Annotated in this window: 27 protein-coding genes and 1 pseudogene; 9 read left to right on the top strand and 19 right to left on the bottom strand. The window is 37.5% G+C overall.

What is annotated here, in order from left to right; translation table 11 throughout:
* Nucleotides 1-6,890: choice-of-anchor L domain-containing protein (locus tag J2X31_RS16130; RefSeq protein ID WP_310028133.1), on the bottom strand; the 6,890-nt coding region annotated here is incomplete at its 3' end.
* Nucleotides 6,891-7,024: 134 nt separating this feature from the next.
* Here J2X31_RS16130 and J2X31_RS16125 point away from each other — a divergent pair.
* Nucleotides 7,025-7,924 (top strand): NifU family protein, encoded by a 900-nt coding sequence (locus J2X31_RS16125; RefSeq protein WP_310028131.1) that lies wholly within the window; start codon nucleotides 7,025-7,027, stop codon nucleotides 7,922-7,924.
* A 592-nt stretch (nucleotides 7,925-8,516) separates the two neighbouring features.
* Here the strand turns inward: J2X31_RS16125 and J2X31_RS16120 are convergent.
* The 16 genes and pseudogenes from J2X31_RS16120 to J2X31_RS16045 form a co-directional block, all read right to left on the bottom strand.
* Nucleotides 8,517-9,026: a hypothetical protein gene (locus tag J2X31_RS16120; RefSeq protein WP_310028129.1), complete on the bottom strand. Its 510-nt coding sequence runs from the start codon at nucleotides 9,024-9,026 to the stop codon at nucleotides 8,517-8,519.
* Entirely contained in the window at nucleotides 9,004-9,966 is a 963-nt protein-coding gene (locus tag J2X31_RS16115; protein ID WP_310028141.1) for an RHS repeat domain-containing protein, read from the bottom strand. Before J2X31_RS16115 ends, J2X31_RS16120 begins: the two co-directional genes overlap by 23 nt.
* A gap of 61 nt (nucleotides 9,967-10,027) precedes the next feature.
* Complete coding sequence (locus J2X31_RS16110) at nucleotides 10,028-10,576, bottom strand: hypothetical protein (protein ID WP_310028126.1); 549 nt, start codon at nucleotides 10,574-10,576, stop codon at nucleotides 10,028-10,030.
* The gene (locus J2X31_RS16105) at nucleotides 10,569-10,799 is read right to left on the bottom strand and encodes a hypothetical protein (RefSeq protein ID WP_310028123.1); all 231 of its coding nucleotides are present in this window, start codon (nucleotides 10,797-10,799) and stop codon (nucleotides 10,569-10,571) included. The genes J2X31_RS16110 and J2X31_RS16105 overlap by 8 nt, the downstream gene beginning before the upstream one ends.
* A gap of 48 nt (nucleotides 10,800-10,847) precedes the next feature.
* A complete protein-coding gene (locus J2X31_RS16100) occupies nucleotides 10,848-11,414 on the bottom strand; it encodes an REP-associated tyrosine transposase (protein WP_310028121.1) in 567 nt (188 codons plus the stop codon).
* 402 nt (nucleotides 11,415-11,816) lie between these two features.
* The gene (locus tag J2X31_RS16095) at nucleotides 11,817-12,290 is read right to left on the bottom strand and encodes a hypothetical protein (RefSeq protein WP_310028120.1); all 474 of its coding nucleotides are present in this window, start codon (nucleotides 12,288-12,290) and stop codon (nucleotides 11,817-11,819) included.
* Between the two features lie 27 nt (nucleotides 12,291-12,317).
* Nucleotides 12,318-13,175, bottom strand: a pseudogene (locus J2X31_RS16090) (RHS repeat-associated core domain-containing protein); the annotation flags it as partial.
* A gap of 153 nt (nucleotides 13,176-13,328) precedes the next feature.
* Nucleotides 13,329-13,457, bottom strand: a complete 129-nt coding sequence (locus J2X31_RS16085) for a hypothetical protein (RefSeq protein ID WP_310028118.1) — start codon at nucleotides 13,455-13,457, stop codon at nucleotides 13,329-13,331.
* Nucleotides 13,458-13,738: 281 nt separating this feature from the next.
* Nucleotides 13,739-14,830 carry an RHS repeat domain-containing protein gene (locus J2X31_RS16080; RefSeq protein ID WP_310028116.1) on the bottom strand — a complete coding sequence of 364 codons (1,092 nt, stop codon included), beginning with the start codon at nucleotides 14,828-14,830 and terminating at the stop codon, nucleotides 13,739-13,741.
* A gap of 51 nt (nucleotides 14,831-14,881) precedes the next feature.
* On the bottom strand, nucleotides 14,882-15,328 hold the full coding sequence (locus J2X31_RS16075; RefSeq protein WP_310028115.1) for a hypothetical protein: 447 nt from the start codon (nucleotides 15,326-15,328) through the stop codon (nucleotides 14,882-14,884).
* A 4-nt stretch (nucleotides 15,329-15,332) separates the two neighbouring features.
* Nucleotides 15,333-16,241 (bottom strand): RHS repeat-associated core domain-containing protein, encoded by a 909-nt coding sequence (locus tag J2X31_RS16070; RefSeq protein WP_310028139.1) that lies wholly within the window; start codon nucleotides 16,239-16,241, stop codon nucleotides 15,333-15,335.
* 15 nt (nucleotides 16,242-16,256) lie between these two features.
* The gene (locus tag J2X31_RS16065) at nucleotides 16,257-16,700 is read right to left on the bottom strand and encodes a hypothetical protein (protein ID WP_310028113.1); all 444 of its coding nucleotides are present in this window, start codon (nucleotides 16,698-16,700) and stop codon (nucleotides 16,257-16,259) included.
* A complete protein-coding gene (locus J2X31_RS16060) occupies nucleotides 16,697-17,605 on the bottom strand; it encodes an RHS repeat-associated core domain-containing protein (protein ID WP_310028137.1) in 909 nt (302 codons plus the stop codon). The genes J2X31_RS16065 and J2X31_RS16060 overlap by 4 nt, the downstream gene beginning before the upstream one ends.
* Nucleotides 17,606-17,736: 131 nt before the next feature.
* Nucleotides 17,737-18,339 carry a hypothetical protein gene (locus tag J2X31_RS16055; protein ID WP_310028110.1) on the bottom strand — a complete coding sequence of 201 codons (603 nt, stop codon included), beginning with the start codon at nucleotides 18,337-18,339 and terminating at the stop codon, nucleotides 17,737-17,739.
* Nucleotides 18,340-18,359: 20 nt separating this feature from the next.
* On the bottom strand, nucleotides 18,360-31,148 hold the full coding sequence (locus tag J2X31_RS16050) for a SpvB/TcaC N-terminal domain-containing protein (RefSeq protein ID WP_310028107.1): 12,789 nt from the start codon (nucleotides 31,146-31,148) through the stop codon (nucleotides 18,360-18,362).
* A 29-nt stretch (nucleotides 31,149-31,177) separates the two neighbouring features.
* Entirely contained in the window at nucleotides 31,178-33,076 is a 1,899-nt protein-coding gene (locus J2X31_RS16045) for a T9SS type A sorting domain-containing protein (RefSeq protein ID WP_310028104.1), read from the bottom strand.
* A gap of 516 nt (nucleotides 33,077-33,592) precedes the next feature.
* Here J2X31_RS16045 and J2X31_RS16040 point away from each other — a divergent pair.
* The 5 genes from J2X31_RS16040 to J2X31_RS16020 all read left to right on the top strand — a co-directional run bounded on the left by J2X31_RS16040 (nucleotide 33,593) and on the right by J2X31_RS16020 (nucleotide 39,215).
* Nucleotides 33,593-35,674, top strand: a complete 2,082-nt coding sequence (locus tag J2X31_RS16040) for a thioredoxin domain-containing protein (protein WP_310028102.1) — start codon at nucleotides 33,593-33,595, stop codon at nucleotides 35,672-35,674.
* 54 nt (nucleotides 35,675-35,728) lie between these two features.
* The gene (locus tag J2X31_RS16035) at nucleotides 35,729-36,271 is read left to right on the top strand and encodes a YtxH domain-containing protein (protein WP_310028099.1); all 543 of its coding nucleotides are present in this window, start codon (nucleotides 35,729-35,731) and stop codon (nucleotides 36,269-36,271) included.
* Between the two features lie 110 nt (nucleotides 36,272-36,381).
* Nucleotides 36,382-37,230, top strand: coding sequence for a mechanosensitive ion channel family protein (locus J2X31_RS16030; protein ID WP_310028097.1), 849 nt, complete (start codon nucleotides 36,382-36,384; stop codon nucleotides 37,228-37,230).
* 204 nt (nucleotides 37,231-37,434) lie between these two features.
* On the top strand, nucleotides 37,435-38,628 hold the full coding sequence (locus J2X31_RS16025; protein ID WP_310028094.1) for a hypothetical protein: 1,194 nt from the start codon (nucleotides 37,435-37,437) through the stop codon (nucleotides 38,626-38,628).
* Between the two features lie 158 nt (nucleotides 38,629-38,786).
* A complete protein-coding gene (locus tag J2X31_RS16020; protein WP_310028091.1) occupies nucleotides 38,787-39,215 on the top strand; it encodes a hypothetical protein in 429 nt (142 codons plus the stop codon).
* 210 nt (nucleotides 39,216-39,425) lie between these two features.
* Here the strand turns inward: J2X31_RS16020 and J2X31_RS16015 are convergent, their stop codons facing one another.
* A complete protein-coding gene (locus J2X31_RS16015; protein ID WP_310028088.1) occupies nucleotides 39,426-39,785 on the bottom strand; it encodes a winged helix-turn-helix transcriptional regulator in 360 nt (119 codons plus the stop codon).
* A gap of 135 nt (nucleotides 39,786-39,920) precedes the next feature.
* Between J2X31_RS16015 and J2X31_RS16010 the strand changes: the two genes are divergently transcribed.
* Together J2X31_RS16010 and J2X31_RS16005 are read left to right on the top strand one after the other, a co-directional pair.
* Nucleotides 39,921-40,703, top strand: coding sequence for an SDR family oxidoreductase (locus J2X31_RS16010; RefSeq protein ID WP_310028086.1), 783 nt, complete (start codon nucleotides 39,921-39,923; stop codon nucleotides 40,701-40,703).
* Between the two features lie 21 nt (nucleotides 40,704-40,724).
* A complete protein-coding gene (locus J2X31_RS16005; RefSeq protein WP_310028084.1) occupies nucleotides 40,725-41,048 on the top strand; it encodes a nuclear transport factor 2 family protein in 324 nt (107 codons plus the stop codon).
* A 265-nt stretch (nucleotides 41,049-41,313) separates the two neighbouring features.
* Here J2X31_RS16005 and J2X31_RS16000 read toward each other — a convergent pair whose 3' ends face one another.
* Nucleotides 41,314-42,180 carry a winged helix-turn-helix domain-containing protein gene (locus tag J2X31_RS16000; RefSeq protein ID WP_310028081.1) on the bottom strand — a complete coding sequence of 289 codons (867 nt, stop codon included), beginning with the start codon at nucleotides 42,178-42,180 and terminating at the stop codon, nucleotides 41,314-41,316.
* 152 nt (nucleotides 42,181-42,332) lie between these two features.
* On the opposite strand from J2X31_RS16000, the gene J2X31_RS15995 reads away from it, so the two are divergent.
* A complete protein-coding gene (locus tag J2X31_RS15995) occupies nucleotides 42,333-42,893 on the top strand; it encodes a hypothetical protein (protein WP_310028080.1) in 561 nt (186 codons plus the stop codon).
* The last annotated feature ends 1 nt before the right edge of the window (nucleotide 42,894 follow it).

Raw genomic sequence — 42,894 nt, 5'->3', positions numbered from 1 at the left:
GATGTCTCCTCCACAGATACCAAGGTGAAGGTATAGCTCTGTTGCGGATCTGGAAGGTTGTCTGTTGTCAGGACATAGCTTCCTGAAGCATCCAATGGAACGGAATAATTTGTTCCCGTCTGGTCGGTATAGGTAACAGTTGCACCCTGAGGTCCGGTAAAATTGATCGTGGCAGGCGTGTTCTGGCACACTGTTGGTGTTGTCGTGCTAAAGCTTGCCGTTGGCAAGGCATTTACCGTAAGGATTGCCGTCTGACCTGAAATTGCGTTGGAGCAACCTGCAGTTCCGGTAGTTTCAATATTGGTTAACTCATAAGTATAAGTACCAGCAACATTCTGAATTGCTGTTACAACATCAAACTCTCCACTTGGAGGCAATAATACATCCGTAGGATTTGCAGTATCGATAGTGTAGGTTACTGTGGCTCCCGGTGTTCCTTGTATTTTAAAACTTCCTGTTGTACCTAAACAAATTACTGGATCATCAAAACCAACCATTGTGGCAGTTGGAAGTCCTACGGTAAACACTACCGATGGACTTGGAGAAAATATAAATTCACAAGCTGGGGTAGTATTAGTAACAATATTAACCAAGGAGAAAGTTGTATCTTCCGTTACTCCCGAAATACCAAAAATACCAATTCCTGTGCTATTCAACACTACCGCAGCACTATAATTAGATGTTGCATCAACAACAGCTACATTAACAGTACTATTTGGAGTCCCAGTAACTTCAATTGTTGCTTGACCGCCTGTGCAAATAGAATTGGATGCAGGAGTAACAAAATCTGCCTCTGGAGTTGGATGAACTATTAATGTTGTTATACTTGGTGCTGAAACTGAAGTTCCAACTGTTGCCACAACACTGTAGGGATATGTTCCATCTGTTGCAGGAACAGGAATTCCTGTTGGATTCTGAACGTTTGAAATTACATTTCCGTTATAATCTTTCCACTCATAGGTAGCCCCAGCACCTGCATCGGTAGCTGTTAAATTAAACGTTGCTGTTCCTTCGCATACAGGTCCTGAATTGGCTGCAATGGTAGCAATACACGGACTTATGATAACTTGTACTGGAGGCGAAGTATACTCTGGACATCCCATACCTGTAAATGTATAAATCACTGTGTACGTTCCTTCCAAACTTGTACTTACATTTATTTCTCCTGTTGCAGGATCAACAATGGTTAGACCTGGAGGTGTAGAAGTATAAACTCCACCTGGTGTCAATCCTGGAGCAATTGGCAACAAGGATGTGCTAGATCCTATACAGAATCCAGGGTCTCCACCATCGTCAGGATAAGAAAAACCTCCTGATGGTGATGATGTAAGGAACAATTGAAACGGTTTGATAGGATCACAATATCCTCCAGAAAAATCATTTATCACTTTAATATAGATGGTCTCCCCATCCACACCAGGATACTGCGTTAGACTCACAGGTGGTGTTTCCGATCCAATCCTATTTATACCCAATTCTGCATCTTCTTTCGAATGATAATATTGAGCTGTAAAATCTTCTTGAACAAAATCTGCCAAAACAATGGCTTTGTTCTGCGTAAGATCAAATAATGGAGTTGCATCACAAATATACAAATCCTCAGCTTCGTCTACATCAAATGGTGAAGGAGCAAATTCCACTACAATAAAATCACTTTGTGAACAATTCATCGTGATATAATTAAATACCACCTTGTAGACACCTGGCTCGCTTACTTCTATAAAATGCTGATTCGCTCCAGGAATAATAACGTCATCTCTATACCAAACATAGTTTATATCTGAATTTGCTTCTGTTGCTGCCCTGATAATTCTTGTTGTACCTTCGCATATGGCGTTTGACCCTGAAAAATCTTCATCATCTGCATACAAATCAGTTCCTGTAATTTTTGGCCCACCAATATTAAAACTTCCAGCCTCTATAAAAACCGCTGTATCAAGTTGGTCATCTGAAGCATCGGCAACAACAAGTTTTATACTATATGGCTTGCCTGCGATAACGGTTGTTGCCGCTTTCATTCTTATAGTCTGTCCTTTAATATTTATATGAGAGGCTTCAACATTTGACTGATTACTACCTCCTGCCCCATCTCCAGCATTATACTTGTCAAAATAAGTTGGATTCAAATCCCCACAATTATTGTTATAGATCCCTTTTCTTATTTTAGTTACCGATATCATATCTCCTGTTACAGGTACAACAGCTAGATTCTCCCAAGTATCGTCTTCTAGATTTGTAAGAATAAAGGCAAAACTATCATAAAAGCCTGAACACTGCCATTGACCATATTCTTGAGATGAAAAAAGGAAATTAAAACTGAATTCACTTCCCATTGGCACGAAATCAAATTTTACGAAAGAAGCATCTCTGTTTTGATTGGTTTGACCACCAGCAGTCATTACCATTTGCAAATCCGGATCTGGCGTATAATTCCCCCATTGTTTACTAGAACCTGTAGTATATTTACTATCTAAAGTATTAATGTTTCCAGAAGTTAAAATAATCCCTTCCTTTATCGGAAAATTGGTATTGCCCCGGTGAAAATAACCATATTGAGCAGAATTTGCTGAAGATGTGAAATTAGAAATATTAACGCATGGTTCATTAATTAGTATATCCCTTATCAATTGTTTTACATTAAAGACAGGTAATGCTGCATTGTGCTTACCTGCTTCGATAGTAATATGATTTGTAGAAGGAAAATCTATATCTGTAGCCGAATTGTTATTCGAAACATTGTCCGGCGTTGAAGATGAAACATTTACAACATTCACTAAATTTCCAGTAAATGAATTAAATGAAGTAGGCATTCTTATAGATACCGTATAGGTGATGATCTGTCCTGCTGTAAGTGTAGGTATGGTTTGATTTATACTTCCCGTCCCATTGGTTCCGTTACTGGCATCCCAAACTACTGATGCCACATTATTGATTCCATTTGGCATAGGATCTTGCACCACCACATTCATCGCATCACTTGGACCATTGTTCACTACAGTAATAAGATAAGTAACATATTCTACTTCAGGCGGTGTTGTATTATTATTACTTAATAAAAACGTATCTCTATTGTCACTTTTAGTTACCGCCAAATCTGCAAAAGGTGTTGGTGTGTCAACATCCACACACTGTGTACATCCTGGATTAGGGTCTATAGTGTCGCTGGTCACAGTTACTTCTGAGACCAAATTTACGTTTTGAGGAAAGTTACTCGGAACAGGAACAACAAAAGTATAGGTTACTGTTTGCCCTACTGCTAGAGTAGGAATAGTATTTTGCAAAGCACCGGTTCCACTTGTTGCATTTCCTGACCAGCTAACCGTTGAAGCATTGATTCCTGCAGGAACTGGGTTTTGCACCACAACGTTTTGAGCCACCTGAGGACCATAATTTGTAATTTGTATGGTATAGGTTCTGGATTGTCCGGGAACATAGCTAGGTTGTGAGTCAGTATTCACTACAACCAAATTGGCACCAGCAGAAGGAACATTGGTATCGATACTTGTGTTATTGGATGCATCAGTATCTGGATTCACTATTGAAACTTCATTCACTAAGTTTCCTGTGAATGTTGCTGGTACATAAAAGGAGATTGTATACGTGACAAATGCACCACCAGCCAATGACAAAATTGTATTGTTAAGTGCTCCTGTTCCAGTTGCTCCATTTCCTGACCATGTGTAATTTGTCACATCGGCAGGAACTATGCTGCTTACTGGAATATTCGAGGCATCAACAGTACCAATGTTGGTTACCGTAACAGTATAGGTTGCTGATATACCTGGAGAATATTCGGTTTTATTATCTGTTATGGCAATAGCTACATCCGAAATAATTGCTTCTACATCCTTGTCAATCGCTGTATTATTTGACAGATTTAGATCTCCGGCAATAGCAGCAGAGGCTTCGCTCACCAAATCACCTGTAAATCCAGCAGGAACTGTTAATGTAATATTATAAACAACCGATTCACCGATTGCCAAAGTTGGTATCGTATGGTTTAAAGCCACATCATTTCCGAAAGAAGCATTGGGTCCTGTCCAAGAAAAAGAAGTTATTCCGGCAGGAATCAAATTTTGCACTACAACATTTGTTGCTGGATTTGGACCATTATTAGTAACTGTTACCGTATAATTTGATATTGCTCCTGGAGTATAAACAGTTTGTCCGTTGGTATTGGTTACTGAAATATCATATTGTCCCCATGGTGTTGTAACGGTAGCTTGGTTGTTGGCCGGAACAGTATCTCCAGCACTAACAGTTGTATTTGCTGTAGTAACTAAATTACCTGTGAAAGTTGCAGGAACCTCAATGGTAATAGTGTAGGTTTCCGAAGCACCACTTGCCAAAGTTGGTATGGTGTTATTTACTGGCACATTCGTTCCAGAAGAGCTATTTGGACCTGTCCATGAGAAATCGGTAATTCCAGCAGGAATCAAATTTTCAACCACAACATTGGTTGCTGGATTAGGACCGTTATTAGTTACAGTAACCGTATAGACGATATCCTGACCTAAAGTGTAGCCATCCGAAACAGTTGTGTTGGTTACAGCAATATCAGATTGAACCAACACATCCGTATCAACGCTTGGATTTGGGAAATTCGGATCTGAAGGTGTTTGAAGTGTTGCCGTAGCGGTACTCACCACATTGGCCGTTTGGCCAGCAGGGATATTAACTATTATCGTGTAGGTCACTACCTGTCCAACACTCATCTCTGGGATTGTATTTGTAACTGGCAAAGTGGTTCCAGTTGACCCATTACTACCGCTCCAGCTAACCAGAGTAACACCTGGAGAAAAAGTAACGTTTGGAGTTACCAAATAAGCGGTTTGTGGCCCCTGGTTAGTAACCGTAACTATATAAGTACTATTGGCTCCGGGAACAAAATAATTTGTATTATTCGTATTGACAACTTTAATATCTGCCCCTGTAAGAGCTGGTGTATCCATGTCAATAGCTGAATTATTGGCTAGAACTGGGTCATTTGTAGCACTAGTAGCTGAAATCTGATTGACCAAGTTACCGGTAAAACCTGGAGGAACCAGAATCACAATTGTATAAGTAACTGATTGACCGTTTGCCAGGGTTGGAATAGTATTGTTCAAGCCAACATTTGTGCCGCTTGATCCATTTGTTCCTGTCCATGTAAAGTTGGTTATCCCTGTAGGAACCGGAACCACAACGTGCACATCATTAGCAACACTCGGGCCATTGTTTACAACTGTTGCCGTATAGGTCAAGGTTTGGTTCGCTACATAGGAACTTTGACCATCCGTAATCGTAACTGCAACATTTGCATTGGTAGTGACACTAGGAGTATCAATATCAATACAGTTGGTACAAGTTGGAAATGGATCGAATGTAGGCCCACTAATTACCGTTTCGCTTTTTAAATTTCCAAGATAATTACTTGGAATATCTACATTAAAAGTATAGATTACAGAAGCACCCACTGCCAATGTTGGAATAACATCTTGCAAATTTCCTGTTCCAGCAGAGCTGTTATTTCCCGACCAAGTAGCTGCTGTAACACCATTTGGCATTGCATTGAAAACGTTTACATTGGTAGCAACCTGAGGTCCTTGGTTGGTTACCGTAATCGTATACTCCGTAGTTGTCCCTACTGCATAAGTAGTTTGACCATTGGTGTTGGTTACCACTATATTGGCACCCGAAATTTGAGCATCTGTATCAGTAGCCGTATTATTGGTCAAATTAGGATCTGCAGTTGTTGATGTTGCACTAACTTGAGCGGCCAAATCACCAGTAAAAGTTCCAGGTATCTGAACATTTACGGTATATGTAACCGATGACCCAGATGGTAAGCTTGCAATTACGTTGACTAATTCTCCAGTCCCAGTACTAGCATTAGTCCCAGACCAATTGGTAGGGGTAATTCCGGCAGGAAAAACACTTGCAACATTTACATTAGCTGCTGCCAAAGGACCATCATTCTTAACCACGACCGTATAAGATGTATTTCCGCCAGGGGTATAAATTGTTTGGTTATTCGTTATGGAAATTTTTACATCGGCATTAACTGCTTTGACATTAAAGTCTGTAATATTAGTATTGTTTTCGGGAATCGGATCATTAGAAGTGGTGGTCACATTAGCTATACTCGCTAAAGTTCCAACATAAACATTTGGCACATTTACAGTAAAATAATACGTAATACTAGCCCCTACAGCTAATTCCGCCACCTCATTACTGATATTGCCAGAACCGCTAGCCCCAGTAGTAATAGTACCAGCACCATTATTACGTGACGAATACCAAGTAGCAATTTCAACACCAGAAGGCTTTGCATTCATAAAATGAATATTTTGAGCCACTTGAGGGCCATTATTCTTAACCGTAATCACATAAAGAGAACTTGATCCAGTGAAATAATAAACTTCATTATCCGTATTGGTCACTACGACATCAGCTCCAGTCGTGGCTTGCAAATCCGAGTCTGATGCCTGATTATTAGTTGTATTCGGATCTGTTGAAGTTGTCGTCACATTGGCTACGGTTTGTAATGCACCAACTACCCATGCAGGAAGATTTACAGTAACGGTATACACAACTGTTTCACCAACTGCTAACGTTGGAATAGTATTTACAAAAATAGCATTGTCAAAAGTAGGATTCGTCCCCGAAGAACCATTCCCAGACCAAGAAGAAGAAGCCCCTCCACCTCCAATTGCGTTAAGATTAGTGTAAGTAACTTGAACTCCCGTAGCAACTTCAGGACCATTGTTCTTTACCGTAACAGTATATACGACAGAAGTTCCTGCCACATATAAATTTTGATTGTTAGTATTCGTCACAACCACATCTGCTTGGGCAAAACCCGCAACAGTGGCCAGCATAAACACCAATAAAAGTAAAAGTCTTTTCATATAAATAGAAATTAGTAGGAATAATCAAAAATACATTATCAAATAATTAACGAAGTGTTAATTAAAGTATTAAAATTCAAATATACTTATTAGTAGAAAATTTGTTTGTTAAATTTGCAAAAAATACAAAATAAATGGTAAATGTTATAATAAAGGAAACGCAAAATTCTGCTATCCTAAAGTTCGAATTTCCAGACTTTATCGTCCGAAACGAAAGCTTCGAATTCAAGAATATCGATCAGGCTTCCACCTCTCCCCTTGCCCAACAATTGTTTTACCTGCCGTTTGTGAAAACAGTTATGATTTCAGGAAACTTTATTGCCATCGAAAGATACAATATTGTTGAATGGGACGATGTGAAAGAAGCTGTTGCAGAACAAATAAATGATTTCGTAAACAAAGGCGGTGCAATTCTTACGCAAAGTGAAACCTCAACCAAAAAACAACCGGCTACTGTTTACGGAGAAACCACTCCAAATCCATCGGTTTTGAAATTTGTTGTAAGTCGAATGCTAACCAAAACGGCAATGGAATTCAAGAATATTGACGAAACCGAAGCTTCACCTTTGGCAAAAGAACTGTTCAAATTTCCGTTCGTGAAAGAAGTTTTTATTGATGAAAATTATGTTTCGGTAACCAAATATGCCGTGGCCGATTGGTCGGAAATCACGCTTGAGTTGAGAACCTTCATCAAGGAATTCATCGAAAATGGCGGAACTGTAATCGACGAAAGTCAAATTGTCCATAATCCGAAAGTAGAGAAACAGAAAATTGAAAACTTCGACAATCTTGACACAACCTCTCAGCAAATCATCAACATCTTGGAAGAATATGTAAAACCTGCCGTAGCGGCCGATGGTGGAAACATCCTTTTTGATTCCTATGATCCAACTGATAAACGTGTAAAAGTAGTGCTTCAAGGAGCCTGCAACGGTTGTCCATCATCAACATTCACACTAAAAAGTGGTATCGAGAACATGTTGAAGGACATGCTTAACGATGAAAACATAAAAGTGGAAGCCATAAACGGATAAACCCTTCCAAAATACTACTTGTAAGAGGCTGTCCTAAAAGTCCAATATTGTCAAGCTGAACTCGTTTCAGCTTCTAAAAATAATTGATTTCCACTATTTTTAGATTCCGAAATAAATTCGGAATGACAAAACCAAGACTTTTTAGACAGCCTCTTTTTTCATATCTTTTTTTATAAAACAGCTAACTACTTTAAGGTTATGCAGCTGGAATTGTAAACTTCAGTTGTCATTTAAAGTTAATTCTTGCCGTGACGTAACTATGGCTTTACCTCGTCTCAACTACGCTTTAGACACGCTTTAGGTACGCTTTAGATACGGTATGGTTATACTTTTGGGATACCATTTAAAGATTTTGACCCATCCTAAATAAACATACAGGTTACTAATAAATCATATTATTGTTCTGCAAATATAATGAATGATTTGTATTTGAATGCGGGAGACTTCGTAGAGCACAACCGTGCTTTAAGGTTGTTTGCGTTTTTAAGGAACACTTTATAGCTGGCATAAAAAAACCTTACAAATTGCAAGGTTTTTCTTTTATTGGCTGTTTTGCCTGCTCAACTTTGTGGGCACGAGCCAGAGGCATCGCCTAGCCGCTGAACTTATTTCTGCTCGGACCAGCTGGGTGATTAATTATATAAATGCTTCTGCTATATTCTTCCTCAAACTCTTCATCCTGTTTAAAAAAAACTTTATGTGAACAATCATTACTTAATCTTTCTATAAAAATTAGCTCTTTAATTGTCTCTTCATAATTTTCTTCACCATTAGGAAAAAGATAAAATGAAGGAGGAGTTAAATCAAATAATTTCCGAATTTTATCCCATGTTAATTGATTAATATCAGTTTCTTTATCAGAATAAGATAAGGGAATTACCAAAAGACAGTTATACAAATCAGGTTTAATTAAGCTAAGGATGATTTCATAAATAAATAATGACCCTTTAATCCAATTTGCCTTCTCTCTAAATTGAGAATCTATTTCATTTAAATGTAAATCTTGGTGTTTTTCCCATGATTTACTTCTAATTGCATTATTAATCCAGTCTGATAAAAATTTTCTGTATTGTTCTTTTTTATTCAGGTATTGTCCATCCATTTTCTTGTAAGAATTTAATTTCTTTGTTTGTTAGCACTTTGCCACCATGTTTCCATGTACCATCAATATTTAAAGCTGATCCATCATCAAAATGAACATGATTTATCTCTCCTTTAACTTTTCCTAAATCAAACCTTGTTATTGATTTGGGAGCTTTTCCTGTTTTTACCAGTTTATTAAGTTGGTTCATACTTACTTTAGTCACCGCTTTAAGCTCCTTACCATTCACATAAGGAATCAATAATCCTGCTAAGTAATATGCCCCATCATCACTTCCTTTTGAGAAAAGTCCATCATAATCTCCCATAAAGATGTATGTAAGCGCTTCAATTTCATCTCCATTTGGATGAAGCATTGATATAGCGTCTTTTCCTTCCTCTAAAGATTTAGTAGTTCCTTCTATTAACCTTGAATTAAAATCTAGTTTATCAGCTACTTGCTGGTCTTCTCCTTTCGATGCAGCCAATTTATTAGCATCATTAAAAAGATTGATATTAAAAAAACTTGCCAAACCATCAGAAATCCTTTGAATCAACCCTTTTTTAGGAGGATCACCTTCTCCTCCATTATCTTCAGGTGACATACCCGTTGGATCCACCAAATTAATTGGATTCTGCATCGTATAATTATACGGATTCCAACTTGGAAACTTCTCCGCCAAGGGATCCACACTCAACCAAATACTACTCCTAGAATCATAATACCTAGCACCAAAATAATGCAAGCCGGTTTCCTCATCCATCTCCTTGCCGCTAAACTTAAATGGTGTTTTATAGTAGCTGTCAGGATGTTGCTCGGCCATCGTCTCTCCGAATGGTAAATTTAGGAAAAATTGATACGCCTTTCCATTTGCATCTGTTAAAAATGTACTGGTGCCTAGGTGGTCGGGGGAAGCTAAAGAATTATTGAAAGCAGTTGTAGAATTGTCTTGTCCTGGAATAGGTTTTCACAAAAGTGTAAACCTATTCCAGGACAAGACCCTACCATTCACATTAATAAAACTAATCTGAAACGTTACCTAATATTTCTGCATCTTTCAACAGCTTTTTTCCTAAGACTTCATTTTTAGGAACATATCTACCTTCCAAATAATAATTGCCTAACACATATTTAGCATCTATTGAACCTAAATTAGCGGCTTTTTTTAAATAACTCAAAGCAAATTCTTTTGTATCTGGATCTAAAAAGTCAAGATTAGGAGTTTCTTTATATCTGTTACTTGAATCTAAATGGATAATATTATAAAAAACTTCATAACTTAAATACGGGTCTTTCCATTTATTTGATATAACAAGTTGATATAAAAATAATGACTGATTTTCATAATTGCTTTGTTTTACTTTACTTAAACTATCATAATAAGCTTTGTCATATTTGTCAATAACTTTTCTTTTAAACTGATTTGCAGTACTCAAATTATTCTTCTCGATCATCTCAAATTGTAACTGCTTAAAATTAGACATTTCATTCTTTACTTTGCTAGAATAATATATATTCAAACCAAAAAAAATGACAATAATTAGAACTATGTATAAAATGTTTTTATTCATTGATAAATATATTTTTTATTTTTTGCAAAATGCTTTGTTCTGGCTTTTTATCATATTTACCGTTTTCGACTTCAACTGGTTGCCAGTTCCACGGACGAGTACCAATAAGTTTACCATCTTGATAAATATTCCAATTTCCTTTTTTATCACCATCATTTACTGTAACTCTACCCTCACCTGTCATAGGATGGTGAACATATTCTGTGGCTGCAACTATAAACATTTTTCCGTTTCCCCCCCGCTACCGCGCGAATCCCTTCGCGTGGACGTATTACAACTTAAAATTCTGGAAAACGCAAACACCTTCTAAAACTCCTTTCATCCCTGCATAGTCAGAAGCACTGCTGTATTTATAATCTTCTGGTCTGAAAACTATTCCCTCCTCAACAGGATTATTATGTATGTAATCAATCTTTTGTTGAATCACCTCATTGCTCCATAATTCAATAGGCTTGTTGTCATGACGCCAAAATTGGTAGTTTGTAGTATTAGAACTTTTAAAGGCTTCCTTTTTAAAATAATCCAATAAAAATTCTCTCCTACTCTCTCTTGGATTTTCTTGTATGGCTTTAATGATATTCCTACTTGTAAACCTTTTCAAATCACCCAATAAAAGTTCAGGCTGTTGTCCGTTTATGCTTCTAAATATTAGATGAACATGATTGGTCATAATACACCATGCATGCACTTCCATCCCTTTCTTATTTTGGCAATACTCTAAACTTTCTACTACCAAATCTTTGTACTCATTCCTTGTAAAAACATCCAGCCAGCCTACAACTGCAAAACTCACGAAATAAAGCCCTTCTGGATTATGGAATTTATAATTTCTGCTCATTTTTTTAATTCAAATATAATTAAATACATCTGATTGTAGAAAGCATTGTGACCACGCGAAGGGATTCGCGCGGGCAATGTCATTAAGTTAAGAAAATAAAGACCCCGTTTTGTCCTTCCGAGGAACGAGGAATCGCAATAGATTTTCAATCTTGTCTTTCTTTGAGTTAGTTCCTAGTGAGTTCCCTCCTTCGTCGGGAGGACAAGATTGAGCTTAACTTAATGACATTGTTCGCGCGGGAGCAGGGGGTAATTAACAGACAAACTCCATATGTAAATACATATAAATTTGCCTGTTAATTTTTAATATTTTATTTGTTTTTTATCATAGAATGCGCTAGCCGTTGAACTTATTTGTGCTCGGATCAGCTGGGGGAGACGCTCGCGTCATCTGAAAGAAATTTCACAGATCAGGTAACATCTTTTCTTCTATGAACATTAATCTTTTTTCAAGCATTTCTGCATACTCATAAGTTGGAGGGACTTCTATCGGATAATAATCTTCGATTGATTCATTCTTATAAACAGCTTGAACCCAATCTTTCATAATAAAGATATAACCCTCAAGTGCTTCTTTTATATCAACTGCACTTTCGATATCAATGTATGCTGGAGGAATATCACCAACAATCAGCCAAACATATTGATCTATATGTTCTTGATTCGGCTTTATTTTAAATAAAAAAATAGCTAAAATATTATCCCATTGAGCACCTATCCATGCTTCGTAAACGTTGTCACACCAAGCATGAGACAATAAGTAAGCTTCAGCTTCTTGATAAAGTATATGGATCTCAATATCCTCCTTATCCGACAAATCAAGATTTCTAATGCTATCAAAATTTGTTATTTGCTTTTCAAATTCTTTAAGTTCCATTTTATAATTCATTTTAAGTTCTTTACTCTAATTTTTCTTTCTGGATGCCCATCTTTTAAAATCTCCTTTCAGCTTATGCATTTCATGATGTAATAGCCATGGCATTGGTTCTATATTATTAAGATCATTTGTACCCCCATCTGTCAATGCCTTTTTGTGGCTCACAGTCTGATTTCTTCCCGCATAAGGGTTAACTCTACCATCAGGCAGTACTTTAGGTTCCTTTGGCCATGATTGTCCAGTTGCATTTTCCCACTCTGTACGTAATCCCGCCGATTTTACTCTTTTAGAAGCTTCTTTTTTTGCTTGGTTATACAAGGTTCTGCTAGCCTTAGAACCTCCCATTGTAAATCTATCAATAAGAAACTCATATGCAGCACATTCAGTACATTTTCCATGTAACAATCTACTTCCTGGACTTGGTTCTGCTCTTTGACTAGTTTCAGAATTATTTGGTGGACCTGCGGTGTACTCAATTTCAACATCGAATTCATACTTTAAATCAATACCCTCATAGTCTTTGTAGACAGATGGAGCATCTAAATTTACCACAGTCACATAATCCGTTTTATCACCTCCCTTATTACTTACGTACTTTACATCTTGTATTTGTCCATTTTTTGTAAAAACCAAATATTCATTATCAACACTTTCCCCTTCCGTCCCTGTAGGGTCAATAATATTTATAGGGTTTTGATAACAATAAGCATAAGGATTAAAGTTAGGAAAATTTTCCGCCAACGGATCCACACTCAACCAAATACTACTTCTGGAATCATAATACCTCGCCCCAAAATAATGCAGACCTGTTTCCTCATCCATCTCCTTGCCGCTAAACTTGAACGGTGTCTTGTAGTAGCTGTCAGGATATTGCTCGGCCATCGTCTCCCCGAATGGTAAATTTAGGAAAAATTATCTCGCTGCTTTAATATTGTTTTTTGGTGTTCGATGCATCTTCGATTTGGTAGGCTACGCCATTTGCATCTGTTAAAAATGTGCTGGTGCCCAAATGGTCGGGGTGGTATATAAAAACAAAAACTACAACGGAAAAGTTGTAGTTTTCTGTTTTTCCTGCTCAACTTTGTAGGCACGAGCCAGAGGCATCGCACTAGCCGTTGTGAGTATTTTTGCTCGGAACAGCAGGGTATATACTTGTTGAGAAATCATGATGCCTTTTTATTAAAAAAACTTCTACTCAAATTGTAAAAAACATAGATGCTAATAACAATTATAAAGTTTAAAAAAACACTTACTACATTGGTAAAACCAAACTGTATCTCATTTTCATTCAAATAAAATTGGTAATAAATTGCCGGATATCCAATAACCATTCCTGTATTAAATGGAGGAAGACCAACTATCAAACTAACAATTATAGTGAATATTAAATAAAATAAACTTATTATAAATATTTGAATTAAAAATTTCTTCATATTTTATATCTTTTGTTATTTAGCAACTGGGTGACCATAGACTTCTTTTTGTTCTAGAAATCGACCAGCTGGTGTATTTATATATTTCCCTCTAGTAAACAGATATAATGGGAGTACATTATCATTCTCATCAACAGATCTTAAAAAGACTTTACCAAGTCCAAACCAAGATCTATTTGCTCCGCCTTCAGTATTATATAATCCCCCTGCCCTACCTGGTATACCTGCCGTATGGGACATTGTTGAATATGACATAAATTGCTCAGCCCAAATTGCAGAATCACAACCATAAAAAGTAGCTACACTATTTTTTTTATCAAAATTAAAATTAATATCACCCCAATGCTTAGGTGACATTTGACCTTTATCATATGCACTACCTGTTTCTTGGAATAAATCTTTTGAATTGTTAGGATCGTAGTCACCCTTAGGCCCATCAGCACCACTATGAGAAAAAACACTAAATTCAACGGTTTTTCCGTAACCTTCTTTCTGTGCTAGCTCTATATTGGATTCAACATTATTTTTTAGATTACCTAAATTAGCGTCTGTTATAAATATCAATTTATCTTCTGGATGTAATCTCTTAATTTGATCAACTCTCGTTTGTGCAGCGTCATCAATGTCTCCACCACCTCCCAAATTTAAAACAATTCTCACTTTTCCTTTAGGCGGGTTTCCTTCAGTACCTTCTGGTGACATCCCCGTAGGATCCACCAAATTAATCGGATTCTGCATCGTATAATTATACGGATTCCAGTTAGGAAAGCTTTCCGCCAAGGGATCCACACTCAACCAAATACTGCTCCTAGAATCATAATACCTAGCTCCAAAATAATGCAGGCCTGTTTCCTCATCCATCTCCTTGCCGCTAAACTTGAACGGTGTCTTGTAGTAGCTGTCAGGATATTGCTCGGCCATGGTTTCCCCGAATGGTAAATTTAGGAAAAATTGGTAGGCTACGCCATTTGCATCTGTTAAAAATGTACTTGTTCCCAAATGGTCGGGGCTTTGCAGAGCTGGCATAAAAAAACCTTGCAAATTGCAAGGTTTTTCTTTTATTGGCTGTTTTGCCTGCTCAACTTTGTGGGCACGAGCCACAGGCATCGCGCTAGCCGTTGAACTTATTTCTGCTCGGACCAGCTGGGGTAGGCATCCTTACTTTTTTAAATAATAACAATAAAAAAACATATCTTTTGAAGTTTTAACTTTGGATAATGGATTAAAATCTTGAGAGAGGTATAGTTTTTTATCAAAAACTATATAAGGTGTCGGTCGGCCTTGATCTATTTTATAAGATATATTATTCTTGTTATCCTTAAGTTTTATATAATCAACCCATGGTCCTATTTTAGTAGTGATTGTTTCCGCCTCATAAACACAGACTGAATCTAAACAGATAAAATAATACACTCCAAAATTAGAAGAATCAGAAGAATCAAGACTATAACCTGAAGGATTAATTAGATATTTTTGCACCTCAATTGGTAATTCATCGAATTTTATTACATCTTTTTTTAAACTATTGATGGAATAATCGTAAGATTTACAACTATTTAATATTAGCAAAACGCTACCAATTATTAGTAATGTATAATGTTTCATCTTTTTAATCTTCTATGTCGTCTATCCAATCTCTAGTTCTGTTATGCGAATTGTGAAAATCACCAAAAATTCCTTGCGAATTAATTACTTGAATATTTTGTTTGGCACTACTAAATTCTCTAGCAGCAGGACCATAATCTCCCGTACCTTTTATGGTGCTTGGAAAAATTGGGGTTGTCAGCATATTACCTCCATGAATTTGAACTGGATCACTAGGGTCATAAACATTAACATGGTTTACTCTCTTTCGTGCTGTTTCGGATAACTGATAATCACTTCGTGCTGGTGTATTTATTGTTAATAAATTAATCTGAACATCATTAAATTCATCTAATTTACTTAACATATTGGCTGCTAAAATGGCAACATTACCTCCATGACTATGACCAACTAAAGTAATTGGTTCAGAACTATCCATACCTTTTCTTTCGCTTCTTATATGGTCAATTAATTCATTTGCTGCTATTTTCCTATAGACATCATAATTTCCTCCAGACCATTGAAAAGGCATACTTACTTTACTGTCTCCAAACAATTTGGATGTTGCATTTCTAATTCCTTTCAAATCTTTCCATGTGGAATTATCTGACCATGTACCGTGTATAGGGAAAATCTGTTTCCCATCAGGATCTATTGCATTAATCGGATTACTAGCAACATATACATAAGGCCCTATACTTGGATACTTCTCCGCCAGCGGATCCACGCTCAACCAAATACTACTCCTAGAATCATAATACCTAGCCCCAAAATAATGCAGGCCTGTTTCCTCATCCATTTCCTTGCCACTAAACTTAAATGGTGTTTTATAGTAGCTGTCAGGATGTTGCTCGGCCATCGTTTCCCCGAATGGTAAATTTAGGAAAAATTGATACGCCTTTCCATTTGCATCTGTTAAAAATGTACTGGTGATTAATTTACAACATAATCACATATCTAAACCTTCTCCTAATTTATTATTGCGAAATGTCATTAAAGATTTAAAATTATATGCTTTACTTCTGGATATGATTCTTCCATCTGAAGTAATTATCTTATTTTTGGAAACAATTAATGATAATGAATCATTTACAAAAACATCTGTCTTTAAGTTTATTGTAGTAAAAAATTCTATTTTTTTTTCCTTACTTGAATGATTTATTGAATCAATTTTAATTAAAGGAAAAGTATCTTTTGAAATTATTAAGAAAAAATCTTTTTTAGTCATATTTTTTTCGAAACTTAAAGTTGTGTAAAGCTTCAGATCGAACAGTTTATGGTTATTATTTAAAGAATCATATATTAACTCTTGAGATTCTATCCGAATTTGCTTATAATTATTACATTTCATTAGTAAAAATGATAATATAATCAATGCTAATAGTTTTTTCATTCTCCTATTTTTTTATAATCATGATAGTTCTTATTTAACAGTTTATTAAAATCTTCCGTCACAGTTTTTGCATATTTTTTTATCTGTTCTTTGTAAATATCTGAATGCCTCTTTTGTGGATTTAACAAATGTCCTATTGGACCACCTTCGTGATCCAAAGCACTAATTAAATTAAATTTATCATTAAGTATTGAATTTACTTTTCCATCTTTAAGTTGGACTGTCACTTTTGACTCTTCATTATTAGTGGTCATTAAAGGGGTTCTAGCATATAAATCAGTTGGTGAATAATTACCTTCATTATAAAGTTCAACTCTTCCTACTGGTTGCCCACCTTTATGGCCTGTTATTATTTCATCTGCAAAAGAAAAATCATTTTTATATAATTTATTTAGATCTACTCCAGCTTCTGTAGAATAATGCTTAAGTATGTTTGATAAAACCTTATAATTATCTTTATTGAAATTATAATCCGACAATTTAACTTCATCATTATTTAAACCAACATTCGTATTTCCATGGATTATAATATTGTTTGTAGCTCTAAAATCAGTATATAAAAATTTGCCATTTGCATCAAAATGATCATCAGGAGGACTCGCACTTCTCCCATCAGGATCCACCAAATTAATCGGATTCTGCATTGTATAATTATACGGATTCCAATTAGGAAACTCCTCGGCCAGCGGGTCAACACTCAACCAAATACTAGTCCTGGAATCATAATACCGTGCACCAAAATAATGCAAACCTGTTTCCTCATCCATCTCCTTGCCACTAAACTTGAACGGTGTCTTGTAGTAGCTGTCAGGATACTGCTCGGCCATCGTTTCCCCGAATGGTAAATTTAGGAAAAATTGGTAGGCTACGCCATTTGCATCTGTTAAAAATGTACTTGTTCCCAGATGATTGGGGTTGACATTTTTCTTTAAAAATACGAAAAGCCATGAATATTCATGACTTTTGTTTTTTAATTTTGTTTGTCGGCACGGATTATAAATCCTCGCTATCGGTTGTGGATATCCAAGCGGTCGGGTTAATCCAAACCCTCAGTCCAAAAGGGAACTTTGTAAAAGTAATTATCTAAAGTCTGCCTTTCCTTTTTATAAGAAAATTTATACTTGATCTTTTTTGTCAAATCTACTATTTGAGTATACTTCATATTGCAAACGTTGATGTTCTTGCTTTCTTCATCTATTGCCTTGCTTAAAATAATCTTGCCATTTAAATATTCTATTCTGAATACAGAAAAATTGCTTTCACCAAATCTAGCAATTGCATAGACAGGCATAAGTTTCTCATTAAGAATATACAATGAAAAGGGTCTATCCTTTATAATTTTAAAATGTGGTGTGATTGAATTAATTGCAATGATTAAATTTTCTTTCTTATCAAACAATAATCTTGTCTTATATCCATTATAAACAATTTTATAGTTTTGATCAGAAAATAAAATCTTACAGTTTTTCAATTCTTCAATATTGAAATGATTAAATTTAGTTTCACATTTATAACCGTCTTTAATCAATTTATCAATATCGCCCAAATACTCCACTTTTATACCTCTATCTATGCACTTTTCTGTTTCTTTACTGGAACAAAAAAACAGAAAAATTGCTATTAAACTATATCTTATCATCTTAAACATTTTATTATAACTTAGTGCTTTAAATTTCTGAAGGTTTTTTTAGCTTCTGGTGTAATTCCAAATCTATTGTTTGGACGCAAATATTTGCTACTCATTCCTCCTGAACTATTAACTTTTAAATCATAGAAACCTGCTGATACACCATTCTTATTATACTGCAAAAAACCAGCCCTTTCTTGATTATGTAGTTGTTTATCAAAATTAAATGAATCATAATTGTTGCTGGTGGCACTAGTTAATGTGTAATTTAAAAATAACTTTCTATTTGATTTCCCTACAAAAAAAGAAGAAAAATTTTCAGCATGTTTCTTTCCTGATTCATAGTACTTGGTCTCAGGCTGTAACGAACCTCCAACTAGTGAACATGCGGTAAACATAACATTAGCATCATCAGTCAATAAGCCTTTTATATAATTTAAAGAAGGATTCTTTGAGGGATCAGCTGTTGAACTCCCTGCAGAAATATTACCATCTAATTCAGCTCCTTCAGCACTTCCATGGGATCTCCAAGCAAGGTTTTTAATAAATCCTTTCTTAGAACCATATTTTTCCTTTAATATTTTTTCAGCCTCTTGTGGATTATTTACCGCTATCCAATCATATTCCCCAGAAGTGGCATTCATCTTCTCTTCATCAATATTACCATTGTCCATTGTAAATATAAGTAAGTTTGAACTACCTGTTAGCTTTCCTTTTTTGGGGTCTCCTTCAGTCCCTTCAGGCGACATCCCCGTAGGATCCACTAAATTAATAGGATTCTGCATCGTATAATTATACGGATTCCAGTTAGGAAAGCTTTCCGCCAGCGGATCAACACTCAACCAAATACTGCTCCTAGAATCATAATACCTAGCACCAAAATAGTGCAAACCTGTTTCCTCGTCCATCTCCTTGCCGCTAAACTTGAACGGTGTCTTGTAGTAGCTGTCGGGATATTGCTCGGCCATCGTCTCCCCGAATGGTAAATTTAGGAAAAATTGGTAGGCCTTTCCATTTGCATCTGTTAAAAATGTGCTGGTGCCCAGATGGTCGGGATGGTAGAAGTATATTGGTGTTGCAGGCTCAGGAGCACGTTGCAACTCCGGATTGTCTTCCAAGGCTTCGTCCTGCAGGGCTTTTTCCTCTTCCTGATAGGTTGTGCCTTTATACTCCTTGAAAGTAGCCTTGCCTAATTTTGCCTTTTCAAGATATTGCTGGAGGTCGGCTATTTGAGCCTGCTGTACTGCCTTTTCGTCAAATTCCGTTGCTCCATCGCTTGCCGATTTTCCTGACTTTGACTTCTTCTCGTTGAAGATATCAGCCTTGTCATCGCCCAAACGGCTCACGATGCGTTGAGAGCCTGCATAATAATGCTTGCTGTACACGCCGTTAGGATCTATCACCATAAAGGCACTCGGATAGGTAGTGTAACTGTTCATCGTTACCGATGGAGGGTTTACCAGCGATCCATTCTCGTAGATGGCCTCGTTGTCCGAACCTGCCTTTAACACCCTTTCGCCGGAGGCATCATAGATATAATGCTGCATCTTGTAGTTGGAATAGAAAACACGCAGGCGGTTGGACTCGTCCCAGTAATAATCAGAGCTTGTCTCTGCATTGCTCCTATTCTTAACATTACCATTGTCATCATACATGAAATTTTCCACTTGGTTTCCATTAGTGATGGTTTCTACCCTATGGGTGCCTTCGTAGTACTTATAATCATTACTATATGTATTGGCCCCAAAGGTCGCATTGTTTTTAATATGCGTCTGCCCTTTGGATTCAATCCCATGGGTGCTGTTGTATTTCATATTGAGGCTATAATTGCTCTGGAAATCGTTTCCGTTATTGGCCTGCGAAGGACTGCCGTCAAAACTACCCTCGGCACCCGCAAGTCTGTTGAAGGTATCGTATCCGAACCTATGACTATATTTTCCACCCATATTGTTGCTGGTTATGCCTGCACTGTTATCGATGTTTACCACATTCCCAACCTTGTCATATCCATAATCATTGTTGAATAGGTCCTGTTGATCGGCAGTCTTGACATTCAGGTTTTTCATTCGCCTCATCGTAGCAGTATAGGCATAAGACGTCTCGGTATCATTGCCATATTTCAAATACTTACGTTGCTCAAAGTAGTCATAATCAATACGTTTGATATAATCATAGCTCTGGCTGTTGACCATCCCTGTGACCTTGTTCAGGTTTCCTCCAAGATCATAGGAATAACTGATATCTTCTCCATCGGGATACTGCATGGTTTGCAGACGGTTCCAGCTGTCATACCCAAATTTTGTTTCGAACACGCGTGTTGGAATGTTGGGCCCTACAACCGTCCTCTTGTTATAGGTCATCTCGCCCATCATGCCATAATCGAATTCCTGTTCGCCCGTGGCGTCTTTTTGCCATATTAGCCTTCCTGTTTGGTTTCCTGAAGAGCCATATTTGTAATAGACATTGCTGATGTTGTCCCCTGATGGAGTGTTTGGATATTCAATTTTTTGCACTCGATTATGGTCATAAGAATATTTAATGAACCTGTCCTGTTGCGGAATTGAATTATCAACCATCAAATTATGGGTCTGAATCTTGGTAAGGTTGCTTGCCTTATCATATTCAAAAGACGTAGTTCCATTATCAGGATGCTTTACCCCAATCTTACGTCCTAGAAGGTCATAACCATAAGAAGTTATCATACCTCCTGCATCCTTATATTCCTGAAGCTCCCCAATCGCATTATAGGTGAATTGTGTCCACACCTCATCATCTCCAAGATTCATGGTCGAAATTACCCTTCCTGATACATCCTTATACGTCTCGCTTATAATTTCCTGGCTGTCGTTTTGAGACACGACTGTCCTTGTCTTGATTGCCATCACGCCTGAGTTGTTCTGGTCGATACTGTAGGTCATGGTAGATACATTTTCATCAGGATCTAAGCTTTTTACTGGCCTGTCCAATTCATCAAATTCCGTAGCAGAATGATGTTCAGTATCGTACTGCAACATAATATATTGCGTATTCAATGCTTTGGTCTGATAATAGGGGTGGTATTGCTTGATGGCCCTTCCAAATTCATCATAGAAAACGGCACCACTAACCGAAAGATGTTCCACCATATTGGGTGATTGTGGAGTACCTATGTTAAGCTCGATGTCTTTCTTGACCTGTATCGGCCTACCCAAACCGTCCACGAAAGTAAACGTCTGTATATCGTTTGTTGGATGTCCTGCGTCATAATGGCTAGTTACGGCAACGGGTACAAAAACATTTTCACTGAGACCCAGAGCCGTATGTTTTAAATAATAGTCGAATTTAAGAGTATAGGGCTTGCTTGCCGCTATCTCTTTAGGGCCAATTATCTTTGTTGTCCTTCCAAAAGAGTCATAGGCATACTTCATCTTGTTGCCTGCCAGATCGGTTGTTTCTACCACTTTGTCGTTATCGTAGTAAAAATTATTGGAGGCGTTAGCCGTATCATAATAGCTGATTTGTGAAGAATATCCGTAAGCATCTTCAATTTTTTGAATCTTATAAAAGTTTGCATCATATGTATATTTATAATACATCGATTCAGCACTATCATTTGGAGGATAGGCTACCTTGGTAAGATTTCCATAGCTGTCATACTCCATAGTAGTAGTTGTAAATTCCGAAGGATTATAATAGGCCTTTATCGTGAGTATGTTTCCTGTATTGTTATTTATTGTTGTGACCCTTCTTCTCATCTGTGAAGGTGCCTCAACTATTATCGAAGAAGGCACATTCAAGATATGCTTCGCATCCAATGTGGCATTGGAGTGATAGGTTATCTTTGAAGTATAATTATCGGCCGGATCATTAATGTTGCCCATATTCTGATGCATCACCACCCTGCCAAGATCGTCATAAAATAGATTTACTTGTGAAGTAAGCAACGGCGTATTGTTCAACTCGTAAAGATAGTTCTTGGTCTTAACCAACACTACAGCTGCAGAGCGACGGCCTTCCTTGCCTCCAACATCAAATGTTGAGGGAAGCATATTGGGAGTCATCTTTGTATTGGTGTCGTCCAGCATCCGCACTTCATAGAAATTTTCTGTCCTTGAAAATTTCTTGGACTCATCATCACCTTTCAATATATAGGATTCCTTCAAAAGCCCATTAAGGAAGTAGCTTTTGTTATGATATTTAGAAACCATAGTCCTGTACACTGTGCTGTTGTCATCACCATCTACTTTTGTATCAATGGTCTTCACCGTTTCATAGCCGTAGAAATCCCTTTCGCGTCGGTCGTATCGTCCGTTTTCATATTTGAACTGTTTCCTGATGGTGTCATTCCCGTCATTCATCTTATCATAACCATCACTGATTACGACCTCGCTCATCACCCATTTCGCATGAGGGTTGTTGTAATCCACTTTCTGCACCTTATAGTCGATCAGGAAGGCACCTTTTAAAGGATTGGTCACCCTTTTCAACTTGTCAGTCCTTCTCACGTTTGAGGAATGCACCACTAATTTGCTGTTTCCTATATCCTCAATCAAATCAGGATAGCCATCGCCATCAAAATCAGAAATTGATTTTTTAGTTTTGCTCGTTGTAGTCGATGCAATGGAGCCCGATAAGGATACAGCAGGGATTTTTAGGCAGAAACCGAAAGGCAATGGCCATGTTATCGCAGCCGTTGCCGATGCGTTTATGGTAGAACCAATACTCACCGACTCTCTTTTCATATTGAAGGCGGAAGACAGCTGGCCAAAATTAGTAAATTTGTTTCCCTGATTGATGGCTAGATGGATGTTATCTCCTGTACCAACATAGTCCAGCAATCCATCACCGTTCATATCCACCAAGGTGTGCTCTGTACTGTTCCAGGCAGAGGTCAGAGAGATTCCCGCCTCCACACTACCGTTCCATTTGTTGATGCCCAGTCCTCCTGAAATATTTTCAGAGGCACTGTTAAATATCTTGCCTGCATGTGTAGTAGGATTTGTAGAAGTTGTCCATGCATAAGCTATGGGTTCTATAGAATAGCCACGGTTCAACTTGATCATAACATTGTCACCGCTTTTTTGCAATAAATCTGCTAGTCCGTCACCGTTGATGTCCATCCAATGGCCTTTCACTATACTTGTCCCTTTAGAGAAACTTCCCGAGATGCCACCTCCCGAGTTACCCTTAAAGCCTTCAAACCTTGGAAAGGAACTGTCGCTGGATTTGGGACTGGATCCCTTGTCGCCACCCTTGCTGTAACTTCCTTGTGCACCCACACCATATCCAGCACTCTCTGCAGTCGATACATTTCCGAGACCTCCCACTTGAGCGTTGAGCCCACCTGTTGTATTGGTATATTGAACCGCATTGGCAGTTACAATATCAGGATAGCGGTCGCCATTAAAATCAACATAATCCGTAATGGAGGTATTATTACCTGATAGCACTTTGGATGCATTTACTCCTACTGAAAAACTTTCAAAACCTACGCTCACTCCTCCAGAAAAATTTTGGGTATCTCCCCTAGAAATCTTATTGATGGCAAAGGCACCCGTTTCCAGCATTCCTTGATAATCATAGGCTTCCACTCCAAAATCATTACCCCCTTGATCCATACGGGCCGCCCTAAAGCCACCAGAAGACGAATAATTTTCATCGTGTGTTCCTTTCCAGCGCTCGTATAGGATACCTCCTATGGTTACTTTTGCAGGGGTTGCAATCAATAGGGGCATTTTTGACAGGCTTCCATAGGTAGCCTCAAAACTGTCCAGTGCCGTTTCGGTCAGGCCATTTTCTCCCAGATTATTGAGATAATTGACGGCATTATTGATGGCGGTAGCCTGATCTTGGTTAAACGTCAGTGCGTTTTCCTTTATCAAATTGCCATAGGCAGACGTCACCGCTCCCTGAACTACATCCGGATTGTACATGAATTGTCCCCATTGACGCAACATAGGACCAAACTTAGGATTAGATCTTTGGTAAAGGTTGACCTTATTTACTGGGACATCATAAGGATTATTGTTAAACGTCATTCTTACAAATGAATTGGAGGCCAATGCAAGCTTGGATAGGCTGGACACCTGATCGTCCATCAGCTGGCTGTCGTCTGCATAGAAACCAATTTCAAGTGGCGTGTTTCCCGTAGGTATTGCAACAGGATCATTGTTAGGAAGTATGTTTACACCACCTGGAGTCTTGATAATCTGCTTACGAACTATGGTTTTATTATTGGTCTTCACCACAAACCAGAGATTGGCATTCTCGATACCCGTAAAGAGGTTTGTAAAGTTGTTGCCTGTATTGTTGATGGTGATAAAACGGGATGACCCAGTTCCTCCTGGCAGTTGAGTCAAATCCACCATTGTATAGGCCGGAGAACAAGGGTAGGATTTATAGATCGAATAATCCACTATGGGATAATATTTCTCTGAGCTCTCTACAACACCTTCCTGCTGTCCGCCTTCTCCAATGACAGGAGCATCATAATTGAATGTAACCGTTGGCTTCCATTGAAATTGATTCCATTTTACATTGGAACTGGAAGTTACTTGGAAGTAAAACTCGGTAGATGAAAGCGAAGAATCTAGGCTGCTATCTACTGATACTATGACACCTTGAGGAAGTGGATGTGAGATTGTTGCTGTTGTTGCAGTTTGACATGTTTGAGTAAAAACTTCATACTCATCGATTGCTACTTCATCATTGTTTACGTTGGCTGTAACAATTCGTTTAAAAATCTTGTAAGTTATATTATCTGATGGATTTGTAACAGTAATGGGCGTCCAAGTAATTTTTGCAGTACCTTCAGTGTTGGCCGGAAAAACAAGCGGTTCGTTCTTCGACAATATAAAACCATCCGAATAGGAGCTCTTGTATATTGAATTGGCGTCCTGGTCTACAGTTGTGTTAATCGTCGTATTCGTATATTCTATCCTCGGGTTCCAATTTACCGCTGGGTTTGCTGTATTGTTGGAGTGTATCCTGAAATAGATACGGTCCCCTTTCTTCACCGTAAGGTTTCCGCCGCTTGCATTGCAATTGGTTGAAGCCGTAGTGATGGTGTTGCTGACACTACTGTTGGTCGCTGTCAATCGTGTACCAAACAATAAACACATTTCAGTAGGCAGATCAGAACACGTTTGCAGGTTGATCCTAGCTTGTGCATTGATCTTTTCCTGCTGTTTTTGATAATAATCATCTAGCCAAGCCTGTGCTTCTATCTGTGATTTCTTTCTGTTTTCATTTTCGCTTATCTTGTTTTGTTCTTGTGTTTTTTTATAGAAATCCTCCATATCGACACCTAAGATCACCTTCAGGGAGGTTATTTCTTTGCTGTTTTCTACCTTATTTCCTTTAGCATCCAGCCATGATTCTTCACTTCCCTTTTTTGTAAAAATGTAACTTCCAGATAGTGTACTATCTATTTTGTTATCAGTTGCATCAAAGCCAAAATTAACCGGTGTTTCCTGAATAGGCAGGTTGAGTTCATTGCCATCAGCCACCCATCTTTTTATGGCTATATTTTGTGCTTCCTTACTGAGAGGGATATCCTTCCATCTGTTTGTTTCAGTAACTTCATTCTGTTCAGCTGGTCTTGGACTATTGCATTGAGGACTTACTGTAAAGTTATAAACTATTGCCTGGCTTGGTTGATTGACGGGTTCTATCTTGATAGTGTTTAGCGCTTGGCTTCCAAATATTTGAAAAGATATTGGTGTATTTGGAGAGGTTGATGTGGGTCCGCTAAAACTTACAGTTGGTCCGTATTGTGCTTCCAATGCATTTTTGAATATTTGTGGATTGTCAAATAAATTAAAAGGCCCTCCTGGCAGGAGTTGTCCATTTATGTAAACATTGGATTGCATTCCTGATGAAATATTTTCAGTTCCTTCTTGGCCAATTGAGGATTGCAAGGTATTGTTACCTCCAAAAGAAATAGAATTCCAGGTAGAGTCATAATACATCTCCCAATTTATTTTAGAACCTGTTAAATTTACTGGAGTCCAGAATCTTGTTGTAAATCCATAGATATTATCAATTCTATTAGTATTTGTTAGCCTCACTCCTGATCTATTGACAGATTCTGTGATGACATGAGGTATACTTTGTAAAACAACTGTACCATACCAGTTTGATATATTGCTTGGAGCATTTAAACTTTGTGTTATCGGGTCAAGATCAGGGTATGTAATTGTTATCGGATAACTAGGACATTGATTTAACAGTCCGCTATTTAGATTACCGTGTGCAAAAAGTAGTTGATTGGGATTACTAGCTGTAAAAACCTGATTGTTAAAGCTCCCTCCATTTAAAACAACATTCTTTATCCTTGCAGAAATTGGTAGGCAGTTTGAATGTGTTGAAAAACTAAATCCAATCTGAAAACGATATTTATTATATGCTTGAACTATTTTAGGTACAGGAAAACTAACACTTGAGCATTGATTAGATGACACAGTGGACTTCCCCATCTCAATAGTCGCCACCACCTCATCCGTTGGTGGTGAATTTACTGCCCTTGAAATACTATTTATAATCTTGATTTGCCCATCAGCAGGGGCTTCCCAAACCTTTACCACATCATAGTTGGGTATTGGTAGAGGGGTTACCTCTTCCGGCACTTCAACTGTCATAGGTTCGGCCACAATCACAAGGTTTTCCGTAACTGCACTATCATTGCTAAACGTTGGGTTTCCGTTTACATCCAACTTGTTAAAATAGACCACGCCATTCTTAACTACGTCAATCAATCCGTCGCCATTTCCATCGGTAAAATAAATATTCGAGGTAGATTCAGAACGTCCCTTGTCCTTTCCTACAAAACCGCCAATTTTACTGATACCGTAGGTTACCTGAAAGTTGCCCGATTTTGAGGCCCCAACAGATTTATAGAAGCTGTCAATACCAAAAATTCGCTTCTTGGGCCCGAAACTATGGGTCACGGTCACATTGCCTTCAGCGTCATAGGTACGTTCAATCCTGTGTGGCTTGAACGATAGTTCACCATCCTCATCAATTACAACATCGTCAAGTCCGTCGCCATTGATGTCCACCATGGCTGTCTTCGATTTGCTGGTATCTTCTGAAAAAGACCATTGGTAACCAAAAGTAGTCGATTTGGTAAACCACTTGCATCCTATACCCAATCCCAGATAGGCACCAAAGTTTTGTGCTTTCGTATTACTTGAACCAAGCAATGAAAGTGAGGTGTCAAAGGAAGGATTGTAGCCCTGTATTAGGTAGTCATAATTTAGATAGGAAGGACAGTCAGGATCACCGATAAGCTCGGTACCTTGGAATGCATAACTGAAAGCACCTGCAGGATTGCTAAACGTTGTGTTTTCTAGTTTTTCGGGTAGTTCCTCCAGCTTGGACTTAAAAAAATTATTGCTAGCTCCTAGAGTGGCATCATCCTTGGCTCCGCGTGCCAACGGGGTTCCCTTACAGTTAACAAAGTTATATACATTCGAACCAACCTGTATGGTATTGAGGGCAATTGCAGGATTATAGACCCGTATGGTCACTATATAATCCGTTACCGAAATCTCCGCCTGCTCGCCATACTGCTGTTTGAACGCAGTTATAAACGTGGCCAGATTGGTGGCAAGGTTGTGAGAGGAAGGGCTCAGTAACACATTGTTTACTTTAAATACAGCCGAAGTTCCCGTTCCAGAATGTATTGAGGTCTGTAATTGATTGCTTCCCGTATACTCCACATCACTAAAATAAGGAGTGTTTGCATCACGATATTGCAAATTATAGTCTACCGGCAAAGTGGGCAGTGAGGACAGGAACGTGAGAGCCATACCATGATAATTATAGAATCCCGCGTCGCTCCAGAAGGAACTTGAATTAAACATTATGAAACTTGAATTAGTCACACTGACATTGGATACATTTGCATTATTTGCACTAAATTGTGACGATATCCAATTCTGTGCTGGAATTTCAAAATTGTTATTCCTAATCGAAAAAGTATTTGAAGGAGTAACTGTGGGTGGACACAGGTTGGTTGGACTATTATTTTGATAATGTGTAAGGTATAGATTCTGTGCTGCAGCCGATACTGTCACATTTCCTATTGTAAAATCCTTTATCCGAGTAAGACCATAAATACACCTTTCATCGGAATAGGGAAGCTCAAAACTTTTCCCTAATGTATGCTTATACACTATATTGTTCAAGGGCATAGGAAAACTAACTTCCATGCAATTTTGATCTACTGGATCAGGACAACCTTGGGTGTCGACCGTTCCGTAAACCTCTGGGCAATCATCATTCTCATCGCAAACGCCGTCTCCATCGCTGTCCAGACAGTCTTCATACACATCATTGCAGGCATTGACCTCTACTCCAGCAGAAAAGAAAACATCTATATCGCCTTGCTTTATATCATCATAATATTCGAATGTATGGCTGTAAAATTCATTGCTATCCTTGTCCAATTCAGACACCTTATTAAGCCTACCCTTTTTGAACTTACCATAACCTGTATCAAAAAGGTATTTTCTTATCGTTGGGCTTGTCGTGGGAGTTTTGCGCTTAATTATGATATTGTCGAGAAAAAAACAATCCGCAATTTTGACACCCAAGCGGGCATCTATCGTAGCATCCTGTCTATATCCTGTCTTTCTATTGAATACGATCTCATATAATGCATTGTTGACCTGTCCTCCAAAACCAGTATAGGAGATTTTGTTGATTACAAAGACTTTGGAACCACTTAAGTTCTGATTAGGCGAAGGGATTGCACCGATATCGTTCTCTGGATTAGAATAGCTATACACAATATTATTTCCATTAACGTCCTCTGTCATATACAACCCCCAATGCACAATATTATTATCGGCATTTTTTATAACTGCATTGGCAACCACCGCTGTTCTTCCTCCATACCAGCTTATGGTTCCATCCGTATTGGTCACTTTCCAATAATAGGCTGAGGGACTACTTCCCATACGCTCAATCTTAGCAAAACTACCCTGCTTTCTTGGAGTGAATACAGTACTTGGACTATTAGCTATTTTGAGTCTGGCATCGGTAGAGGTAACCGTTGAAGTTGCATCAAATTGCCTGTTGGGCATCCAATCCACTTTAATGCCTTCATTATTTGTTATTTTAGGATACATCAATTGTTCGCCTCCAAGCGTATAGATAACCGTTTCATGCGTGTCATTAATTTTTGGCACTCCCCAGCGCGTATCCATTGATATGGCAGGAATATTAATGTTCCAGCCTTGTCCCAGCCAACCGCTACCTCCATCACTATTGTACTGCAGGGTAAGTTGCGGTTGCATCCCGTTTCTTCCAGAAGGAATCTTTATCGGGTAACTTATATTTGCCTCTCCTTTTTGCGAAACTTCAGGCGGGCTGATCAATGTGATTTCAGATGAAGGATCGGCGGCCTTGATGTCGCTCATCATGGTGGGTGTGAATCCTGCCGTTTCTGGACTCTCCGGGGTCTGAATGATTCCGTTTATATAATCTGTAAAATGATCCGTAAGCGAGATGACCGTTTTCTCTTTTTCGTCTATCGTATCTTTTGCAACAGGAATCCAGCTTTTAGAATGGGTATTGAAATAGAAGGTCTTGATATCCTTAGCACTATAACCATTAGGAATAAGCTTTTCGTCATACGGGATTGAAAGGGAGACCATCTTATTAAACTTGGTTCCATCGGGAAGGAATCTGTAGGCAGAACCTCCCTTGGTTACGTTGATCATGCCCGATGCCATTGGGGCAACATCTACCCTCCTTAAATGGGTTATGCTTATTTCCTTGTCTTCTACCAGTGCACTGTCTTTGATGGTAATTGACGCTCCATCCGTTCTTAAAATCGCCTCCTTTTTGGCTTCGACTGCAAAGGTTGCTTTTTGTGGATGGCTTTCCATTGGAAACAATCTATCGGCCTCTATCAAATTGTCAAAATTTATTATTTCCTGTCCTAAAAGTCCATCTGCATCAACAGCTTTTATAATTACGAACTTTTGTTGCTTGAGCTTTTCGGTCAATTCTAAAAAGCCTTCAAACTCTCCGTCATGGATAGAAAGTTTTGTGTCCTCAACATACACGCTAACTTCTTTCGAAATCTGGTTCCTTAAAAAGCCTTTTATATAAAGCTTGTTATCCTTTATGAAATTATTCAGAGGTCTTGCTGTTGATAGCACTGGCAGAAAAGAGCCACTATCTTTTTCATCAAATTCAATCCTTAGATTCTTAACCTGATAGTGCAGATTGGCACCCTGAGGAATACCAAACATAATCCTGTTCTCTCCCGGCTGAAGCCATGCCGCATCAATTTCCTCTTTTTGTAAAGTCCACGCCTGTTGGTGCTTGATGATATGGCCACCTGTTGACAGCCTGTCATTGATGCTTCTCGAAACGCCTGTATAATCCTGAAGCCCATATAGCTCATAGGTCAGATAAACCTTGGCTTGTTCTTCTGGCATATCCTTTATAAAAACCTTGAAGATATTGTCCGAAGCATCATCCAAAGGCTTTTCATTTGTAACCCCAATAAAACCATGCTTTATATCAGATGTCATCACATGTTCCAAAGGTTCCGAAAAGCTCCTTTTCGCAAATGGCGCGTAAGGTTCCTCTGTGGGTGTTTTCACAGCTTCTTCATCAGGGTGGTTCGCATCCATTTGGGGATTATCTTCAGCTGCTTCTCTAAAGCCCTTATAATGCAACCCTTCTTCTTGGTTGAAGTAGGCATATACAAGCTCTTGTGCTGGAGCAACAAAACTGCTGTACAGCATTGAAAAGAGCATGATGTTATAAACTATTTTTCTAACAGTGGTATTCTTTCTACTATTCTGATTATTGAATTGCATATAAGTTCTTTGTATATAGTTACTATCGATTATCGTATGATTATTTTGGTCGATTCTGCCTTTCCATCAATGTTCACAACAATTAAGAAAGTGCCGATTGTGGAAAGTGTTTCTGAATATTCAGCATCCTTCATTTTTCCTAAATAGTTGCTTTTTAACAACTTATTGGAAAAGTCAAAAATAGCAACCGATACCTCTGATTCTTTTTCAAGATTGAACCTAATCTTAAAAGGTTCGTCCCTTTTTGCGGGATTGGGATAGAGTGTCCAGCCTTGGACTGATAAATCTGAAGATGTTACCTTAAAGAATAGTTCATTTTGACAGCCTAGCTCATTAGAAACAACCAAGGCATAATCCCCGCCCTCTACGGCCGTGAATTGTCTTTCTGTTGAAAGTAGTGTTTCTCCTTTCTTCCATTCAAAGGAAAGTTTCTGGTCCTCAGGGTTGTCAATCTGTGGTGCTACTATTGTTTCTTTCGAGTCGTTCAGATACCATTGAGATTCCAGAGATATTGATACGTTTTTTAATCCACTTATAGTCAGAGTGTCACTTTGTATCCTCTTCATCTTGTCCGTTACACTCACGAGATAATCATTAGGGTCTAATTCAGACATCCTAAATGAACGTTCCTCAAAAGAATATGATTCGGTAGTTGCAGGTGTAGAGAAATCAAGCTTGAATGGTACTTTACCTCCAACAATTATAAGCTCTGCTTCACTTTTTTCTTTACTACAATCATTATCAGTAATTTTATAATTGACAAAGAAATCAGGACCTTTTACAAAGGTGAAGGTATCGGAGCCACTATTGTCAGTATCCCATTCCACATTGTCAAAAAATAATTTTCCCTCTTCATCCCGTGACTGCATATAGTATTCAGCATTATGATAATCAAAATCCGAATAGCTGTTCCTGTCTATCACCAGCCATACAAAGTCATTTTTCTTGTTCGGGTTTTCCTTTTCTTCCTCAATAAAAAAAGCAACCTTGTCTATCATAAGCTGTGTTGGAAGTGGCATAGATTGACTTTCGTTTGTGCTTTGCATTTTCCATATCCTTTTCATTTTCTTTATAGCACCTGCTTCTTTTTTGTTGGACTCAATCTTTAATGACTGCCCATTATCTCCCCAGAGAAGAAAGGATTTATCAGGTCTATCTATTACATTTTTCTTATTGGATTCTGCAATAGTTCCTAGTCCGATATAAAGCCCATCCTTTTCTGCATTTCCTGATTGCTTTTGATCAAGATGCATTGCCTCATCTTTCCCTATACCAGTCACACGATTGTTAAACGACTTGTTTTCCTTAGAATCCCATACTTTTTTCCCTTCAGAATTGATATAGTCGACCTCTCCAATAAGGGAGATGCCGTGCTTGATTGACAAATAGGATTCTATTTTTTGCTTTTCCAATTCATTAACCAACCTAGGATAATAGAGCAACTCCATGATGTCATTCCTGAAGCCCTCTTCTGTATTTGGCCTAGAGAGGTTTTCCAAAACCAGGCTAGATCTGTTCCTGCCTTTCTTTTCATGGCCAACAAGATAGGTCAGAACCATACCCTGCCTAGCTTCAACTTTCTTATAAGTATTGGTACTATTATTGGTAAGTTGTTTGTTCGATATAGTAGTCTTGGCACCATTGAGTTTTAAATTCAACAGGTTCACCTCTTCTTCTACATCGGATTTGAAAACCACAAATAAAGAATATTTGCTTTCCAATATGTTTTTATGAATAAGATCCTTATCATCAGAAGAAAAAAACACTGGATTAAAATTAAAAAGAGGGCTGTCTTTTAATCCTGACTTTGAACTACCAACAGCACTCTCTCCATGCAACCATAAAGCATGATCAGGTATAGTGTTTTGAGAAAATAAGACATTTGTCATGCTAAAAAGCAATAATGAATAGAACACTGTTTTTTCCATACTTTTTTACGTGTTAAATTTTTCTTAAAGAAGCAAATATAAAAAGTTTTTTTAAATATTTATTACGGTTTTTCCGTAGTAAAAGTTAATTTTTGTAATCTATTTTGGATGTGCTCAAATTAATATCTTATTTTACATATTTCCTATACGTATAAATACGTAATTTTAATCCTACAAAAATTTTAAAGCCTATACTGAAAATCAGCACAGGCTTTATAATTCTAAACATCTACAATATTCAATATATTCTAGCTTTAACTCCGTAACGGATATAACTAGATCGACATAAAGAGTCGCAAACAATACGCTCTTTATAAGGAGCATCCAAATTAAATTCAAATCCTTTCAAATCCTGTTTACCCTCTTCTGAAGGTTACTTATAAAGTTGCTTCAATGGTTATGATAAAGCGATAAAGCCTTATTGCCTTTTTTGAGTATCTTTGAATCAAAGAGCCATACTGTAAACAAGCAGTTTAAAACAACAACACTCATCAAAGCCCAAATCTAGATTTCCTTATGAACGAACTATCCCAAGAAACCAGCCCTTACCTACTCCAGCATGCCCAAAATCCAGTACACTGGAAATCCTGGAACAGCACTACTTTGGCAACAGCCAAAAATCAAAACAAGTTAATCATCGTCAGCATCGGATATTCCGCTTGCCATTGGTGCCACGTCATGGAACACGAAACCTTCGAGGACGACGAAGCGGCCCAAACCATGAACCAGCATTTCATCAACATCAAAATCGACCGTGAAGAACGTCCAGATATTGATGCCGTTTATATGAAAGCCGTTCAAATCATGACCGGAAGAGGCGGTTGGCCACTGAATGCCGTTTGCCTTCCCGACGGCCGACCTGTTTGGGGTGGCACTTATTTCCGAAAACACGAATGGATTGAAACCTTGGAACAGCTTCAAAAACTCTTCGAAAACAATCCCGAAAAGATGATCGAATATGCCGAAAAACTGCATCTCGGAATCGAAAGTTTAAACGATATTCAAGCTCCAAATAAAACAAACCTAAACCAATTCCGCTCCAACTTCCCCTCCTTTGGAGGGGTGGCCGAAGGACGGGGTGGTTCAAATCGTATAGAAGAAACCCTCAATCCACTCCTCGAAAAATGGATCAAAAGTTTCGACCACGATTTTGGTGGAATGGCTCGTGCTCCAAAATTCATGATGCCCAACAATTATAAATTCTTATTGCGATATGGTCATCAAACAAATAATAAAGAATTACTAGATTTTGTAAATCTTACCCTAACAAAAATGGCTTTCGGAGGACTTTTCGATACCGTTGATGGAGGTTTTTCCAGATATTCGGTTGATATGAAATGGCATGTTCCTCATTTCGAGAAAATGCTCTACGACAATGGACAACTCGTTTCGCTTTATGCAGACGCTTACAAATTGACTAAAAATCCGCTTTATAAAGAAGTGATTGAAAAAACCTTGAATTTCGTTTCAAAGGAACTTTCAAATGATCAAGGTGGTTTCTTTTGTGCCTTGGATGCCGATAGTTTGACCGAAAACCAACATCTGGAAGAAGGTGCTTTTTATGTTTGGAAAAAGGCAGAATTGCAATCATTGATGAAGGACGATTTCGAATTGTTCAGCCAAGTTTTCAACATCAATGATTTTGGCTATTGGGAGGAAGGAAATTATGTGCTGATTCAAAAAGATCCTCTCGAAGAAATCGCTTCAAGAAATCAAATCGAGGTGCATCTGCTTCAAGCAAAAAAGAAATCTTGGGAAAATTTGTTATATACCGAAAGAGAAAAGCGAAGCAAGCCAAGGCTTGACGATAAGTGTCTGACATCTTGGAACGCCCTTATGCTAAAAGGTTTTGTTGATGCCTACAAAGCTTTGCAAGATGAAAACTACTTGAAAACTGCCTTGGAAAACGCAACTTTCATCATCAAAAATCTTTGGACGGAAGAGGGAAATCTGCTTCGAAATTACAAAAACGGCAAAAGTACCATCAATGCCTATCTGGAAGATTATGCACTCTTGATTAATAGTTTTATTGCCCTTTATGAAGTAACAATCGACGAAAAATGGCTCTTGAATGCCAAACAATTGACCGATTATTGTTTCGAACATTTTTATGACGAAAAGAAGAAGTTTTTTGCCTTTACATCTGATTTGGATGAAGCCTTAATTTCCAAACATTATGAAACAGAAGACAACGTGATTCCGGCTTCCAACTCGGTTATAGCCGAGAATTTATTTGTGCTTTCCATCTATTTTGGAAATTCTTATTATGAGGAAGTGGTGCAGGAAATGCTTCAAAACATTGTTCCGAATATCGATTATCCTTCGGCTTTTTCCAATTGGATGAATGTGTTTTTGAATTTTTCCGAACAAAATAAAGAATTGGTGGTTACGGGAGAAAATGCAAAACATTTCATCCATAAAATCAACCGGAACTACCTTCCAAATATCATTTTGGCTGGAGCCGAAAATCATTCGTTATTGCCGTTTTTAAGTGATCGATTTGTGGAAAACGAAACGCTTTTTTACCTCTGTCAAAATCGGGTTTGTCAAATCCCTTCAAAAGATTTCGAACGGACTTTATCAGAATTAAAACACTAATTATAAATTTGTTAGTCCTTTTTTTGTACGTTTGATAAACTAAAAAACAAAATTATGGGACTAGGAACTTTTTTCAGGAATCTTTTTGGTTCATCCAAAGAGAAAGCAACAGAGGTTGCAGAAAACGTAGAAGAATTTGCAAGGGAGAACTATGAAAAAGCGAAAGTAAACGCTGCCCCAATTATCGAGAAAGCCGAAGAATATCTGGAAACAGCAAAGGAAAAAGCGGCACCTTATTTAGATAAAGCGGAAGAATTTGCTGAAGAAGCGAAGGAAAAAGCAATTGAAGCGTATGAAACGGTAAAGGAAAAAGTGACCGATTTTGTTGACCAGGCTCATGAAAAGAAAGAACAAACCGTAGATTTTGTTGAGATTAAAGCCGAAGAAACAAAAGAAGTTGTGAAAGAAAAAGTAGAAGAAGCGAAGGAAGTCGTGGCTGAAAAAGTGGAAGCTGCAGAAGTTAAAGCAGAGGAAATCGCAGCAACCGTTTCGGAAGAAATAGAGGAAGCCGAAGAAATTTTAGAGAAAAAAGCACAACGAGCTGAAATTCATCCCGAAACTTCGGGACAAAAAGCAGCCGACGAAATTGGCGACTAGAAGCCGTTTTTTAACGTAAGTTTTAGGCTAAACTTTTTCAGAACGAATGTTAAAGTGTTAATTTTGCCCTTTCATAGCCGAAAGGGCATTTTTTATAAACCAAAATTAATATGGAAAACCTAGAAACACAAGTGGTTACAGGAACCGACTACATCGGGAAATATACCTCCCAATTCATCACCATTTTGGTTGATTATTCGCCAAGATTGATTTCTGCATTTTTAATCCTATTCATCGGACTCTATGCTATCCGACTGCTCAACAGGATGATTCGCCGATTGATGGTGGCAAGGAATTTAGACCCAACATTGTCAAAATTTTTGGCCGACATCGTGCTTTGGGTTTTAAGGGTTTTGCTGTTCGTTTCGGTTATCGATAAGTTAGGCATTGGCACTTCGTCTTTCGTTGCCATTTTGGGAGCGGCTGGTTTGGCCGTTGGCTTGTCTTTGCAAGGTTCGCTTTCGAATTTTGCTGGTGGAATGTTGATTATCTTGTTTAAGCCTTTTCGTGTGGGTGATTTTATCGAGGCACAAGGCGTTTCGGGAACCGTTGCCGAAATCCAAATCTTTGTGACCCGTCTTTCGAGCACGAATAATCAAACAATTTTTGTTCCCAATGGTGCTTTATCCAACGGAAACATCATCAATTATTCTGTAGCAGGAACAAGAAGAGCCGATATTAACTTTACGGTTTCGTATGATTCTAATTTGCAGGAAGTGAAAAACATACTGAACACGATTATACAAAACGACCCAAGGGTTTTAAAGGAACCTGCTCCAGCGGTTATTGTGACTGGCTTGGTGGATAATGGGGTGACGATTGCCGTTAGGCCATGGGCGAAAAACGACGACTTTTGGGCCATGCATTCCGATGTGTTGGAACAGACCAAATCGCAACTTTATGAAGCAGGAATTGAGTTGCAACCTTTTGTAAAAGAGTTTTCGGTTAGTCCGAAATAATTAAATAACTTTCAATAGTATACTACTGACAGGTGCGACCTTCGCTATAATAGCAAGGTAGTGCCTGTTTTTTTGTTTTCTTATTTGGAGACTGTCCTAAAAACTGTGTAAAAGCCTAGTTGATGATTTATAGTGATTTATGATTATATTTGAAGAAATAAAGTCTGACGGAAATCAGACTTATCACTCTCGATTTGGGTGGGTATGTTTGATAAAGTCGGGCATATAAACAAGTTACAGGCAATGGTGAAAAAACTTCTGTACATATTATTAATATTTGGACTTTCAAATTCAGGCTTTGCTCAAAGTTTACAACTGAAATTTGAAAACAAACTTGTTGAGCATTTTCAAAAACATACGTGGAAAGATGTTGTTGTAACAAGAGATAGTTTATATTCAAGTCCTTACAAAGACAAATTCAATGTTTCTGTAAGTGATAATTATATTGAATTTGACACAACTCATTTAGTGATTAAAAATCCATATTTCTCTGACAAACATGATGATGCTGAAGAAGAAAAAGATTACGTAAAGAATTTTCCTAAATCATTTTCAGTCATATACGAGAACTCACTCGTTACACTTTTTGAAAATGGAAAATTTACTTGTTTCAAACTTGAAAATTTTGAACGAAATACAGAACTCGAAAATAAATTGAACACTAAAAAGTTCAAATATCATTGGATTATTGACAATCAATTGGGCGGATTATCCGGTAATTCAATTTTTTTATGGAATGGAAATAAATGGACAAAATTCAAAGAAAATTTTCCTCTAAAAAATCAACCCAAACTATTTGAAGACAATCAATTTATTGTCTACGGGGAATGTTTCGGGGAATGGGGAGGAACAGTTTATTTTTTTGAAAAATCATCTTCAAAAACATTTTTTACTGAATCGACTTGTGCCAATTCAGTTATCAAAACATCAAAAGGATATAATGTATTAGCACATTTAGGTCACGGTGGTGGTTCGGCAGAAATAAAAACTATACCTTACCCTACAAAATTGACCTTGGCTAAACCAAATGAAATTGGAAAATCAGTAAATGGAGAAGCGTTAGGTTATACTGACAAATCAAGTGCCTTTGAAAAAAAGTTAGACTTTTATGGTCTCCAAATATTTTCGTCATTTGATTATCAAGACAAGGTATTATATATAGTTCATCTTTCTGAATTAACCTTTATTGCAGAGATTAAGAATAATGAAATTGAAATTGTTAATCCTTTATTTTTTAACGATTTATATACTCACGACCCAATTACTAATAAATATGGTAAATACACTTTAATGAACTTAGACCATTATGGAACAGGCTTGAATAGAGAAATATCTGTACTAATAATTGAGGGAAATAAAATTACAAAACTAGATTGGAATGAAAATCACAGTCGCTAGCATCGGCTATAGCAAATTCGGGCTAAAGTGATAAAATGGAAGTTATTACACAAAAGAAACTAACTGCTAAATGTATAAGTAAGTGCCTTGAAATACTGGACTTGCCATAGCCGAGAACCTTTGATATCTAGTCCATATTATTTACGAATAAAAAAGCGATGAAAAAATATTTAATACTCTTTATACTCTTTATTTTAATATCCTGTGGGTATAAACTCGATTCAGAAGTTGAAAAAGAAGTTTCCTATATTAGTGAATACGAAACTTGTATTTTGGCTGATTTCGTTTTTCATACACCAAGCTACATTAATTTAATGACTGTTGCTTCAAATGATGATTTGATTTACTTAACTAATGATGAAAATCCAGTTGTTAGATATTTTGCATTTATTGGTTTGATGGAAAGAAATTATCCCAAGATTAATCAAATATATAAATCTCACGAAAATGACACTGAAGTCATTTCAACATCAAACGGAGCCTGTATAAGAAATTCAGTTCCCTTAAATACACTAATGAAAGATGCCATTTCCAAAGAGTCCGTTTATACTTTATACTTCTCAAGAAATAAATACCATAAAAAATGAATACTAAAATCAGCCACTAATTATTACTACAACGGATTTGGGCAAACTGTAGTGACAGAACGTTACCAACAAGGCTAAACACCCTCACTACACCACAATTATATTTAACTTGACACTTCTACTACAAGTTTTCTATCTATTTTTACAGTAGACAATCTTTCACAAAGTAAAAAAAAAACATTACCTAAAATGCTTGTTCTGACAGAGATTCTAATTTTCTAACCTTTTCAATATTAGCTTTCGCAATCGCTCTTCATGCTCATCTCCCCACCCCCCGATGGCTGCAATTATGGGAATTAGCGTTTTTCCAAAATCTGTCAGGCTATACTCCACTTTTGGCGGTACAACAGGGTAAATTACTTTTGAAACAAGTTCATGATCTTCTAATTCCTTCAGCTGCATATTGAGAACCCTGCGTGAAGCATCCGGTATTTTGCGTTGCAATTCGCTTGGACGCTTATGTCCCTGATCAATAAACCAAAGCAAACGTATCTTCCATTTGCCGTAGAGCACTTCACCTATAAGATCAAGTCCACAATTTAAGTTGGGTATTGTTTTTCTCTCATACATACTACAAAAGTAAACCTATCTACCAATTCCTGCAATAGGGGAAAAATTTATCCCTATCCGAATCGTAATTCCGTACTTGTGAGAAACTTACATACTTCAGAAATTTGTACCTAACAATTTTAAAACGACTATACGATGGATTATCAAAACGAATTATCAGGCAAAATTGCCTTAGTAACAGGAGGTACAAAAGGAGCCGGAAGAGCAATTGCAGAAAGACTGCTACAAGCTGGGGCAACGGTTATTATCACTGCACGAAACGCACCGGAAAAAGAAAACAGCAAACTGCATTTCATTCCGTCCGACTTGAGCAAAGCAACAGGAACACAAAAAGTGGTCAGCGAAGTGCTGTCGGCTTACGGAAGGCTTGACATTTTGGTGAACAATCTTGGTTCTTCAACAACACCTGCCGGTGGCTTTACTGCATTGTCTGATGAAGATTGGGAATCGACCCTACAAGCTAATTTACTAGCTCCAGTAAGATTGGACAGGGGATTTTTACCACAAATGATAGATCGAAAAAGCGGTGTCATTATTCACATAGCTTCTATCCAGGGGAAATTGCCTTTGTATGATTCTACATTGCCTTATGCCGCTTCAAAAGCAGCATTGAGAAACTATAGTAAAAGTTTATCGAATGAAGTTTCGCCTAAAGGTGTTCGGGTGCTCACTGTTTCTCCTGGATGGATCAATACAGGAGCATCGAAAGCTTGGTTGGCTGAGATTGCAAGAAACGCCAACAGCACTGTAGAAGAAGCACAGCAAGGTGTAATGGATGCATTGGGCGGAATACCTTACGGCAGACCTGCTGAACCGGAAGAAGTAGCTGAATTGGTTGGCTTTCTTGTTTCTCCGAGAGCCAATTATTTATCAGGAACTGAATATGTAATCGATGGTGGCACAGTGCCAACAATTTAATAATCTTTAAAAATAATAACAATGAACTTACCAAAAGTACTAACAGACTTGATTAAAGCACAGAACGAATTTGACGCTGTGACGTATGCCAATTTGTTTTCAGAAACTGCCGTAGTGTTTGACGAAGGTAAAACGCATAAGGGAAGAATTGAAATTGAGCAATGGATCGATCATTCAAACAAAAACTACCAATCAGTGATGCAACCATTGGAATATACCGAAAACGGCATAACAAGCATCTTAACTGCAGCATGTTCAGGAATATTTCCAGGAAGCCCTATCACGCTAAAATTTCACTTTGATATTGTTGATGAACAAATTCAGCATTTAAAAGTAACAGATTAAAACATAGTAGCGAGTGACTGTCTTTGGTCACTCGCTACTTTTCTTTACTTCACCTGACTGGTTGACTGAAACAAATGTTGAATACACTAAAACCACTTTTACCAATAAAAACACAGATCAAAGTATCAGGTTTTTCAGAACAAAACCAGACGGAAGCTCCCAAACCGCTACATTTACTCTACCAGCACTAATACAACCCTATTAACTGAATTTGAAGTGTATATTACAAATGATGACTTTACTGATTTATAAAAACGAACCCTTACTAGTTGTTTTTCACCTCAAGCATATACCCAATTCCATGAACATTCGTTAATTTAATGGATGCATCATCACTCAATTTCTTTCGCAATTTAGAGATGTACGTATCCAAACTTCTTCCGACAAAAACACCATGATCTTCCCAGACTTTTTTGGAAAGTTCTTCTCTTTTGATTACTTTGTTGGGGTTTTCGACAAAAACCGTTAGCAATTCTACTTCTTTTTTTGAAAGAAGAATCTCGGTTGATTCGACCGTTAACTTATTTTCGTCTGGATAGAACTTAAACTTGCCTACGGGAATGCTATTTCCATTTGTTGAAATTATTTGTTTCTCTTTTTTAGGTTTTGGAAAGAAAACAAAAGCCATCGAAATACTTACAATTAAGACTATAATCCAAATTGGTTTCGTACTTGAAGCTAATGCTTTTTCTAAAAACCTTACTTCAATCAAATAGCATTTTTCAGGTAAAAATCGTCCGCTACAGGGAATGATGCTTTTTTCTTCGGTTTTGTCCTTTTGATAACTGTAAGCCACTTCAAAATCTTGACATTGCTTTACTTCAATTTGGTAGTGTGAAGGCAAGTTTGCTTTTTGAAAGCTTCTCTCAACTATCACAACCAAACTATCAGGGTTGATAACGATTTCTTTCTGAAAGGAAAGTCGGTATTTTGACTCTTCCAATTTTTGCACCGGTAGGATAAGCGAAGTACTGTCTTGATTGGTGAGTAACAATTTATTTCCTGCATCCCGCAATGCTATTGTGGTTAAAGCAGTATAGACCTCGTTTTTATTTTGAAAAGCTAAAAGGATAATAGCCGAGAGGATTGCAATGCAAAGACTGCTGTAGAAATAGATTTTTTGTTGCTTCATAAGTGGTGCAAATAACATACAATTTTGTCATTTTTTAAAACCGTTGACACTTCTTTTACATATTTTTTACATTTCAACGAGTTGATAGACCTAGTTTTACATTGAAATTCAAAAGCAAAGGATTTCGTTTTATTAATTTAAAATCATCAATCATGAACAACAGTTTATTTTATGGATTAGTACTCCTTTCGTTCAATTACAATTGTACAAATGTGAATTCTCAAGAATTTGCCGAAAATACAATCATGCAAGATAGTATTTATGTCGAACCTACTCACTTTAGCGATGATTTAGTGCGAGATGATGCACTTTACACCACCCTCATTCGAGTGGATCAACGTCAAAACAATGAATATGTGTTATCCGTTCAAATGAATTTAAAGAAGGACGCCTACTTTATTTCGCCCAATGCCAAAAGAGATTTTTCGGGAAAATTTACCATTGTCCTCCTCGATTCCGATAAAATTGCAACCAACGGAGCGATTACTGAAACACCTCTATCAAAAGAAGAACTTGATAAAGGCGAAGGTTTGGTTAATTTTGTTCGAAAAAACACCCACTACAAACAAACTCTAAAAGTTATATCCGATGAAGATTTTGAAATAAATGGCTATCTTCAATTTACTATTGAGCCACGTTGCACATTGGAAAAAATCCCTTTTATTCTTTCTTATAAAAATGGAAAGTTGAGCTTGAAGATGGATGGGTGTTAGA

Origin of the sequence: Flavobacterium arsenatis, from assembly GCF_031456785.1 — a bacterium.
GTDB lineage: Bacteria > Bacteroidota > Bacteroidia > Flavobacteriales > Flavobacteriaceae > Flavobacterium > Flavobacterium arsenatis.
The sequence above is the reverse complement of the archived record's forward strand: the minus strand, read 5'-3'. Positions and strand labels throughout refer to the sequence as shown.

What these genes read in the sequence shown, in the direction of transcription:
- J2X31_RS16045 (WP_310028104.1), bottom strand. Translation starts at nt 33,076, where the DNA reads ATGGAAAAAACAGTGTTCTATTCATTATTGCTTTTTAGCATGACAAAT.
- J2X31_RS16065 (WP_310028113.1), bottom strand. Translation starts at nt 16,700, where the DNA reads ATGAAAAAACTATTAGCATTGATTATATTATCATTTTTACTAATGAAA.
- J2X31_RS16125 (WP_310028131.1), top strand. Translation starts at nt 7,025, where the DNA reads ATGGTAAATGTTATAATAAAGGAAACGCAAAATTCTGCTATCCTAAAG.
- J2X31_RS16035 (WP_310028099.1), top strand. Translation starts at nt 35,729, where the DNA reads ATGGGACTAGGAACTTTTTTCAGGAATCTTTTTGGTTCATCCAAAGAG.
- J2X31_RS16105 (WP_310028123.1), bottom strand. Translation starts at nt 10,799, where the DNA reads ATGTTTATAGTTGCAGCCACAGAATATGTTCACCATCCTATGACAGGT.
- J2X31_RS16100 (WP_310028121.1), bottom strand. Translation starts at nt 11,414, where the DNA reads ATGAGCAGAAATTATAAATTCCATAATCCAGAAGGGCTTTATTTCGTG.
- J2X31_RS16085 (WP_310028118.1), bottom strand. Translation starts at nt 13,457, where the DNA reads ATGATTTCTCAACAAGTATATACCCTGCTGTTCCGAGCAAAAATACTC.
- J2X31_RS16000 (WP_310028081.1), bottom strand. Translation starts at nt 42,180, where the DNA reads ATGAAGCAACAAAAAATCTATTTCTACAGCAGTCTTTGCATTGCAATC.
- J2X31_RS16005 (WP_310028084.1), top strand. Translation starts at nt 40,725, where the DNA reads ATGAACTTACCAAAAGTACTAACAGACTTGATTAAAGCACAGAACGAA.
- J2X31_RS16020 (WP_310028091.1), top strand. Translation starts at nt 38,787, where the DNA reads ATGAAAAAATATTTAATACTCTTTATACTCTTTATTTTAATATCCTGT.
- J2X31_RS16075 (WP_310028115.1), bottom strand. Translation starts at nt 15,328, where the DNA reads ATGAAACATTATACATTACTAATAATTGGTAGCGTTTTGCTAATATTA.
- J2X31_RS16025 (WP_310028094.1), top strand. Translation starts at nt 37,435, where the DNA reads ATGTTTGATAAAGTCGGGCATATAAACAAGTTACAGGCAATGGTGAAA.
- J2X31_RS16010 (WP_310028086.1), top strand. Translation starts at nt 39,921, where the DNA reads ATGGATTATCAAAACGAATTATCAGGCAAAATTGCCTTAGTAACAGGA.
- J2X31_RS15995 (WP_310028080.1), top strand. Translation starts at nt 42,333, where the DNA reads ATGAACAACAGTTTATTTTATGGATTAGTACTCCTTTCGTTCAATTAC.
- J2X31_RS16055 (WP_310028110.1), bottom strand. Translation starts at nt 18,339, where the DNA reads ATGATAAGATATAGTTTAATAGCAATTTTTCTGTTTTTTTGTTCCAGT.
- J2X31_RS16040 (WP_310028102.1), top strand. Translation starts at nt 33,593, where the DNA reads ATGAACGAACTATCCCAAGAAACCAGCCCTTACCTACTCCAGCATGCC.
- J2X31_RS16110 (WP_310028126.1), bottom strand. Translation starts at nt 10,576, where the DNA reads ATGAATAAAAACATTTTATACATAGTTCTAATTATTGTCATTTTTTTT.
- J2X31_RS16015 (WP_310028088.1), bottom strand. Translation starts at nt 39,785, where the DNA reads ATGTATGAGAGAAAAACAATACCCAACTTAAATTGTGGACTTGATCTT.
- J2X31_RS16080 (WP_310028116.1), bottom strand. Translation starts at nt 14,830, where the DNA reads ATGCCTGTGGCTCGTGCCCACAAAGTTGAGCAGGCAAAACAGCCAATA.
- J2X31_RS16095 (WP_310028120.1), bottom strand. Translation starts at nt 12,290, where the DNA reads ATGGAACTTAAAGAATTTGAAAAGCAAATAACAAATTTTGATAGCATT.
- J2X31_RS16050 (WP_310028107.1), bottom strand. Translation starts at nt 31,148, where the DNA reads ATGCAATTCAATAATCAGAATAGTAGAAAGAATACCACTGTTAGAAAA.
- J2X31_RS16030 (WP_310028097.1), top strand. Translation starts at nt 36,382, where the DNA reads ATGGAAAACCTAGAAACACAAGTGGTTACAGGAACCGACTACATCGGG.
- J2X31_RS16120 (WP_310028129.1), bottom strand. Translation starts at nt 9,026, where the DNA reads ATGGATGGACAATACCTGAATAAAAAAGAACAATACAGAAAATTTTTA.